This is a genomic window from Alteraurantiacibacter aestuarii (assembly GCF_039523595.1).
GTDB lineage: Bacteria > Pseudomonadota > Alphaproteobacteria > Sphingomonadales > Sphingomonadaceae > Alteraurantiacibacter > Alteraurantiacibacter aestuarii.
Genome location: NZ_BAAAFP010000002.1, coordinates 731980 through 788448, shown reverse-complemented (window position 1 = coordinate 788448; position 56469 = coordinate 731980). Strand labels below are relative to the sequence as shown.

The 56469-nt window shown below is 63.4% G+C and carries 55 protein-coding genes (2 of these 55 cut by a window edge); 29 read left to right on the top strand and 26 right to left on the bottom strand.

Annotated features, from left to right (window positions below; translation table 11 throughout):
* From ABDZ98_RS07315 to ABDZ98_RS07285, 7 genes are all read right to left on the bottom strand, one after another.
* Positions 1–754: the 5' portion of a proteasome-type protease gene (locus ABDZ98_RS07315; protein ID WP_160589909.1), read on the bottom strand. It extends 8 nt beyond the left edge of the window; only the first 754 of its 762 coding nucleotides appear in the window; the start codon lies at positions 752–754; its stop codon lies beyond the left edge, outside the window.
* Positions 755–804: 50 nt separating this feature from the next.
* On the bottom strand, positions 805–1620 hold the full coding sequence (locus ABDZ98_RS07310; RefSeq protein ID WP_160589910.1) for a transglutaminase family protein: 816 nt from the start codon (positions 1618–1620) through the stop codon (positions 805–807).
* A gap of 16 nt (positions 1621–1636) precedes the next feature.
* Entirely contained in the window at positions 1637–2581 is a 945-nt protein-coding gene (locus ABDZ98_RS07305; protein WP_160589911.1) for an alpha-E domain-containing protein, read from the bottom strand.
* A 16-nt stretch (positions 2582–2597) separates the two neighbouring features.
* Positions 2598–4028, bottom strand: a complete 1431-nt coding sequence (locus ABDZ98_RS07300) for a circularly permuted type 2 ATP-grasp protein (protein ID WP_160589912.1) — start codon at positions 4026–4028, stop codon at positions 2598–2600.
* Between the two features lie 78 nt (positions 4029–4106).
* Complete coding sequence (locus ABDZ98_RS07295) at positions 4107–4901, bottom strand: esterase/lipase family protein (protein ID WP_160589913.1); 795 nt, start codon at positions 4899–4901, stop codon at positions 4107–4109.
* Positions 4902–4972: 71 nt separating this feature from the next.
* Positions 4973–5506 carry a DUF3617 domain-containing protein gene (locus ABDZ98_RS07290; RefSeq protein ID WP_160589914.1) on the bottom strand — a complete coding sequence of 178 codons (534 nt, stop codon included), beginning with the start codon at positions 5504–5506 and terminating at the stop codon, positions 4973–4975.
* Positions 5497–6030 carry a DUF3617 domain-containing protein gene (locus tag ABDZ98_RS07285; protein WP_160589915.1) on the bottom strand — a complete coding sequence of 178 codons (534 nt, stop codon included), beginning with the start codon at positions 6028–6030 and terminating at the stop codon, positions 5497–5499. Before ABDZ98_RS07285 ends, ABDZ98_RS07290 begins: the two co-directional genes overlap by 10 nt.
* A 155-nt stretch (positions 6031–6185) precedes the next feature.
* Here ABDZ98_RS07285 and uvrB point away from each other — a divergent pair, with 155 nt between their 5' ends.
* A complete protein-coding gene (uvrB, locus tag ABDZ98_RS07280) occupies positions 6186–8372 on the top strand; it encodes an excinuclease ABC subunit UvrB (protein WP_160589916.1) in 2187 nt (728 codons plus the stop codon).
* Positions 8369–8950 carry a hypothetical protein gene (locus ABDZ98_RS07275; protein ID WP_160589917.1) on the top strand — a complete coding sequence of 194 codons (582 nt, stop codon included), beginning with the start codon at positions 8369–8371 and terminating at the stop codon, positions 8948–8950. Before uvrB ends, ABDZ98_RS07275 begins: the two co-directional genes overlap by 4 nt.
* A 4-nt stretch (positions 8951–8954) precedes the next feature.
* Here the strand turns inward: ABDZ98_RS07275 and ABDZ98_RS07270 are convergent, their stop codons facing one another.
* A complete protein-coding gene (locus tag ABDZ98_RS07270) occupies positions 8955–11009 on the bottom strand; it encodes a protein-disulfide reductase DsbD family protein (protein WP_237437371.1) in 2055 nt (684 codons plus the stop codon).
* Between ABDZ98_RS07270 and ABDZ98_RS07265 the strand changes: the two genes are divergently transcribed.
* The gene (locus tag ABDZ98_RS07265; protein WP_237437372.1) at positions 10993–12252 is read left to right on the top strand and encodes an FAD-dependent monooxygenase; all 1260 of its coding nucleotides are present in this window, start codon (positions 10993–10995) and stop codon (positions 12250–12252) included. The genes ABDZ98_RS07270 and ABDZ98_RS07265 overlap by 17 nt on opposite strands.
* 37 nt (positions 12253–12289) lie before the next feature.
* Here the strand turns inward: ABDZ98_RS07265 and ABDZ98_RS07260 are convergent, their stop codons facing one another.
* The 3 genes from ABDZ98_RS07260 to hemC are packed head-to-tail and all read right to left on the bottom strand — an operon-like array spanning position 12290 to position 14880.
* Positions 12290–13273 (bottom strand): hypothetical protein, encoded by a 984-nt coding sequence (locus ABDZ98_RS07260; RefSeq protein ID WP_337190151.1) that lies wholly within the window; start codon positions 13271–13273, stop codon positions 12290–12292.
* Complete coding sequence (locus ABDZ98_RS07255; RefSeq protein ID WP_160589920.1) at positions 13274–13954, bottom strand: uroporphyrinogen-III synthase; 681 nt, start codon at positions 13952–13954, stop codon at positions 13274–13276.
* Positions 13954–14880, bottom strand: a complete 927-nt coding sequence (gene hemC / locus ABDZ98_RS07250; RefSeq protein ID WP_160589921.1) for a hydroxymethylbilane synthase — start codon at positions 14878–14880, stop codon at positions 13954–13956. Before hemC ends, ABDZ98_RS07255 begins: the two co-directional genes overlap by 1 nt.
* 48 nt (positions 14881–14928) lie before the next feature.
* Between hemC and tsaD the strand changes: the two genes are divergently transcribed.
* The 7 genes from tsaD to ABDZ98_RS07215 all read left to right on the top strand — a co-directional run bounded on the left by tsaD (position 14929) and on the right by ABDZ98_RS07215 (position 22338).
* On the top strand, positions 14929–15978 hold the full coding sequence (gene tsaD, locus ABDZ98_RS07245; RefSeq protein WP_160589922.1) for a tRNA (adenosine(37)-N6)-threonylcarbamoyltransferase complex transferase subunit TsaD: 1050 nt from the start codon (positions 14929–14931) through the stop codon (positions 15976–15978).
* The gene (locus ABDZ98_RS07240) at positions 15975–16973 is read left to right on the top strand and encodes an NAD(P)H-dependent glycerol-3-phosphate dehydrogenase (RefSeq protein ID WP_160589923.1); all 999 of its coding nucleotides are present in this window, start codon (positions 15975–15977) and stop codon (positions 16971–16973) included. The genes tsaD and ABDZ98_RS07240 overlap by 4 nt, the downstream gene beginning before the upstream one ends.
* The gene (locus tag ABDZ98_RS07235) at positions 16970–18520 is read left to right on the top strand and encodes a lipopolysaccharide biosynthesis protein (protein ID WP_202385928.1); all 1551 of its coding nucleotides are present in this window, start codon (positions 16970–16972) and stop codon (positions 18518–18520) included. Before ABDZ98_RS07240 ends, ABDZ98_RS07235 begins: the two co-directional genes overlap by 4 nt.
* 60 nt (positions 18521–18580) lie before the next feature.
* Complete coding sequence (locus ABDZ98_RS07230; RefSeq protein ID WP_160589924.1) at positions 18581–19330, top strand: OmpA family protein; 750 nt, start codon at positions 18581–18583, stop codon at positions 19328–19330.
* 183 nt (positions 19331–19513) lie between these two features.
* On the top strand, positions 19514–20059 hold the full coding sequence (locus ABDZ98_RS07225; protein WP_160589925.1) for a hypothetical protein: 546 nt from the start codon (positions 19514–19516) through the stop codon (positions 20057–20059).
* A gap of 110 nt (positions 20060–20169) precedes the next feature.
* Entirely contained in the window at positions 20170–21345 is a 1176-nt protein-coding gene (locus tag ABDZ98_RS07220) for an acyl-CoA dehydrogenase (RefSeq protein ID WP_160590262.1), read from the top strand.
* Positions 21346–21528: 183 nt separating this feature from the next.
* Positions 21529–22338, top strand: a complete 810-nt coding sequence (locus ABDZ98_RS07215) for a hypothetical protein (RefSeq protein ID WP_202385929.1) — start codon at positions 21529–21531, stop codon at positions 22336–22338.
* A 267-nt stretch (positions 22339–22605) separates the two neighbouring features.
* Here ABDZ98_RS07215 and ABDZ98_RS07210 read toward each other — a convergent pair whose 3' ends face one another.
* From ABDZ98_RS07210 to ABDZ98_RS07200, 3 genes are all read right to left on the bottom strand, one after another.
* Complete coding sequence (locus ABDZ98_RS07210) at positions 22606–22797, bottom strand: hypothetical protein (RefSeq protein ID WP_160589926.1); 192 nt, start codon at positions 22795–22797, stop codon at positions 22606–22608.
* Between the two features lie 162 nt (positions 22798–22959).
* A complete protein-coding gene (locus ABDZ98_RS07205) occupies positions 22960–25080 on the bottom strand; it encodes an acetate--CoA ligase family protein (protein WP_237437374.1) in 2121 nt (706 codons plus the stop codon).
* Between the two features lie 122 nt (positions 25081–25202).
* A complete protein-coding gene (locus ABDZ98_RS07200; protein WP_160589928.1) occupies positions 25203–26066 on the bottom strand; it encodes a p-hydroxycinnamoyl CoA hydratase/lyase in 864 nt (287 codons plus the stop codon).
* 77 nt (positions 26067–26143) lie between these two features.
* Here ABDZ98_RS07200 and ABDZ98_RS07195 point away from each other — a divergent pair, with 77 nt between their 5' ends.
* The 9 genes from ABDZ98_RS07195 (at position 26144) to ABDZ98_RS07155 (ending at position 33747) form a co-directional block, all read left to right on the top strand.
* Entirely contained in the window at positions 26144–26587 is a 444-nt protein-coding gene (locus ABDZ98_RS07195) for a MarR family winged helix-turn-helix transcriptional regulator (RefSeq protein WP_237437375.1), read from the top strand.
* A gap of 47 nt (positions 26588–26634) precedes the next feature.
* The gene (gene acs, locus ABDZ98_RS07190; RefSeq protein WP_160589929.1) at positions 26635–28599 is read left to right on the top strand and encodes an acetate--CoA ligase; all 1965 of its coding nucleotides are present in this window, start codon (positions 26635–26637) and stop codon (positions 28597–28599) included.
* A 36-nt stretch (positions 28600–28635) separates the two neighbouring features.
* Positions 28636–29043 (top strand): hypothetical protein, encoded by a 408-nt coding sequence (locus ABDZ98_RS07185; RefSeq protein WP_160589930.1) that lies wholly within the window; start codon positions 28636–28638, stop codon positions 29041–29043.
* Positions 29044–29070: 27 nt separating this feature from the next.
* On the top strand, positions 29071–29733 hold the full coding sequence (locus ABDZ98_RS07180) for a hypothetical protein (RefSeq protein WP_202385931.1): 663 nt from the start codon (positions 29071–29073) through the stop codon (positions 29731–29733).
* The gene (locus tag ABDZ98_RS07175; protein WP_160589931.1) at positions 29730–30362 is read left to right on the top strand and encodes a glutathione S-transferase family protein; all 633 of its coding nucleotides are present in this window, start codon (positions 29730–29732) and stop codon (positions 30360–30362) included. The genes ABDZ98_RS07180 and ABDZ98_RS07175 overlap by 4 nt, the downstream gene beginning before the upstream one ends.
* A gap of 68 nt (positions 30363–30430) precedes the next feature.
* Entirely contained in the window at positions 30431–31447 is a 1017-nt protein-coding gene (locus ABDZ98_RS07170) for a DUF8021 domain-containing protein (RefSeq protein WP_160589932.1), read from the top strand.
* 21 nt (positions 31448–31468) lie between these two features.
* Positions 31469–32377, top strand: a complete 909-nt coding sequence (locus ABDZ98_RS07165) for a DUF8021 domain-containing protein (protein WP_160589933.1) — start codon at positions 31469–31471, stop codon at positions 32375–32377.
* Positions 32378–32500: 123 nt separating this feature from the next.
* Complete coding sequence (ligA, locus tag ABDZ98_RS07160) at positions 32501–32905, top strand: protocatechuate 4,5-dioxygenase subunit alpha (protein ID WP_160589934.1); 405 nt, start codon at positions 32501–32503, stop codon at positions 32903–32905.
* Positions 32905–33747 carry a class III extradiol dioxygenase subunit beta gene (locus ABDZ98_RS07155; protein ID WP_160589935.1) on the top strand — a complete coding sequence of 281 codons (843 nt, stop codon included), beginning with the start codon at positions 32905–32907 and terminating at the stop codon, positions 33745–33747. The genes ligA and ABDZ98_RS07155 overlap by 1 nt, the downstream gene beginning before the upstream one ends.
* Positions 33748–33786: 39 nt before the next feature.
* Here ABDZ98_RS07155 and ABDZ98_RS07150 read toward each other — a convergent pair whose 3' ends face one another.
* From ABDZ98_RS07150 to ABDZ98_RS07115, 8 genes are all read right to left on the bottom strand, one after another.
* Positions 33787–34482, bottom strand: coding sequence for a CDP-alcohol phosphatidyltransferase family protein (locus ABDZ98_RS07150; protein WP_160589936.1), 696 nt, complete (start codon positions 34480–34482; stop codon positions 33787–33789).
* A 133-nt stretch (positions 34483–34615) separates the two neighbouring features.
* Positions 34616–35185, bottom strand: coding sequence for a CDP-alcohol phosphatidyltransferase family protein (locus tag ABDZ98_RS07145; protein ID WP_160589937.1), 570 nt, complete (start codon positions 35183–35185; stop codon positions 34616–34618).
* A gap of 6 nt (positions 35186–35191) precedes the next feature.
* Positions 35192–36358: an OsmC family protein gene (locus ABDZ98_RS07140; protein ID WP_160589938.1), complete on the bottom strand. Its 1167-nt coding sequence runs from the start codon at positions 36356–36358 to the stop codon at positions 35192–35194.
* Positions 36358–37482: a CaiB/BaiF CoA transferase family protein gene (locus ABDZ98_RS07135; protein WP_160589939.1), complete on the bottom strand. Its 1125-nt coding sequence runs from the start codon at positions 37480–37482 to the stop codon at positions 36358–36360. The genes ABDZ98_RS07140 and ABDZ98_RS07135 overlap by 1 nt, the downstream gene beginning before the upstream one ends.
* Positions 37483–37490: 8 nt before the next feature.
* Entirely contained in the window at positions 37491–37958 is a 468-nt protein-coding gene (locus ABDZ98_RS07130; protein ID WP_160589940.1) for a hypothetical protein, read from the bottom strand.
* A gap of 15 nt (positions 37959–37973) precedes the next feature.
* A complete protein-coding gene (locus ABDZ98_RS07125) occupies positions 37974–39008 on the bottom strand; it encodes an amidohydrolase family protein (protein ID WP_160589941.1) in 1035 nt (344 codons plus the stop codon).
* A gap of 30 nt (positions 39009–39038) precedes the next feature.
* On the bottom strand, positions 39039–39779 hold the full coding sequence (locus ABDZ98_RS07120; RefSeq protein ID WP_160589942.1) for a hypothetical protein: 741 nt from the start codon (positions 39777–39779) through the stop codon (positions 39039–39041).
* A 34-nt stretch (positions 39780–39813) separates the two neighbouring features.
* Positions 39814–41700: a nuclear transport factor 2 family protein gene (locus ABDZ98_RS07115; protein ID WP_160589943.1), complete on the bottom strand. Its 1887-nt coding sequence runs from the start codon at positions 41698–41700 to the stop codon at positions 39814–39816.
* Between the two features lie 155 nt (positions 41701–41855).
* Between ABDZ98_RS07115 and ABDZ98_RS07110 the strand changes: the two genes are divergently transcribed.
* The gene (locus ABDZ98_RS07110; RefSeq protein ID WP_160589944.1) at positions 41856–42842 is read left to right on the top strand and encodes an AraC family transcriptional regulator; all 987 of its coding nucleotides are present in this window, start codon (positions 41856–41858) and stop codon (positions 42840–42842) included.
* Between the two features lie 37 nt (positions 42843–42879).
* Here the strand turns inward: ABDZ98_RS07110 and ABDZ98_RS07105 are convergent, their stop codons facing one another.
* The 4 genes from ABDZ98_RS07105 to ABDZ98_RS07090 all read right to left on the bottom strand — a co-directional run bounded on the left by ABDZ98_RS07105 (position 42880) and on the right by ABDZ98_RS07090 (position 46678).
* Entirely contained in the window at positions 42880–43815 is a 936-nt protein-coding gene (locus ABDZ98_RS07105) for a DUF8021 domain-containing protein (RefSeq protein WP_160589945.1), read from the bottom strand.
* Positions 43816–43918: 103 nt separating this feature from the next.
* Complete coding sequence (locus ABDZ98_RS07100; protein WP_160589946.1) at positions 43919–44971, bottom strand: TIGR00341 family protein; 1053 nt, start codon at positions 44969–44971, stop codon at positions 43919–43921.
* 23 nt (positions 44972–44994) lie between these two features.
* Positions 44995–45405 carry a GFA family protein gene (locus tag ABDZ98_RS07095; RefSeq protein ID WP_160589947.1) on the bottom strand — a complete coding sequence of 137 codons (411 nt, stop codon included), beginning with the start codon at positions 45403–45405 and terminating at the stop codon, positions 44995–44997.
* Positions 45406–45484: 79 nt separating this feature from the next.
* Positions 45485–46678: a cation:proton antiporter gene (locus tag ABDZ98_RS07090; protein WP_160589948.1), complete on the bottom strand. Its 1194-nt coding sequence runs from the start codon at positions 46676–46678 to the stop codon at positions 45485–45487.
* A gap of 338 nt (positions 46679–47016) precedes the next feature.
* On the opposite strand from ABDZ98_RS07090, the gene ABDZ98_RS07085 reads away from it, so the two are divergent.
* The 9 genes from ABDZ98_RS07085 to ABDZ98_RS07045 form a co-directional block, all read left to right on the top strand.
* Positions 47017–48879, top strand: coding sequence for a PEP-utilizing enzyme (locus tag ABDZ98_RS07085; protein WP_160589949.1), 1863 nt, complete (start codon positions 47017–47019; stop codon positions 48877–48879).
* Positions 48880–48883: 4 nt separating this feature from the next.
* Complete coding sequence (locus ABDZ98_RS07080) at positions 48884–49921, top strand: PEP/pyruvate-binding domain-containing protein (RefSeq protein WP_160589950.1); 1038 nt, start codon at positions 48884–48886, stop codon at positions 49919–49921.
* Entirely contained in the window at positions 49918–50421 is a 504-nt protein-coding gene (locus tag ABDZ98_RS07075) for a biotin/lipoyl-containing protein (RefSeq protein WP_160589951.1), read from the top strand. The genes ABDZ98_RS07080 and ABDZ98_RS07075 overlap by 4 nt, the downstream gene beginning before the upstream one ends.
* A complete protein-coding gene (locus tag ABDZ98_RS07070; protein ID WP_160589952.1) occupies positions 50421–51881 on the top strand; it encodes a biotin carboxyl carrier protein in 1461 nt (486 codons plus the stop codon). Before ABDZ98_RS07075 ends, ABDZ98_RS07070 begins: the two co-directional genes overlap by 1 nt.
* Entirely contained in the window at positions 51878–52705 is an 828-nt protein-coding gene (locus ABDZ98_RS07065; protein WP_160589953.1) for an HAD-IIA family hydrolase, read from the top strand. The genes ABDZ98_RS07070 and ABDZ98_RS07065 overlap by 4 nt, the downstream gene beginning before the upstream one ends.
* Before the next feature lie 34 nt (positions 52706–52739).
* The gene (gene mce, locus ABDZ98_RS07060; protein WP_160589954.1) at positions 52740–53162 is read left to right on the top strand and encodes a methylmalonyl-CoA epimerase; all 423 of its coding nucleotides are present in this window, start codon (positions 52740–52742) and stop codon (positions 53160–53162) included.
* A gap of 110 nt (positions 53163–53272) precedes the next feature.
* Positions 53273–55399: a methylmalonyl-CoA mutase gene (scpA, locus tag ABDZ98_RS07055; protein ID WP_337190152.1), complete on the top strand. Its 2127-nt coding sequence runs from the start codon at positions 53273–53275 to the stop codon at positions 55397–55399.
* Entirely contained in the window at positions 55396–56403 is a 1008-nt protein-coding gene (gene bioB, locus ABDZ98_RS07050) for a biotin synthase BioB (protein ID WP_160589956.1), read from the top strand. The genes scpA and bioB overlap by 4 nt, the downstream gene beginning before the upstream one ends.
* On the top strand, positions 56400–56469 hold the 5' portion of the coding sequence (locus tag ABDZ98_RS07045; protein ID WP_160589957.1) for a lysozyme inhibitor LprI family protein. 503 nt of this gene lie beyond the right edge of the window; 70 of the gene's 573 nt are visible here — the first part of the coding sequence; its start codon is at positions 56400–56402; its stop codon lies beyond the right edge, outside the window. Before bioB ends, ABDZ98_RS07045 begins: the two co-directional genes overlap by 4 nt.

Genomic DNA, 56469 nt, shown 5'->3' with positions numbered 1-56469 from the left:
TTGCCTTGTCCGTGTCCTGCTGGAAGCTGTAATCCGGCAGGGAGTGGAACGCACTGCGCAAGGCTTCGCTCCAGCTCGATGAGATGGCATCGAAATAAGGATCGGTCTGGTCAATCCGGCGCATATGCAGCGGCTCGAAATTGTCACGCTCGATCACCATCAGGTCCAGCGGCAGGCCGACCGAGAGATTGGCCTTGAGCGTGGAATCGAAGCTGACCATCAGCAGCTTCACCGCATCTTCAAAGCTCATCGAGCGGTCATAGGCGCGGATCAGGATCGGGCGGCCATACTTGGTTTCGCCAATCTGGAAGAACGGCGTGTCGAAGCTGGCTTCGATGAAATTGCCTTCCGGGTAGATCATGAACAGGCGCGGCTCCATCCCGGCAATCTGCCCGGCGAGGATGATCGAGGCGGTAAAGCGCCCCTTGCCGTTCTGGCCGTTTTCGGACTGGGTGGCGTGCACGGTTTCGCGCAGCAGCTTGCCGATCTCCACAGCCACCTGGAACATGGTGGGCAGTTCCAGCAGCGAGTTCTGCCTCTCTCCCGGTGCCTTGGTGCGCTCCTCCAGCCGGCTGATCACCGCCTGGGTGGTGGCCAGATTGCCCGCCGTCATCAGCGACAGGATGCGCTCTCCCGGCACCGTCCAGTGGGTCATCTTGCGGAAGATCGAGATATTGTCGACGCCCGAATTGGTGCGCGTATCGCTCATCAGGACCAGGCCCTTGTCGAGCACCATGCCAACGCAATAAGTCATTTGAGTACCTGTACTTTCAAGAATTCAACGGCAGACAATTGTCCGGACCGTCATTGTTGGACCATCTGCTGTTCGACCGAAAGGTCGACAGTCAGGTCCTTGGTCGATGCACCATAGCTGGTGCCCGTTATGGGTGCCGCATCGCGGTAGTCACGGCCCGTGGCGACACGCACATAGCGCTCATCCGGGCTGATACCGTTCGAAACATCGAAACCGACCCAGCCAAGCCCCTCCACATGGGCTTCCGCCCAGGCGTGGGTTGCCTCCTGCTGGATCCGGTCATTCATCATCAGATAGCCACTGACATAACGCGCCGGAATGCCCAATGCGCGCGCCGCACCAATGAAGATCTGTGCGTGGTCCTGGCAAACGCCGCCGCCATCGGCCAGCGCCTGTTCCGCGGTGGTGTCCACATGGGTCACGCCAATTTCATATTTCACCGCTTCGATCGTGGCGGCCGAAAGACTGTGCAGCATGGCCAGCTTGTCATCATCATTACGGCGAACGGCAGCGATCAGCGCATTCAGCTTTGGCCCTGGCCGCGTGCGCTTGGTCTGCGCCAGAAACGACCACAGCGGCAGGAAGCCCGAATGGGTACCCAGAACGCCCGCACTGTCATTGGTGTCCACCGTGCCCTGACATCTGACGACCACTTCCTGCGTTCCGGGAAGGACCGAGATCAGCGAGGTGTGATTGAAGTTCTGGTCATCATATTCCAGTTCCAGCACCGCGCCTTCAAAGCTCATCGTCCAGTCGACAATGATCTGCCCCTGCGTTGCCTTGGGCGTCAGCCGCAGGCGCTGCAACGCGTGCTTTACCGGCTGGTCGAACACGTAATGGGTCGTGTGATTGATGGCTAAGCGCATGATTGTGGACCCCGGATCAATCGGCAAACAGGTAATCTTCGGCAATCGCGGTGGCGATAGCCTGGTTGCCAACGATGAAATTGACGAGGAATTCATGCAGCCCGGTATCGAAGATGGTGTCGATGGTCGCCGCGGCCAGCTTGTTCTTCGCCTCCTGCATCAGGGTGTTCGCCCTGCTCTCCTGACCGTGCATTTCTGCGAGAGCCTGAAGATTGTCGGACAGCGCCTCGTAACAAAAGGGGAAGCTGCGCGGGAAACGGCCATCCAGGATCAGCAGTTCGGCAATGCCGCGCGCATCCATTCTGCCGGCGTTGAGCGAGCGATGCGCGCGCCGACCGGACAGTGACCGCAGCACATTGTCCCACTGGCCCGAATCCAGCGTGGAGCCGACATAGGAATAGGACGGCAGCAGCAGGTAATATTTGACGTCGAGGATACGGGCGGTGTTGTCCGCCCGTTCAAGATAGGTGCCGGACCGCGCGAAATGATAGATGTCATTGCGATACATCGAGCCATAGGTGGCACCGCGCACCAGAGTGGCCTCGCGCCGGATCTGCCGCAGCACTTCGCCCAGCGCAGCATCGCGCACTGGCCGGGCCATCGCGCCCTTCAGCGTCATCCATCCTTCATTCACCGCTTCCCACACTTCTGCGGTGATGGACGTTCGCGATGCGCGCGCGTTGTTGCGCGCACTTTCCACCATCTTCAGCACGCTTTCGGCGTTGTCGGCATCGCGCAGCACGAAATTGCACACCTGCGGCCCGGTATAGACATCATGCGCCGCTTCATACGCCTTGCGCAGGCCCAGCGTGACGATGACGGAACGCCATTCATCTTCCGCCCCATCGGCCCCGCGGGTCAACGCCATGCGGGCGCCGGCCTCCAGCAGGCGGGCGGTGTTCTCCGCCCGTTCGAGATAGCGGTACATCCAGAATATGGAGCTGGCGGTCCGGCCTAACATGTGAGTGCTCCTGCCATCAGTCGTCCAGTACCCAGGTATCCTTGGTGCCGCCGCCCTGACTTGAATTGACGACCAGCGAGCCCTTCTTCAGCGCTACGCGGGTCAGGCCGCCGGGCGTGATATCCACCCCGTTGGGCGACACCAGCACGAACGGACGCAGATCCACATGGCGCGGCGCGAGGCCGGCCTTGGTGAAGATCGGCACGGTGGACAGCGCCAGCGTCGGCTGGGCGATATAGTTTTCCGGCCTCGCCTGAAGCTTCTTGGTGAAATCCGCCAGCTCTCGCTTGGAAGAGGTCGGCCCGATCAGCATGCCATAGCCGCCGGAACCGTGAACTTCCTTCACCACCAGATCGGCAATATTGTCCAGCACATAGGCGAGGCTGTCCGCTTCCGCGCAGCGCCAGGTCGGCACATTGGGCAGCAGCGGCTTTTCACCGGTATAAAACTCCACGATCTCCGGCATGAAGCTGTAGATCGCCTTGTCATCGGCAACACCCGTTCCCGGCGCGTTGGCGATGGTAATCCCGCCGGAGCGATAGACATCCATGATGCCGGGCACACCAAGCATGCTGCCGGGATTGAAAGTCAGCGGATCGAGGAAATCGTCATCGACGCGGCGATAGAGCACGTCGATCGGCTTGTAGCCCGACGTGGTACGCATCTGCACGCGCCCGCCAATCACCCGCAGATCGCTCGCTTCCACCAGTTCAGCCGTCATCTGATCGGCCAGGAAGGCATGCTCGAAATAGGCCGAGTTATAGATGCCCGGCGTCAGCACCGCGATCACCGGCTTGTCCGTCGTGGCGCTGGGCGCACAGGCGGCCAGACTTTTCGCCAGTCGGCGCGGGTAATCGGATACGCGCTGGACCGGAATGCGGGAAAACAGCTCAGGGAACATCGCAATCATCGTCTCGCGATTTTCCAGCATGTAGGACACGCCGCTGGGCGTGCGGGCATTGTCTTCGAGCACCATGAATTCATCAGGTCCGGTGCGGACCAGATCGATGCCGACGATGTGCGTGTACACGCCGCCGGGCGGATTGAAGCCGACCATTTCGGGAAGCCATGCTTCGTTATTGCTGAACAGGCGCTGCGGCAGGCGGCCCGAACGGATGATCTCCTGCCGGTGGTAAAGATCATGCATGAAGGCGTTGAGCGCGCGCACCCGCTGTTCGATCCCGCGAGACAGGCGGCGCCATTCGCTGCCGGTCACGATGCGCGGCACCATGTCGAAGGGGATCAGGCGTTCTTCGCCATCGCCCTCTCCATAAACGTTGAAAGTAATACCGCTGCGGCGGAAGAAATTCTCGGCTTCGGCATTCTTGCGGCGCATGGCCGCGGGTTCCTGCTGGTCAAGCCAGTTCGCATAATCGCGGTATGCCGGACGGACCGTGCCGTCTGGCTCAAACATTTCGTCGAAATTCGGAACGTCTGGATTACTCATAAACACCTTTTGCCGCACTGCAACACTACACGTTTAAATGCTTGCGCCAAGCGCCGTCTTGAAAAAATGCCGTCAGGATCAGGCGGCATCGAGTTCCTCGGCAACAGCCAGGATGGCCTCTGCCGAATTGGAGAAGCCCATGTGCGTACAGCGCAAGGCGCGGGTCCGGTCTCGCTCTCCGGCACAGCCGCATGCGCTGCGCGCTGCAACCACCCCGTCTCGCGGGCTCCAGAAAGCCACCGTCTCCACCGGGGGCTTGGCGGCGATATTTGCCGCGACCGGCGGACTCTCTACCGAATGGCCGGTAATCAGCTGGTAGATGCGCCAGACATTGTTGGAATAGGGCGTGTGGCTGAACGGCGCGCCCATCGTCACCACCTTGGCCACATGCTGCGGATGGCGCTTGGCAATCTCCCGCGCGAAAATTCCGCCAAGGCTCCAGCCCACCAGAACCACCTTCTGGCCATAGCGATCATGCACATCGCACACCCGGCGGGAGAGGATTTCGAAATTCTCCTCCGTCGGGCCGAAGTTGAAACCCATGCCCCAGCGCTTCACCACATGACCGGCAGCTTCCAGCTGGCGCGCCATATAGCGCATGCGCAACGGGTGGGTGGCAAAGCCGGGCAGAAGGATCACGATTTTGCGCTGGCTGGCCACGGGAACCTGCAAAGGCGCGCGCAAGTGGCGCAGCACCGGCTCAACAAAGGCCGTACTCTCCCCCAGCATCAGCACGCGGGAGGGGTGCGCGGCATTGTGCGGCGGCTGCTGGCGCAACAGTTCGACCCGGCGCGAGACCGCATGGGCGAGCATCCCCGCCCTTTCGGACAGGCCCTGTGCAACAGGAAAATGTTTCAGTTTTGCGGCGCCCATAGCTTCCTTGTAACACAACTGACTTGTTGGGCCAGCAATGGTTGAAGCCGGACATATTTCCGCAACAGGCGTCAGCAATCGCCGACGCGCTGATTCTCGACGACGAACTGCATTTCCAGCAGCCCGCCCGGAATGGCTGGCCCGCGTTGTTCAATGTCGAGCTGCATGCGCGAGCTTTCGGCGCTGCCCGTGCCCGTCATCTCCACCGTGCTGGAACTGCCGCCGGCGCCGGGACATTGCAATCTGGCGTGCAGGCGCGTGGCCCCGGCATCGAAACTCTCCACCGCGCAATCACCCTCCTGGATGTCGCGCAGCAGGGCCACAAAGCCCTCGTCGGCATCGGCGCCGGTCAGGCAGATCGTGCCTTCCTGCGGTTCCAGCACGTCCATCATCGTACGCATGCGCTGCGCTTCCTGCGGACTGGCGGAAGGCAGGTCAAACGACGTGAGCCGGGAGGTGGTGCGATAGAGGCCGGGCAGCGGCTTCACCATGTTGCCCGCGCTGGCGAGCATATCCTCCTGACTGGGCGGTTCGCTGGAACAGCCCGCCAGCACCTGACCGGTCAATAACAGGACAAGGGCCGCAGCCCTGCGGGTCAGGAACATTCTCCGATCCGCTCGGAAACCACGCGCATGCGGATGGTACCCGGACCCATGCCGGGCATGTCAGCCGAAAAGCTCATCACCATGTCCGCGCCATTGCCATCCATCGTTCCGGTCAGGCTGACATCGCCGGTAATGCCCTGGCCCGTGGGACAGTTCATCGCCGCGTCGATGGTGCCGCCGGACATGTCAAAACGCTCCACGTTGCAGTCGCTCTCGGCCATGTTGGCCAGCATCTGCTCACGCGAACTGGCCGCGTCTTCCGCGGTCAGGCAATAGGTCGTCTCTTCCGCCGCGCCCTCGGCAAAGGCGGAACGCATCATGCCCGCCATTTCCTCCGGCATTCCGGGCACGTCGAGTTCCAGCAGTTCCTGGGTGGAGCGGTACTGGCCCGGCTGCGGCGTTTCGGCATCGGCCAGCTGGCTGGCCATTTCGTCCGCGGTGACATCATCGCCATCGGCATCGCCGCCACAGGCAGTCAGGGCAAGGGCCGCGGCCAGCGGCAGGACATACAAGGATTTGCGCATTGGAATTCCCCCAAGGATAGCGGGCAGGGAATCCCTCCCCGCCAATATACCGGCAAACTAACAAGCCTGATGCCATATGCCAATCAGCCAATGAGCCAATACGCCGATTGCCAATGAGATTGCGCGTTGGCGCGCTCTTCCCCATATGAATGCACATGGCCGAACTCGTAATCCGCCGCGGACTGGAAGAGCCTGATACGTCAGCCTCCTTCACCCCGCATAAACCGCAGCGCCCGGAAAAATCGCTTCCGGGCAAGGCGTTCAAGCTCGTCTCCGATTATGAGGCGGCGGGCGATCAGCCAACCGCCATTGCCGATCTGGTGGCGGCGGCGAAGGAAGGCGAGCAGACGCAGGTGCTGCTGGGCGTTACCGGCAGCGGCAAGACCTTCACCATGGCCAGGATGATCGAGGAATTGCAGCGCCCCGCACTGGTGCTGGCGCCCAACAAGATCCTGGCCGCGCAGCTGTATGGTGAGTTCAAGAGCTTCTTCCCTGAAAACGCGGTGGAATATTTCGTCTCCTATTACGATTACTACCAGCCCGAAGCCTATGTCCCGCGCTCCGACACTTACATCGAGAAAGAGTCGAGCGTGAACGAGGCAATCGACCGGATGCGCCATTCGGCTACCCGCTCGCTGCTCGAACGGGACGACGTGCTGATCGTGGCCTCTGTATCGTGCATCTACGGCATCGGTTCGGTCGAGACCTATTCGGCCATGATCTTCGACATCAAGCGGGGCGAAACGGCCGACCAGCGCGAACTGATCCGCAAGCTGGTTTCGCTGCAATACAAGCGCAATGACGCCGCCTTCACCCGCGGCACTTTCCGCGTGCGGGGTGACAATCTGGAACTCTATCCCAGCCATCTGGAAGACACCGCCTGGCGGATCAGCTTCTTTGGTGACGAGATCGAGGAGATCAGCGAATTCGATCCCCTGACAGGAACCAGGGGCACGGCGCTGGATGCGGTGCGCGTCTATGCCAATTCGCACTATGTCACGCCCGGCCCGACCATGAAGCAGGCGACGCAGGCAATCCGCTTCGAACTGGAGGAGCGGCTGAAGGAGCTGGAGGCGGAGGGCAAGCTGCTGGAACACCAGCGGCTGGAACAACGCACCAACTTCGACCTGGAGATGATCGCCGCCACCGGCAGCTGCAACGGGATCGAGAATTACAGCCGCTTCCTGACCGGGCGCCTGCCGGGCGAGCCGCCGCCCACCTTGTTCGAATATCTGCCCGAAAACGCGCTGCTGTTCGTGGATGAAAGCCACCAGACGGTGCCGCAGATCGGCGCCATGTCCAAGGGCGATCACCGGCGCAAGATCACGCTGGCCGAATATGGCTTTCGTCTGCCCAGCTGCATCGACAACCGCCCGCTGCGCTTCAACGAATGGGATGCGATGCGCCCGCAGACCGTGGCCGTTTCCGCCACTCCCGGCACGTGGGAGCTGGAGCAGACCGGCGGCGTGTTTGCCGAACAGGTGATCCGCCCCACCGGCCTGATCGATCCGCCGGTGGAAATCCGCCCGGTGGAAGATCAGGTGCAGGATTGCATCGAGCAATGTCGCCAGGTGGCGCAGAACGGCTATCGCACGCTGGTTACCACGCTGACCAAGCGCATGGCCGAGGACCTGACCGAGTTCATGCACGAAGCGGGGCTGCGCGTGCGCTACATGCATTCCGATGTCGAGACGCTGGAGAGGATCGAGCTGATCCGCGACCTGCGGCTGGGCGTGTATGACGTGCTGGTGGGCATCAACCTGCTGCGCGAAGGGCTGGACATTCCCGAATGCGGGCTGGTGTGCATTCTGGACGCGGACAAGGAAGGCTTCCTGCGCAGCGAAACCTCGCTGATCCAGACCATCGGCCGCGCCGCGCGCAACGTGGATGGCAAGGTGATCCTGTATGCAGACCGGATCACCGGCAGCATGGAACGCGCCATGGCGGAGACCGATCGGCGGCGCGAGAAGCAGCGCGAATATAACGAAGCGCACGGCATCACCCCCACCACCATCAAGCGCGGCATTCAGGATATCGTGGCGCACACCGCCAGCCGTGACAGCGTGCTGGTGGAGATCGAGGACGATGCGGTCAACAACCTCGTCGGCCACAATCTGCGCAGCTATATCGAGGATCTGGAAAAGCGCATGCGCAATGCCGCCGCCGATCTGGAGTTCGAGGAAGCAGGCCGCCTGCGCGACGAAATCCGCCGGCTGGAAGCAGGCGAACTGGGCATTCCCGATGGCGACAAGAAGGCGCCGATGGTCGGGCGATCCAACGAAGGCAAACCCGGCACGCGCAAGATGCGCTACGGCAAGACGCAGAGGAAATTCGGCAAGTGAGACTGCTGATCGCGGCGATCTGTATCCTGCCGCTTGCCGCCTGCGACAGGCCGGAGCCTGCGCCGGTGCAGCGCATTGCGCTGGCCAATGTGCGGACCAGCTCTCCGCAGGTGATGCTGGAATCGCCGGACACGTCGACTGCCGCATGGGTGGTCAATCAAAGCGGGCAGGCGATCCATTTTGGCGAGGCAGACCAGGATCCGCTGATCACACTGGATTGCCGCCTGCAGCAAAGCCCGCCGCAGCTGGCGATCATCCGTCATGCACCTGCCCGGCCCGGCCTTTCCGCGCTGTTTCCGGTGATCGGCAATGGCATGCGCTCGCGCTTTCTGGTCGATGCCAAATTGACCGATGGCGAGTGGCGCTGGGAAGCGACATTGCCCGCCGATGATCCGCAGCTGGACGTGTTCACCGGCCCGCGCGACATCACCGCCACCCTGCCCGGTGGCGGGATGCTGGAAATCGCGGGCAGCCGCATTCCGGGAGAATTCGTGACCTGGTGCCGCGCAGGCGGACAGGTGATGCAGGCGCAGGATGACGAGCAGGCGCAGGCCTCTACCGAAGAGGCTGCCGAGTAGCCGGTCAGCCAGCCTCGGCCAGTTCCACCAGCATGTCTGGCGTCAGCAATTGCGGCAGCTGTTGGGGCGGCCCATTGACCGGATACCACAGGTAGAGCGGCACACCGGCAGCGCCCTGCTCGGTCAGGAAGCGGGTGATCGCCTCATCGCGCACGGTCCAGTCGCCGCGCATGGTGACCACGCCCGCCGCTTCGAACGCGTCGCGCACCTCGTCGCGCTCTATCGCCACGCCCTCGTTCACCTTGCAGGTCAGGCACCAGTCGGCGGTGAACCACAGGAACACCGGCTGGCCCGATGCGCGCGCTTCGGCGAGGGCCGCCTCGCTGTAATTGATCGGTGAATGAATCGATTCTGCCTGTCCCGCAGTGGCAGGCGTAAAGCTTGCCGGCAGGGCAAAGGCGCCAAACAGGGCAAAGGGCGCGGCTATCAGGCCAAAGGCGGGCCACGCCAGCTTGCCCGCACGCTGCAATCTGCCGGTCACCATCAGCGCGATCACCAGTCCCACTGTCATCACCAGCGCCACCAGCGCAAAGCCCTGCCCGCCCAGTCGCGTGGCCAGCCAGATCAGCGCCAGCGCGGTCAGCCCCATCGGGATCGCCATCGCCTTGCGGAAACGGTCCATCCACGGTCCCGGCCTTGGCAGGCGGTTCCTCAGCGCCGGGACGAAGCCGAGCAGCAGGAACGGCAGCGCCAGACCAAGGCCCAGCGCGGCAAACAGCAGCAGCGCCTGCGCGGTCGGCAGCAGCAGTGCCGCACCCAGCGCCGCCGCCATGAATGGCCCGGTGCAAGGTGTCGCCACGAAAGCGGCCAGCAGGCCGGTGGCAAAGGAGGAGCCCGGCCCGCCTGTGCGCGTTACGGAGAGTGAGGGCAGTTCGAACAGGCCCGCGAAATTCGCCGTGATCAGCACCGCCAGCACCAGCAGCGCGACGACCACGCCGGGTTCCTGCAACTGAAATGCCCAGCCGATCTGTTCCCCGCCCGCCCGCAGCGCCAGCAGCAGGCCGCCCAGCGCAAGGCAGGCCAGCACCACACCGGCGCTATAGGCCAGCGCCTCGCGCCGCGCGCCCGCCGCGCTCTCGCCGGCGCGGGCAAGCGTCATCGCCTTCAGGCTCAGGATCGGGAACACGCAGGGCATCAGGTTGAGGATCAGCCCGCCTGCCAGCGCGGCAAGGATCAGCCATGCCAGAGAGGTGGGCTGTTCGGTCCCGTCCAGCGCTTCTCCGCCGGTAGACACCTCACCCGGCTCCGCCTCGAACCGCAGGCCGTCACGCGCGCCGCCCAGCGCGATGATACCGCTTACCGCCTGAGCCTCATGCCGCAGGCCGCCGCGCGGAATTTCCACGATCAGCGCATCGCCATCGCGGTAGAAACGCTGCGGCGCGTTGTAATCGACCAGTTGCTCCTGCGCGATGAACACATGCGGGCTGGCAATTTCCATCGCCGCCGGAAGGGGGATCGACAGGCGCAGTGCCTCGGCGGTGAATTGCAGGCTGGCCTTGCGGTCCAGCAGCGGCGCGATGGCCGCGCGCCAGCTATCGAAGCGCGGGTGGACCTCTACACCCTCACCAACGGATATCGCGGTGGAAAGCGTGGCCTGCTGCGGCACGCACAGGCTCTCGCTGCACGTCAGCCAGCGCGCGAACACGGTGACCCGATAGGCGCCCGGCGCGGTTCCGTCCGGCACCGCCAGCGGCACCAGCACGGCGTGCTCGCCTTCGAAGATGTGGTTCATGATCCCCTGGATCACATAGGTCTGGGGCACCGGATATTGCGTCTCACCCACGCTCCAGCCTGCGGGCAGCTGCCATTCCAGCACCATGCCCTGCCCCGCGTCGCCGGGATTGCGCCAATAGCCGTGCCAGCCCTCATTGGGCAGGAACACCAGCGCCAGATCGCCCGATGCGCCCGGTGCGATGGCGCGTTCGGCCACCAGCCGCGCGCTGCCGCGGTCCATCATGTCCGGCGGATTGCCCTGCGCCCACGCGGCGTTGGGAAGCGCGAGGCTGAGCGCCACTGCCACCAGCAGATACCGGAAAAGGTCCATGAGACTTGCGCGCATCGTGGGAGACGATCTAGGAGCAGCAGCCATGACGGACAAGCGCGAACTCCTGATCCTTGGTGGCGGCCTGGTGGGCATGACACTGGCCCTTGCCGCCGCGCGGCAGGGAATGTCCAGCCACGTGGTGGACCGGGCAGACCCGGCGGAACTGACGGCGGAGGGCTTTGACGGGCGCGCCTCGGCCATTTCCACCGCCAGCTGGAACCTGTTCACCAATATCGGCATTGCCGACGCGCTGGAACCATTCGGCTGCCCGATCGCCAGCATTGCGGTGACAGATGGCATGAAGCCCGGCAGGCTGGATTTCCAGCCGGAACCGCATGAAGGATCGCTGGGCCGGATGTTCGCCAACCAGCAGTTGCGCCTCGCCCTGTTCGAAGCGGCGGCGAAGGAGCCGCTGATCTCCTGGCATTCCAGGGCCAATGTCGTGTCCCGCACGCGCGGCGAGCACGGCGTTTCCGCCATGCTGGAAGACGGCACGAAGCTGGAAGCCAGCCTGATGGTCGCAGCCGAGGGGCGCCAGTCGCCCACGCGCGATGAGGCAGGCATCGCAATCGCCAAATGGGATTATTCGCACCGCGCGATGATCGCCAGCCTGACGCATGAAAAACCTCACGGCAATGTGGCGTGGGAGATTTTCTACCCCGCCGGTCCGTTTGCCCTGCTGCCATTGCTAGACGATGATCAGGGCCGCCATCGCAGCGCGCTGGTGTGGACCGTTTCGGAAGACGATGCAGCGGGTGTTCTGGCCTTGTCAGACCGCGCCTTCACCGCCGAAGTGGCCAAGCGCATGCATGGCGTTTTCGGTGCTATCGAAAAGCACGGCAAGGTGATGTCCTATCCGCTGGGCTTCCATCACACCGCGCGCATCACCGCGCAGCGTCTGGCGCTGGTGGGCGACAGCGCGCATGGCATTCACCCCATTGCCGGACAGGGCCTGAACCTGGGCCTGCGCGATGTCGGCACGCTTGTGGAAGTGCTGGCAGAAGGCATGCGGCTGGGGCTGGACCCGGGCGATGCGCAATTGCTCACCCGGTATGAAAACTGGCGCGGGCTGGACAGCTTCACCGTGGCGCTGGCCACCGATGGGCTGACGCGCCTGTTCGGCATTCCCGGCAAGGCCCCCAGCATCATCCGCCGCATGGGCATGGCCGCTGTGCAGCGCACACCCGCGCTCAAGCGCTGGTTCATGGATGAGGCACGCGGCGTGAGCGGGAAAATGCCGGAATTGCTCAAGGGCTAGGTAAAGCGGGACTGGCCCGCCTACCTACCTGGCCGGGTTAGTTTGCGGGGCTGGGCTGGGCCACGCGGTCGCCCGAAGCATCACGCAGGTCCCTCGGCTCCAGAATGGCGGCGGTTTCCAGCGCTTCAAGCGCGCGCTGGGCGGCGGCATAAAGCTCCGCATCGGCGATCCACCGTTCCGCCAGTGCTGCATTGGGCATGTTGCGAATCTCGGTGATGGCGAATTCTATCCGCCCGCTCTCCAGATTGGTGCGCGCCCGTTCCAGCCGGTTCTCCGCCACGGGCGAAGGCGTATCATCGGTGCGGATCACAAACAGCTGGGACAGTTCATGGCCAATGCGCGAGAGCAGGCCCATATCGTCCGGTACATCAACCAGATCGGGCGCGATGCCATCCAGCCGGGCAACCAGTTGTTCCAGCGTCACCGGATTGGCCGCGGCATCGATCACCGTCTGCACCGCATTGGGCCGGGCATCGCCAAAGCGCAGCCGCAGCTGATCTTCCAGATAGCCCAGCGGCTGGCCGCGTTCGATCGCGCGGCGCGCGGCAAAGGCAATCAGCAGGCCTTCCGCGCGTGCGGCATTGCCGGCGGCGGCTTGCGATTGCAGGTCCAGCCTGGTCAGCCGCTGTTCCATCGCCGCCACGCGCTGGTCTATGCCGCCGGTCTGCACCTCCACCTGCTGCACACGCTCAACCGCAGCGCGCGCTTCCTGCACGACTTCCTCTGCCGGTTCGGATGAGGTGGGAGTGGGAGACGCGCCCAACAGCGCGGGATCAACCACGATCTGCTGATCATCGCTGCGCAGGCGGAACAATTCGCCCAGCGTCATGCCATCGCCGCGCGTCATGATGAATGTGGCCAGCACGCCCAGCAGGAAAGCGGCCAGCACGGCCAGCACGATTGCGCGCGTGGAAAGCCTGCGCGATTGCGCAGTCTGACGGGGATATGAGTAGCCTTCTTCCATAACGTCCTTAGCGACCCTGGCCGGGCGCCTTTGCAGCGCCTCATTCAGGAAGCGCACCTAATGGCACATGTCTGCCGCCAAGGCCAACAGCGCCTGATCCGTGGGTTGTGGAGCAGTGCCGATCCGCGCCCAGCCTTCGCCCGCCGCATCGGCAATGCGCGGCCCCAGCGCGGCGATGGCGATTGCGCCCAGGTCCAGATTCAGCCGTTCGCATTCGGCGCGCAAGTGCCGGGCGCTGCCTGCTGAATGCAGCAGCACCAGCGCGCCCTCTGCCAGTTGCGCCTGCATCGGATCGGGCATGGCCACGTCCTGCGCCGCGTAGGCGATGCGCGTTTCCATGCTCACCTGTTCGGGCAATTGCAGCGGCACATGGTCGCGCCCGGCAATACGCAGCAGGCGCACCCTGCCGGCCGGAATCCGGGACAGCAGTTCCTGCAACCCGCCCTGCCCGGCCAGTTGCACGGTGAAGCCGGCGCTTTTGGCCACGGCAGCCGTGCTGCGCCCCACCGCGAATACGGGCTTGCCCCGCAAGGCGCGCAGGCTCTCTCCGCCGTGACGAATGGCGTTGGCGCTGCCGATCAGCAGCGCATCGATGGTGGCCGGATCGGGTGCCTCCCACGCCAGCGGCTCTATGCGTGAAAGCGGGTACGGGGTGATCTCCAGTCCCATCTCGGCGCCCGTCTGGCAGGTTGCCTGCGCGCCCGGCTGGGGACGGATCGAGAGGATCGCCGTGCTCATCAGCTGGCAGCAAAGCAATCGGTTATGGCCGCGCTCGCCCGCGAAAGCAGCTCCTGCGCGAGGAGTGCGGGAGCCTGCGCGTCACCGGCGGCAAAGCGCGCTTCTGCTTCCACCCGCTCTGCCCCGTCGGGACTGAACAGCGCCGCGCGCATGTGCAGTTCCTGCCCTTTCAGATTGCACAATACCGCGATCGACGAATGGCACGTCCCGCCCAGCGCCAGCAGCAGCGCCCGCTCTGCCATCACCTCAGCACGGCTGGGCGCGTGGTCGAGTGCCGCCAATGCCGCCAGCGCCGCCGCGTCATTCGTGCGGCATTCCACCGCGATGGCCCCTTGTGCCGGGGCCGGCAGCCAATGTTCCACATCCAGTGAGTGGCCGGTGGTGCCCTGCCCCAGCCGGTCCAGCCCCGCAGCCGCCAGGAAGGTGGCATCCACCTCGCCCGCAGCCAGCTTGGCCAGACGGGTGGCGACATTGCCGCGCAGGCTCACCACAGTGCAATCGGGCCGCATGTGCAAGGCCTGCGCCGCACGGCGCGGGGCACTGGTGCCGATCACCGCCCCGGGGCGCAATGCGGCGAGCGATTCTGCGCCGATCAGCCTGTCGGCCTTGTCCGCGCGCGGCAAGATGGCGGCGATGGTCAGTTCAGCGGGGCGGATCGTTTCCACGTCTTTCAGCGAATGGACCGCAGCATCAATTGTGCCTTCGGCCAGCCACTGGTCCAGTTCCTTGGTCCACAGCGCCTTGCCGCCGATATCGGCCAGCGGGCGGTCCTGCACCTTGTCTCCGCTGGCGGTAACGGGAACCAGCTGCACCGCGCTCAATTCCCAGCCATGCGCTTCGCACAGCCGGTTGCGGGTCTCCTCCGCCTGCACCATTGCCAGCGGCGAGCGCCGCGTTCCGAGCCGTATCTTGATGTTCTGGGTCATATGGGTTGCTTGCCCTAATGGGCATTTACGTCCAGTGGAAGCGCCGCGATGGTGCTTGTACTTGGAATTGAAAGTTCGTGCGACGAAACCGCCGCCGCCCTCGTTGAAGCCGGGGCGGATGGGCACAGGCGTATCCTCGCCCAGATCATCGCCAGTCAGGAGGCGGAACACGCCCCTTATGGCGGCGTGGTCCCCGAAATTGCCGCACGCGCCCATGCAGAGCGGCTGACCCCGATTATCGACAAGGTGCTGCGCGAAGCGGGCAAATCGCTGGACGATTGTGACGCCATTGCCGCCACCGCCGGTCCCGGTCTGATCGGCGGGGTCATGGTTGGTCTGGTCACAGCCAAGGCGCTGGCGATGGCGAGCGACAGGCCGCTGCTGGCGATCAATCACCTTGAAGGCCATGCGCTCAGCCCGCGCCTGGCCGATCCCGCGCTGGAATTTCCCTATGCCCTGCTGCTGGTATCGGGCGGCCATTGCCAGATATTGCGGGTGGACGGCGTGGGCCGGTATCGCCGCTGCGCCACCACCATTGATGATGCGCTGGGTGAAGCGTTCGACAAGACCGCCAAGATCCTGGGTCTTGGCTATCCCGGCGGTCCGGCGGTGGAAAAACTGGCTGCAACCGGCGATCCCTTCGCCGTGCCGCTGCCGCGCCCGCTGGTGGGCAGCGGGGAGCCGCATTTCTCCTTCGCCGGGCTGAAAAGCGCGGTCATGCGCGCTGCCGAAAGCGGTGCCTATGCCGCAGAAGATATCGCCGCCAGCTTCCAGCAGGCCGCGGTCGAATGTCTGGTGGACCGGCTGAAGATCGCGCTGGCCGATATGGGCGAGGTCAGTGCGCTGGTGGTGGCAGGCGGTGTCGCCGCCAACCGCACAATTCGTGCCGCGCTGGAGCAGCTGGCCAGCGCGCATGGCCTTTCATTCACCGCCCCGCCATTGATGCTGTGTACAGACAACGCGGCAATGATCGCGTGGGCAGGAATAGAGCGGCTGGCGCTTGGCATTGGGGGCGATCCGCTTGATATATCCGCCCGTCCGCGCTGGCCACTCGATCCACAGGCAGAGCCGGTGCGCGGCGCAGGAGTGAAGGCATGAGCAAGGCGTTGACAATCGGCGTGGTGGGAGCCGGTGCATGGGGCACCGCGCTGGCGCAGATGCTCGCCAGCGATGGCCGCGACGTGCTGCTGTGGGCGCTGGAAGATGGGCTGGCGGATACGATCAACACCAGCCGCTGCAATGATCTTTACCTCCCCTCGGCCGTGCTGGCCCCCGGCATTCAGGCAACCGACGATCTGGCGCGCATCGCCGCGCTCGACATCGCGCTGATTGTCACCCCGGCGCAGCATCTGGGCAGTGTGATGCGCGCAATGCCCGCATTGCCGCGCGATCTGGTGCTGTGTTCCAAGGGTATCGAGGCGGGATCGGGCCGGATGATGCATGATGTGGCGCATGATATCGCGCCCGCCAGCGACATTGCCGTGCTGTCCGGCCCCACCTTTGCGCATGAGGTGGCCGCCGGCCTGCCCACCGCCGTCACTCTTGCCTGCGGCGGCGGGGCGCAGCAGTGGGAACGGCTGTCCCCAGTCATCGCCCGGCCCACTTTCCGGCCCTATTATTCGGAAGACCTTGTCGGCGCGGAAGTCGGCGGATCGGTCAAGAACGTGCTCGCCATTGCCTGCGGCGTGGTGGAGGGACTGCGCCTTGGCCAGAACGCCCGCGCCGCGCTGATCAGCCGCGGCTATGCCGAAATGCTGCGTTTTGGCGAGGCGCTGGGTGCCAGCCGCGACACGCTGGCGGGCCTGTGCGGCCTGGGAGACATGGTGCTCACTTGCTCCTCCACTTCCAGCCGCAATTTCTCGCTCGGCAAGGCGTTGGGCGAAGGGCAGAGCGCCGCCTCGCTGATGGCCGACCGGCGCACCGTGGCCGAAGGCGCGCACACCGCGCCCGTGCTGCGCGATCTGGCGGTAAGACTGAACGTGGCCATGCCCATCGTCGATGCCGTGTGCCGCCTGCTGGATGGCGGATCGGCGGGTGCGGTTGTGCAGGATCTTCTCACCCGCCCGCTCAAGGCTGAAGGCACCGATCCTTGAGCGAGGCCGCTGCAGACAAGCCCGGCGGCGATATCGCCGCATTGGCCAAGGGCGGACGGACCAATTTCCTGGGCTTCCTGCTGCGGCTGGCTGCGCGCCTGCCCTTCCTGTTCATCGCCGGACAGCTCTACGGGGCCGAAGCGGTGGGGCGCTTTGCGTCTGCCCTGATCCTGGTCGAACTGGTGGCGCTGGTCAGCTCCATCGGGGAGAAACGCGGCCTGGCCCAGCGGCTGGTGGATGGCGAGGAAGACCAGGCGCAACTGATTGCCGACAGCATGCTGGTGGCGCTGGTGTTCTCAATCATCGGCGCGGCCATCCTCTATGCATTCCCCGCCCCGCTGTTCCCCAGCGGCGAATATACAGATCTGGACAGGTTGATCGTGCTGGCGATCCCCGGCTTTGCGCTGACCGAGATCGTTCTGGCGGCGCAGGCGTATAAATTCGATATCGCCACCACCGTGCGCGCCCGCGCCGTGGTGGAGCCGTGGAGCATATCCATCCTTGCCGGTGTGTTCTTCTTTATCCCGCAGATCAGCGAATCTGGTCTGGCGATGGCCTATCTCGCCTCCATCTATGCCGGGCTTGCGGCGGCGTTGCGGCCGTTCTTCCGTACCTATGGCCTGCCCGGATCGTGGGTGCCGAACCCGCTGCGCATCGCCCGGATGATCATGCGCGCGCTGCCGCTGGCGGTGGCCGATGCGATCGAATGGGGGACAAGGCGGCTCGATATCTTCATCCTTGGCCTGTTTGCCGGACCGATTGCGGTGGGCATTTATTACATGGCCCAGCAGGTCGCCAGCCTTCCGCAAAAGCTCAAGACCAGTTTTGAACCGATCCTTGGCCCGGTGATCACCGCCAAGCTGAAGGAAAAGGATTACGCCGCCATCGCCCGGCAGGTGTGCCAGGTGGGCTTCTGGATCGTGGCCGCGCAGGCCGGCATCGCACTGGCGCTGGGCATTCCGGGGGAGGCGCTGATGGGCCTGTTCGGCAATGGCGGGGAATTCGTGCCGGGCACTGGCGCGCTGGCCTTCCTGCTGGCGGCAGAAGTTGTGGCGGCAACCGCCGTGGTGGCAGAAGCGGCGCTGATCTATGTCGCGCGGGTCAGGAACCTGTGGGTCTCCATCGGCACTATCGTGTTGCAGGGCCTGCTGACCGTGGGGGCCATGCTGCTGATCGACCAGCTCGATTTCGGCAGTGCCGCGCGGGCGGATTACTTCCGTGCAGCCGCGGCGGCAGCGGCCCTGATGCTGGCGCTGGCAGCGGCCTCGGTCATCAAGGCAGTAATGCTCAGCCGCATCTTGCAACATCCGATCAACAACTGGCGCTGGCCGCTGGTGTGGGCAACAGCCGCCGCAGTGGCGGTGGGCCAGGTGGTGATCATGCTGCCCGAATGGGCGGAGCTGGCATTCGGCATCCCTGCAATACTGGGTGTTTACGGCTGGATCATCTGGACACGCGGTTTCGGACCGGAAGACCGGGTGCTGTTCCGCCGCAGGAAAAGCGATGACGATAATCAGGCGCTGGCCGCAGAAAAGACCGATACTTGAGGGTCGCGGCGCGTCACACAGGCTCGACGCGCATGGGCCAGTCAGGCTAGGAGGCAGCGCATGTCCCTGCTTCGCAAACCCCGCATTGCCCTGGCGCTTGGCGCTTTCATGATTTTCCTGCTGGCGGTGATTGGCGGACGCATGACCGGTGCCGATATCGCCGCCACGCTTTCGCAGCGCGCCGATGCCGCGATCGAACAGGCAGGCGGCGGCGGTCAGGTGAAAGCGCGCTTCAGTTCTCCCAATGGGCTGCCCAGCCGCCATCCCGTGCTCAGCGGCGGCGAACCGCTGAGCGAAGCGACCCGCGCCCGCATCGCCCGCGCGGTGGGCAATACCAAGGGTGTGGGCGGCGTGCGCTGGGCCGATGGCAACATGCTGACCGAGGCAGAAGTCCAGGCGGTCAAGCCGCTGCACTGCCAGGAAGATGTCGATGCCTTGCTGCGCGCGCGCACCATCCGCTTTGAGGAAAGCTCCGCACGGATCGATGCCGCCAGCGCGGAGCTGATCGATGAGGTAGCCACCGCCCTGCGGCCCTGCCTTGGCAGCATCATCTCGATCACCGGCCATACAGACAGCTCCGGCCCGGAACCGGGCAATCTGGAACTCTCGCAAGTGCGGGCAGAAGCTGTGCGCAGCGAACTGGTCCGCCGCGGCATTCCCGAAGACGGACTGCGCGTTCGCGGCATCGGCTCACGCGATCCTGTCGAAGGGCTGGACCCTGCTGACCCCGCCAACCGGCGCATCGAATTCGCCGTTATCGCGACGGAGCCAATTCGCCCGACCCCGGTCGATACGCCCGGACCGCACTGAACAAACCCCGCCGCACATTCTGCTGTCCCAACTGGCGCATTGCCGAATCGCCCCCAGCCACCCTAGAGAACCCATCATGCCCATCTGGCTCGAACTGCTGGTCCTTCTGCTGGTCGCTTATGCGCTGGGCTTTGGCATTGGCTGGCTGATCTGGGGCCGGGAATAGATTGAAAGGTTGGGAAGATGGCTGAACTGATACAGGCAAACTGGGTTCTGCTGGTGATTGCAGTGATCATCGGGCTGATCGTCGCCTGGTGGATTTTCGTCGCCAATCGCAAGACCAGTGTCGAGCTGGAAAGCAAGGAAGACGGCGCGCAGACCGCCAAGCGCAATCAGGCGCTGATCGATGCTCCGCCCGCCGTTGCCAGACACGCCACCGTTCAGCCAAAGCCCGCGGCGACGCCAGAAGTGGCGCCCGTTGCAGCTACTCCAGCGCCCGCCCCTGCTCCCACACCGGCACCGGCACCGGCACCGGCACCGGCAGCCGCCAAGGCAGACGATCTCACCCGGATCAAGGGTCTTGGTCCCAAGCTGAACAGCCAGCTGGCCGAAATGGGGATCACCAGCTTTGCCCAGATCGCCGCATGGGACGATGCCGAGATTGACCGCGTGGACGCGCAGATGGGCCGCTTTCAGGGCCGCATCCGCCGCGATGACTGGGTGACCCAGGCCCGGCTTCTGGCCGCTGGCGACCTGGTTGCCTATGAAAGCCAGTTCGGACGCAACTGACAGCGACAGGCCGGAATTTCCGGCGCGCTTACGCTTATTGCCCAAGTGGATTGGCGAGCCGTTCCAATGTCGCTAAGGCGGTTGCAAAGGAGACTTGTTTCATGGCCGGAATGGTGCCTTTCGACTGGGCAGACCCCCTCAATCTGGACGACCAGCTTACCGACGAAGAGCGGATGATCCGCGAAGCCGCGCACGGCTTTGCGCAAGACGTGCTGCAACCGCGCGTGATCGACGACTTCCGCGACGAGGTGGACGCATCCGAACTGTTCCCCTTGATGGGAGAGGCGGGGCTGCTGGGCGTGACTGTGCCCGATGAATATGGCGGCGCGGGTGCCAGCTATGTCGCCTATGGCCTTGTCGCGCGCGAGATTGAGCGGGTCGATTCGGGTTACCGCTCAATGGCCTCTGTCCAGTCCAGCCTGGTGATGTATCCGATCCACGCTTACGGCTCCGAAGAGCAGAAGCAGAAGTACCTGCCGCGCCTCGCCAGCGGTGAACTGATCGGCTGCTTTGGCCTGACCGAGCCCGATGCGGGCTCCGACCCTGCCGGCATGCTGACCACCGCCAAGAAGGATGGCGATGGCTACACCATCAGCGGTTCCAAGACGTGGATTTCCAACTCACCCTTCGCCGATGTGTTCATCGTGTGGGCCAAGTCAGAAGCGCATGGCGGCAAGATCCGCGGCTTCATTCTGGAAAAGGGCATGGCGGGACTTTCCGCGCCCAAGATCGGCGGCAAGCTTTCGCTACGCGCCAGCACCACCGGCATGATCCAGATGGACGAGGTCAAGCTGCCCGCCGATGCCCTGCTGCCCGGCGTGGAGGGGATCAAGGGGCCGTTCGGCTGCCTCAACCGCGCACGTTACGGCATCAGCTGGGGCGTTCTGGGTGCGGCGGAATTCTGCCTGCATGCCGCGCGCCAGTATGGCCTCGATCGCAAGCAGTTCGGCAAGCCGCTCGCCGCCAACCAGCTGTTCCAGTTCAAGCTCGCCAATATGCTGACCGAGATTTCGCTCGGCGCGCAGGCGTCGCTGCGCGTTGGCAGGCTGATGGATGAGGGGCGTTTCGCGCCCGAGATGATCTCCGTCGTCAAGCGCAACAATGTGGGCAAGGCGCTGGACGTGGCGCGCGCCGCGCGGGACATGCATGGCGGCAATGGCATATCGGAAGAATATCAAGTGATGCGCCACATGCTGAACCTGGAGACGGTCAACACCTATGAAGGGACGGCCGATATTCACGCGCTGATCCTGGGCCGCGCCATCACCGATATCGCTGCCTTCTGATCGCAGGCTTTCGATTGGAGCATGATGGCGGCTGGTGGACGCGGTGAAAGCTGCCGTTCATCGCCGCCATATTATCGCGCGCGGAAGGCAGGCGCACGCGACAGGCAGGACATGGCTCGCAGAGCGGTGTAATGGCGGCTATCCGGCGTATTGCTCCCTAACGCAAAAGGCTTTCCGGCCATCTTGAAGCAGACATCACCAGCAGCGGTTCGCGGCAACCCGGCCCTTCGCATGGCGGACCGCCTGCGCGAGCGGTTTGGCGAACGCGCCGTGGGCATGGTGCTCGCGCTGGTGCTGGAGGCTCTGCTGATCCTCCTGATCGTGATGATGGGCCGCACCGGATTCCAGCCTGCCGGCAGCGATTCCAGCATCGCCAGCTTCGACGTATCGCAGGCGGCCGAGCAGGCTCCCGCGCAGGAGGAACAGGCGGCGACGCAGCCCGCAGTCCAGGTGCCAGCCACTCCAAGCGAGCAAACGCCCGATAGCCAGCTTCCCCCACCCGCACCCACGCTGGAACGCGCCTTGTCCGTCAATCCGGTCGGCCCGCCCGTGGTTACGCTGACGCCCGAGGAATTTGCCTCCACCGACATATCCAACCTGCCGCGCCGACGGCCCGATGCGCCCAGCGGGCCTGCCTATGGTCCGCCCGCGCCCGCCGCCAATCCCGCTGACAGCCAGGTGGTCGGGACCGCCCCCGATGGATCGCCGATGTATGGTGCGCGTTGGTATCAGGAACCGACCGATCAGGAGATGGCCGGATATCTTTCCACCGCCAATCCCGGAAGCTGGGCGCTGATCGCCTGCAAGACCGCGCCGGGCTGGCGGGTGGAAGATTGCGTGGGGCTGGAGGAATATCCCACCGGATCGAACCTGCAACGCGCCGTGCTGGCCGCAGCGTGGCAGTTCCAGGTCCGCCCGCCCCGGCGCGGCAACGCCTCGCTGGTGGGAAGCTGGGTGCGCATCAGAATCACCTATGACAGGCGCGTGCGATAGGATCTGCCGGAGGGCTGCGCAGATGACAACGGTGGCGAAGGTGACAAAGGTGACACCGTGTCACCTTGGCATTTCCATAACTATCATTGCAAACCAGCAGCTTAGTCAACTTTCACAAGGTGACGCTTGTCGGGAAAGCGGCGCAGAGCCGCAACTGTATGGATCGACGGTGGAAAGAGCCTCCCGCCGATTGGACGAAACCCCCGCCTGTAGGAAAGCGCCTTTAAGCGCCGAACAATGCGCCGATCATTGCGCCGGTTCGGTGGCCTAATCCCCGGGTGCCTCAGCGACTGCATGCTGCGCCATCGCCAGCAGTTCCAGCGCAACGGCATGGATCGCCTTTTCGAACACGATATTCCGATTGGGCCAGGCATAAAGCGTGGCTGCCAGCTCAGCCAGCATCACATCCTCATCCGCGCAGATGTCGTCGCTGGGGCAGGCGCAATATGCGCCGGACATGCCTTGGATCAATTCGCCTTTGATTGGACTGCCTCCGCATCGGGCGAATCCTGCCCGGTGCGAAGTGTGATCCTGCTTTGTTACCGTTCCGGGACTCTTTGGCCCGTCAATCTGCCAGCATCAGTCCAACGGCATCAGTCCAACGGCATCAGTCCACCGGCATCAGTCCACCAGCATCAGGGCATCCAGCGCCACAACGCCTTCTCCCCTGGGATGGAGGATCACCGGGTTGAGGTCGATTTCGCGGATGGCGGGGTTGCCGTCCATGATGCGGCCCATCTGCACGATGAGGTCTGCCAGCGCGTCCACATCCAGTTCGGGCGATCCGCGATAGCCCTTGAGCAGCGCTGCCTGCTTCAGGCCCAACAGACCGGCGACAACCTGGTCCTTGCCCATGTCGGGCGTGAACAGCTTCACGTCCTTGAGGATTTCGGCAGTCACGCCGCCAAAGCCCGCCAGCACCACCGGACCCCATTCGGGATCGGACTTGGCGCCGACGATCATTTCGGTGCCCATGCGGCCCATCTTTTCAACCAGCACACCGTCCAGCGCGATGGAGGCATCGTAATTGGCGACGTTCTGGTACATGCGCTCAAACGCCTCGGCCACGTCGGCACGGGTCTTGAGGTTGAGGATCACCCCGCCCGCATCGCTCTTGTGACCCAGCGCGGCGGCCTGCGCCTTCATCACCACCGGATAGCCGAGCGCTTCGGCGACCGAGGCAGCTTCCTCCGCCGTGGCGGCGAACTGGCTTTGCGGGAAGGAAATGCCCAGCGGGCCGAGCAGCGCCTTGGCCTTGTATTCGGGGATCACGCCGCTTTCGGAAGCGAGGCCGGGAACCACGATGGGTTCCTGCGAGCGATCGGTCAGGTCGCGCTTGGACAGGTCTGCCAGGCGGGCGATCGCGCGATAGGCGCGTTCGGTGCTGGGGAACCACGGAATGCCCACGGCGCGCAGGCCGTCGATATATTCCTGCGGTACGCGCGCGCCCTCATCCACCCCGGCAAACACCAGCGGCTTGGGGAAAGTGCCGTCTTCCAGCACCTTGATGATGGCGGGGAACTTGATCCTGGAGGTGATCGGGTCAGACTGGATGATCGATGCGACCACCGATCCGATGCGATCATCTTCCAGCAGCGCGGTCAGCACCTTGGTGTAGATCTCCGGCTCGCTGAGGCCCAGCGCGGTGATGTCCGTGGGGTTCGACACCGGCACGAAATCGGGCAGGATGGCGCGCAGTTCCGGGCTGTTGTCATCGTCCAGGTGGATCAGGTCGAGGCCGATATCCTCGGCAATGTCGAAGGCGAGGCCGCGCAGCGCGCCGCTTTCACCCAGCACCGCCATGTTGGCGCCGGGCAGCGATTTGCAGCGCAGGGCGATCTCGGTGATGTCGGCCAGTTCCTCCAGCGTATCGGCGAAGATCACGCCTTCGCGCATCAGCTTGGTCTTCATCAGCGCGTAGTCACCGGCCATCGCGCCCGTATGCGTGGCGGCGCTTTCCTGCGCCTTGTCGCTCTTGCCCGGGTGCAGCATGATCACCGGCTTGCCGGCTTCGCGCGCGCGGCGGGCGGCAGCGATGAAGGCCTTCGGGCGGCGCAGGCTTTCGACATACAGGGTGATGACGTGGGTGGCGGGATCATCCACCAGCCATTCGACATAATCCTCAACGCCCGAAGCCGCCTCATTGCCGGTGGAAACAGAGGTTGAGACGAAGCAGCCGCGCGGATGCAGCGCAGTGGCGAGCACGGCGGCAAGCGCGCCGGACTGGCTGGCGATCCCCACGGCGCGGTCATTGGGGCCGGGGCTGACCATGTTGGTTTCCACGAAGGTCAGCGGCACGCGGGCGATGTAATTGGTGCAGCCCAGGCAGTTGGGGCCTTCGATGACCATGCCGTATTTCCCGGCAATCTCGCCCAGTTCGATCTGGTCGCGCATGCCCTCTTCCCCGGCTTCGGAGAAACCGGCGGAATAGATAACCACCGCGCCGCAGCCGCGCTCTGCCAGATCGCGCACGGTCTGGATCACGAAGGGGCGCGGGATCGCCAGCACGGCGCAATCCACGCCTTCGGGCAGATCGTTGACCGAGTGATAGACCTTGAGGCCGAGCAGCTCGTCGCGCTTGGGATTGACCGGGTAGATGTCCCCGTCGAATTCATACTGAACCAGATTGTTGAGCAGCGTGGCGCCCAGCGCGCCGTGGCGATCCGAAGCGCCGACAACGGCAACGCTCCTGGGACGCAGCAGGCGATCGATCTGGTCATTGGTGAAACGGCGGGTGGTCATTTCTCTCATCCCTCTGGACATGCAAAACCCCGGCAGCACCGGGGCATGTTCTCTGGTTCTGGTTTCCCTAGGAAGAAGCGGCGGCATGGACAAGTGCCCGTGCCGCCGCTCCGATCATGCGATCAGTCTTCCTTTTGCAGCTTGGTCTTGTCGAAAACGCCAAGGCCGGGCTTGAAGGTCTTGTCATCAAGGAACTGCTTGGTGGCCTCCTTGCGCGATGCAATGCCGCCGAACTGGTTCAGGGCTTCCTGCGCCCGGATCAGATAGTCCTCGGCATTGTCATAGGTCATTTCCATGACGCGGCGCATCGCCCATTTGGTGGCGCGCACGGCCTGACTGTCCTTGGCCTTCAGCACATCGGCCACTTCCTGCACACGCGCCTTCAACTTGTCAGCGGGCAGCGATTCGTTGACCATGCCCTTGGCCGCAGCCTGCGGACCGGTCAGGTTTTCACCCATCATGGCGTGATACATGGCATCGCGGAAACCCATCAGATTGGCCGCCACCTTGGATGCGCCGCCGCCGGGCAGGATGGCCCAGTTGATTTCGGACAGGCCGAATTGTGCTTCATCGGCGCAGAAGGCGAGGTCACAGGCGAACAGCGGGCCGTAAGCACCGCCAAAACACCAGCCATTGATCATGGCGACGGTAGGCTTTTCATACCAGCGCAGGCGTTCCCACCAGCTGTAGGCTTCGCGCTGATGCTTGCGCACCTGCGACAGGCCCACTTGTTCGGCTTCGCGGAAATACTCCAGCAGATCCATGCCGGCCGACCATGACGTGCCTTCACCCGTCAGCACCAGCACCTGCACATCGTCGCGAAATTCCAGTTCTTCCAGCACGCGCAGCATCTGGCGGTTGAGCTTGGGGCTCATGCAGTTGCGCTTGTCGGGGCGGTTGAAGGAAACCCACGCAACGCCGTCAATCACGTCATACTTGACGGTCTCTTCTTCGGGACGGGGATCGGGTTGGGATGGCTTGGCCATGACTGCTCTCCTGTAAAGGGCGCGATTCGCGTCCCTGTGGGCTTGAATTGCTATCGCCCATAGCGATTGTGATTGCTATGAGCAACAACAATCGCTATCCCCGTTGCACGATGCGCGATCCGCTTCCCTCCCTGCCCGGCTATTCGCTGCGCCGCGCCGCCAATGCCGCGGCGGCTGAACTGGCGAGCCGCCTGGGGGAGCTGAACCTGCGTCAGGTCGATGCGTCGCTGCTGATCCTGATCGGCGAGAATCCCGACGTCACCGCCAGCGCTCTTGGCCGCCAGCTGGATATCCAGCGCGCCAACATGGTGCCGCTGCTCAAACGGCTGGAAGATGCCGGGCTGATTGAACGCAAGGCGATTGACGGCAAGTCGCAAGGACTGACGCTGACCGCACAGGGAGCCGAGATTACGCAACAGGCGCGCACGATGATCGAGCGGTTCGAAGCCGAACTTCTCGCCCGCATTCCGGCGCAGCACCGCGATCATTTGCTGCCCGCGCTGGATGCCCTCTGGCGTTGAGGCAGCCCATTCCCTAAGTCTTGCACAAAGACCCCTGGGAGCACGAAATGAGCGACAACGCAGTCTATCCGGTCAGCAGCGAATGGGCGAACAACGCCATCATCGACGCCGCCACCTATGATGAGAAATACCGTCGCTCCATCGAAGACCCGGAAGGCTTCTGGCGCGAGGAGGCGCAGCGGCTCGACTGGATCAAGCCGTTCACGCAGGTGAAGGGCACCAGCTTCGACCAGCAGGATTTCGGCATTCGCTGGTTCTGGGACGGCACGCTCAACCTGTCCGCCAACTGCCTCGATCGCCACCTGGAAACGCACGGCAATACGCCGGCGATCATCTGGGAGCCGGACGATCCTACAAGCCGCAACCGCATCCTCACCTATAACGATCTGCACGAACAGGTGTGCCGCTTTGCCAATGTGCTCAAGGCCAATGGCGTGACCAAGGGGGAGCGGGTGACGATCTACCTGCCGATGATCCCCGAAGCTGCTGTGGCCATGCTCGCCTGCGCCCGCATCGGCGCAGCGCATTCGATCGTGTTCGCCGGTTTCAGCCCGGAGGCGCTGGGCGGCAGGATCGACGATTGCGCCAGCACCATCGTCATCACCGCCGACGAAGGCCTGCGCGGCGGCAAGCGCATTCCGCTGAAAGCCAATGTGGATGAGGCGCTGGAGCATCACGCCAGGGACGTCAGCCGCGTCATCGTGGTGCAGCATACCGGTGCCGACATCCCCATGGATGAAAGCCGCGACGTGTGGTGGCACGAAGCCATCGCCGCGGGCAGCCATATTTGCGAGCCGGAAGAAATAAACGCCGAAGATCCGCTGTTTATCCTCTATACTTCAGGATCCACGGGAAAGCCCAAGGGCGTGCTCCACACCACTGGCGGATATGGCGTGTGGTGTTCCATGACGCATGAATACACCTTCGATTACCGCCCCCATGCCGATGGTTCGAACCAGATCTACTGGTGCGCCGCCGATATCGGCTGGGTCACCGGGCATTCCTATGTCGTCTATGGTCCGCTGGCCAATGGCGGCACCTCGCTGATGTTCGAAGGCGTGCCCAATTACCCGGATTTCAGCCGTTTCTGGCACATCATCGACAAGTATCAGGTAGAGATTTTCTACGCCGCCCCCACCGCCCTGCGCGCACTGATGCGCGAAGGTGATGACTATGTGACAAGAACCAGCCGCAAGAGCCTGAAAGTACTTGGTTCCGTAGGCGAGCCGATCAATCCCGAGGCGTGGGAATGGTATTATAATGTGGTGGGCGAAAAGCGCTGCCCGATTGTCGACACGTGGTGGCAGACAGAGACAGGCGGCCACATGATCACCCCACTGCCCGGCGCCACGGCGCTGAAGCCCGGCAGTGCCAGCAGGCCGATGTTCGGCGTGCAGCCCGCGCTGGTCGATCCGGAAAAAGGCACGCTGCTGGAAGGCGCAACAGAGGGCGCGCTGGTCATCCTGGATAGCTGGCCCGGCCAGATGCGCAGCATCTTTGGCGATCACGAGCGCTTCTTCCAGACCTATTTCAGCACCTATCCGGGCATGTATTTCACCGGCGATGGCTGCCGCCGGGATGAGGACGGCTATTACTGGATAACCGGCCGCATCGACGATGTGATCAACGTATCCGGCCATCGCATGGGCACTGCCGAGGTGGAGAGCGCGCTGGTCCTCCATCCCAAGGTGGCCGAAGCTGCCGTTGTCGGCATGCCGCATGACGTGAAGGGTCAGGGCATCTATGCCTATGTCACCACTGTTGCGGGAACCGATGACAGCGACGAATTGCGCAGGGAACTGGTGCAGTGGGTGCGCAAGGAAATAGGCCCCATCGCCACGCCCGACGTGGTGCAATTTGCTCCCGGCCTGCCCAAGACGCGCAGTGGAAAGATCATGCGCCGCATCCTGCGCAAGATCGCCGAGAACGATGTCGGCAATCTGGGGGACACGTCCACTCTGGCCGATCCCGGCGTGGTGGATGATCTGCTGGCGAACCGGCCGCACGCATGATAATTTCCCCTCCGGGTCGCTGGAGGGGGAATAATCATGGCAAGCAATACTGCAACCACCGCGCCGCGATTGCGCCGGGGCCGTCCGTTGATCGCCGCGGTCGCTGTCGAGATCGTGCTGATAGCCATCACCATCGCGCTGTTCGCGTCCATGCCGGACCCCAACCCGGTGCTGGATATGGTGATCCCGCCGCTGGCGCTGCTGCTGTTCATTCCGGCCGGCTATTGGACGGCAAACGGAACCACTGCTCCGGTCCTCAACGGCTTTGTCGCCGGACTGTGGGGCATCGTGCTCTACGTGGCGCTGACGCTGATCGCGAATGGCGCAGTCGCCGACTTCGACCTGGAGAGCAGCGTTCGCCCGGCCTATCTTCTGGCGCACGGCCTGAAGGTGGTCGGCGGGGTGATCGGCGGCTGGCTTGTCGCGCGCAAGCTGGCTGACTGATCGCGCCTTGCCGATGGAGGGCGCAGCATGATCCTTTCCCTCGCCACAAGGCGAACAGGCATCTGGTCCGCCGCCGCTTCGCTGGCTTTCAGCCTGGCCTATATCATCGCCCAGCTGTTCGAATGGGCGGGGATGCTGGGTTCTGGCGGAGGGCCCAACGCTTCAAGCACGGCGCTGGGCATCTTCCTGCTGCTCGCGCCATCGTTGCTGCTCGGCCCTGCCTTTGTGGTGCTGTGTGCCGCGCTGCACGTCAGCGCCCCTGCTGATCGCAAGGTGTTCACGCTGGCGGGCCTGGCCTTTGCGATCATGTATGCGACGCTGACCGGCATGGTCTATTTCGTCCAGCTGACCTTTGTCGCCCCGCGCATCGCCAGTGGCGAAACGGCAGGCATAGAGCTGCTGCTGTTCGTCCCTTACGAATCCTTCCTGTTTGCCATCGACCTGCTGGGCTACAGCCTGATGAGCGCGGCCACGCTGATCGCCGCATTCGGCCTGCCGCTGTCATCGCGCGCCAAATTCGCCAGATTTGCGATGATTGCCAACGGTGCGATCCTGCCGTTCCTGGCCCTGCAAATGGCCTTCCCCGTGCTGATCTGGCCAGCGGCCGCATGGGCGATCACCTTTCCGCTGGCGATGGCGGCGATCCTCAATATGTTCCGCGCAACGGCGCAGGGAGAGCAAGAGCCATGATCAAAATCTACCACGTCCCCAATTCGCGCAGCCAGCGCGTCGTCTGGCTGATGGAGGAACTGGGAGAAGACTATGCGCTGGAGAAATTCGGCATTCCGGTGCCCGACAGCTTCCTGAAGGTGAACCCGCTCGGTTCTGTGCCGACCATCGAGGATACCGATGCGCAAACCCCCATCGTGATGTTCGAGAGCCTGGCGATCCTGCAATATCTCACCGGGCGGCGGCTGGTGGCGGGAGAGGCAAAGGCGGCAGGCCTTACCACCGGCCCCATGCCCGATCCCGCAGCCTACGCCGAGCACCTGCAATTCCTGCATTTCGGCGAGGCGGACCTGGCCACGCCCATCGGCACGATCTTCCGCACCCGCATCTTCACCGGGGAGCAGAGCAATGCCACGATCCAGGACCAGCTGGGCCAGCTGAAAAAGCGCATCGCCTATCTGGACGATCATCTGGCAGACGGGCGCGATTATGTGACCGGAGCGCGCTTCACCATTGCCGATATCTCCATCGGCTATGCCTTCCTGCTGGCGGAATTCACCAAATGCGAAGCGGTGCTTCCCGGTCACGTGGTCGCCTATTGGCAGCGCTTGCAGGCGCGGCCGGCATACCAGCGCGCGCAAGAAGCCTGACGAACCGTCTGGCCAAGCGACTGTAAAGCTGATTAACTCCCCGCCTGAGAGATTCTTGGGAGGGAATAATGATCCGACAGATTCGTCTGGCAACTGCTGTTGCCGCAATGAGTTTTGCCAGCACTCTGGCCGTGCCGGCATCGGCGCAGGTGGCCGGGGTGCCGCTGCCGCAATATGAATGCCAGCGCGAATGCCTGGAAAATTTTGTCGAGCGCTATGTCCAGGCAATGGCCGATGGCACGGTGTCCGATGACCTGTTCGCCCGCAGCGTGCGCTTCACCGAAAACGGCGTGGAATTGCCGCTGGGCAATGAAGGTCTGTGGGCCACCACCACGGGTGCCGGCACTTACCAGCTGATCGTTCCCGACGTGGAAACGCAGCAGGTCGCCGCTCTGCTCACCGTCAGGGAGCAGGCAAACAGCTCTGCCACCGGCCCGCAGCGCGATCCGGAGCCTGTTGGGGTGAGCCTGCGCCTGCGCATCGATGCGGACGGCAAGATCTCCGAAATCGAACAGATCGCCGCACGGCCCGATCGCCCGCTGGGCGCGAATGCTGCCCCGGCTGGACCGTTTGGCAATACCGGCGAGATGGTGGAAGCCATGGGATCGCCCAACCCGGCCTATCTCACCGCCGTTCCCGCAGGCGAGCGCCACACGCGCGCCGAACTGGTGGAAATGGCCAGCGCCTATTTCGAGGCGGTGGAGCGCAATACCGGCAATGATTACTACCCCTTCACCGACGACTGCATCCGCTATGAAAACGGCATCGTCACCGCCGGGCCGGAAGGCTCTGGCGCGCGCGCCGGTTGCCGCCAGCAGCTGGAAACCACGCTGATCGGCGCGGTCACATCGATCCGCGATCGCCGCATTGTGGCGGTGGACCGGGAACGCGGCGTGGTGTTCGCCTTCGCCTTCTTCGACCACCGTCCGATCAACTGGAGCTGGCAGCTGGGCGAATTGTTCAAGATCGACCAGGGCAAGATCAGCCATATCGAAGCGATCTTCATCCGCGGCCCATACGGCATGTGTTCCGGCTGGAGCACCTATGAGGCCTGCCGCAGCGAAGAACCGCAGGACATTCGCTGAACACTTCTGGGGGGACAAGACATGCTGAAGAAACTGACCACCATCGCCGCGCACTCAGTCGTAGCGCTGGCGGCCCTTGCCATCTCCGCGCCCGCAATGGCGCAGAATGGCCCGCCGCCCAGCCCGTTCGCGCCGTTGCAGGATCATCCGACCTGCGACCGTGACCAGCTGAAAGCCGCCACCACGGCTTTCGTGGAGGCACAGCGCAGCGGCGACACTTCCGCCCTGCCGCTGGCATCGAACGCGCATTACCTGCAGAACATGGAAACGGTGGAGGCGTCCGCAGGCCTGTGGAACACCGCCCTGCCCATCGCCCATGCGATGAGCTTTCACGATGACCGCCGGTGCAAGACCTTTACCGAAATCATCGTGACCGAGGGCGGCCATCCCTATGTCATCGGCACGCGGCTTTACATGCATGACGGGGAGATCATCCGCGTCGATTCCATCGTTACCGAGCAGGGTGACTGGCTGTTCAACGCCAATGCCTATCTGCTGTATACGCAACGAGAGAACTGGGGACCGCTGACCCCTTACCAGCGCACCTCGCCATCGGAAATGATCCGCGGGGCCAATGCCTATCTGGATGGCTTTGCCGACAAGTTCACCGATATTCCGTGGGGCACGCCCTGCGCCCGGCTGGAAGGCGGTGCCTATACCAACCGGGAAGGCCGGGCGGATGCCAGCTGCGAAGTCGGCATGCCGGGCGGCGTGCTGTATATCGTCAATCGCGATTACCTGATCGATGAGGAACTGGGCGTGATCAACGTGTTCTGCCGCTTTGGCGGATCGACCGGCGGCCCGGATTCGCACAGCTTCCGCTATATCGATGGCAAGTTCCGCCAGGTTCACACGCTCACCGCCATTCCCGGCCCGCAGGCCAATGATGAAGGCGGGATGATGATGGGCCAGGCCGATCCCAACGCCTGACAAAAGCACCATAAGTGCGTCTTAACTGCACCGGCAGTTGCAGTCTTTGCAATTGCCAATGACTGGCTTGATATCACCGCCCCTGTTACGGGGGCGGTGATATTCATATAAAAGGTCTGCACCATGGCCCGGACAAGGCTCTACTCGCTCGAAGATCTGGAAGATATTCCAGGCACTAAGGTGTTCACGGCAAAGCGCTCTCGCGAAGCCTATCACCTGCACAAATTCTGCATGAGCCTGATGAAGCCGGAGAACCGCGAGGCGTTCAAGGCTGACGAGCGCGCCTATCTGGACCGCTACAAGATGACCGAGGAGCAGAAGCAAGGCGTGCTCGCGCGCGACCTCAGCCGCCTGATCGAGCTGGGCGGAAACATGTATTTCCTGGTCAAGCTGGCCAGCACCGATGGCTGGAGCGCGCAGAAGGCGGTCAGCTCCATGTCGGGCATGTCGGCAGAAGAATATGCGGCAATGATGCGCGAGGGCGGGCGTTCGCCCGAAGGCCTGCGTTCCAAGAAGGATCAGAACTGATGGCGCGCATAACCGCCGGTATCGCCACCAGCCATGTGCCCGCCATCGGCGCGGCCATCGACCTTGGCAAAACCCAGGACGAATACTGGAAGCCGATTTTCGACGGCTACGAATTCGTCAAGGAATGGATCAAGAGCAACACGCCCGACGTGGTGATCCTGGTCTATAACGATCACGCATCGGCGCTGATGCTGGACATCGTGCCCACGTTCGCGATCGGCTTTGCCGATGAATTCCTGCCCGCCGATGAAGGCTGGGGCCGCCGCCCGGTGCCCACCGTGCACAACCATTCCGACCTGGCCGCCCATGTGGCAGAACAGCTGGTGATCGATGAATTCGACATCACCATCATCAACGAGATGGACGTCGATCACGGGTGCACCGTGCCGCTGTCCCTGGTGTTCGGCCAGCCGGAGGAATGGCCGTGCAAGGTCATTCCGCTGGCGGTCAACGTCACCCAGTTCCCCACCCCGTCGGGCGAGCGCTGCTGGAAACTGGGCGAGGCGATCCGCAATGCGGTGAAGACCTTCCCGGAAGACCTGAACGTGCAGATCTGGGGCACGGGCGGGATGAGCCACCAGTTGCAGGGTACGCGCGCCGGCCTGATCAATGCCGAGTTCGACAACCGCTTCCTCGATCTGCTGGCGCATGAGCCGGAAGAGCTGACCCCGATGACCCGCATCGAATATCTGCGCGAAGCGGGGACCGAGGGGATCGAGCTGATCATGTGGCTGATCATGCGCGCGGCGCTGGGCTATGGCGTGGAAGAACTCCACCGCTTCTACCGCGTGCCCGCCAGCAACACCGCAGTGGGCCATGTGGTGTATGAGGCGCGCAGCTAGGGCCGGTCGCCGGAGGCTGGCCCCGACGTAATGGCCCGCTTACTGGCGGTGATTCCTCGCCGGTTCTTCCTTGGACAGTCGCCGCGCGGTGGCGGCGGTCTGCACCACGAACAGCGCGATCAGCAGCAGGCCGACACCGCCCACAAACAGATCGAAACCGTTGAGGTCCCAGATGATCGCCTGTTCGGGTCCGGCGAAATACATCGCCAGCGTCAGTCCGATCAGGATCAGCCGCAGCTCTGTCGGCCCGGCGTTGAGGTAGGAGAGCCGCAATTCTCCCAGCACGCGCACGGACAGAAATGCGTGGATCGACATCAGCAGATATCCCGCAAGCGCGATCAGCGCGACCTTGAGCGCGACATAGGAGCTGAGACCGATACCGACCACCACCAGCATGGTGGCAAACCCGTCGCAGCTGTGATCGAGGAAATAGCCATAGCGCGGGCGCTCGATCTTGCGGAAGCGGGCCAGACTGCCGTCCAGTGAATCGCCGAACCAGTGGACAATATATCCGCCGATGGACAGCAGCAGCCAGTTGGGATCAAGATTGCTGGCAAGATATCCGGCGAATACCAGCAAGGCCCCGACCAGTCCGGTATAGGTCAGCATGTCGGGCGTGACCCAGTGCGGCATATCGGCGCACAGACGGTTGAGCGCGCGCCGTTCAATCCGGGCGACCAGATTCTCCTGAATGCGGTTGATAGGGGCCGCTTGTACCCCTTGTACTGGATCCATCGCTGACAGCTTCCAAAGAGCTATTTACCGTGAATTTTCGCCTCATGTCCAGAGCATCAGTTCAGGCGTGTGGAGGCATGGCTGTCACGGACAGGTGCGTCGGGTCAGCGCAGCCGGTCGTTGCCATCAGTCTTCAGCGCTGGCCGGGCTCCACGAACAGCAGGCTGCCGACGTCGGCCCGAAAGCGCTTCAGGCGCCGGGTGACGAGGACGGATTCGCAATTTGCCATCACCCCGATGGAGGCCAGCACGATGAAGAACGGGCGCGAGTAATCGACGAAATAGAGCCATGCGACGAACGGCCCTGAAAAGCTGGCGGCGGTCTTGGACAGATACAGGTGATAGGCTGGCAGCGTGCGGAATTTGATCAGGCTGGTAGTCGCCGCAGCGGCATAGGTGGCAAAGAACAGGTAGAGCCAGAAGACATCGGCCTGCATAGTGTGTCGCTCAAACAGCCACAGCCCGAAAAAGCCGACGATCAGCGTGGAACCATCGGCCATCGAATCGAGCTTTGCCCCGAATGCAGAGGCATGGCCGGCCCACCGGGCAATCGGGCCATCGACCAGATCGGTGGCCAGGCTTATGATCAGCAGGATGAAAAAGGCATCGCGGTGCCCGCTCATCGCCATGAATGCCAACACGGGTGCCGCAGCCAGCCGGTATACGGTCAGGAAATCGGCGAACCTGGAGGCGATGGCACGCATGGCGGGCTAAAGCTGCGAAACCCGCACGCGCGCCTTCAGATCGGTGCGGCAGAAGGCGTGCAGGAAACAGGTCTGTTCGCCCATGTCGAGCGCGGCTCTGGCGAAGGCCTCGTCCTCAGCGCTTTGCAGATAGACATGCGTTTCAACCGGGTCGGCACTGCCCGCCTGCCCCGTGCCGCCGCTGGCTCCGCCGCGCGAGAAATGGATGTCCTGCACGATGTTGTAGGCGGACAGGTCCTTCCTCGCGATCTTCGCGTAACGGCCAAGCTGGGTCATGAAGCAGAAGCCGATTCCGGCGGCGATATAGCTGGCGGCATCGGGCGCGCGGCCTTCCTCATCGCACAGATAATGAAAGATGGAGCCGTGCGGGTTGAACAATTGCTGTTCGACCATTTTCACCCCGTCTTCGCGCAGGGTGCAGATGCCGCGAATGTGCAAAATGCGGTCCTGTTCCTCGGCAAGGCTGGAGCTTTGCGAGGAGGTGGCTTCCGCTGTCAGCGGGCTGGTCCCGGCGCGGCGGATGAAGGCTTCGCTGGTGGCGGGCTGCGCGCCGATTATCTGCGCCGAGGGATCACCCGGCACATCCCCCGCCACCGGCCTTGCCTTGTCCGGCTTCACTTCCTCACCGTTGAGAGAAAGTGTGAACAGGCTCTCTTTTTCACCGCGCATCAGGCCGTTAAGCGGCGATGCTGCCACCGCATCATAAACCAGCGCGCGCAACGCCTCGGCATCGGCGTCGCTGTCTATCCGCGCTTCAAGGTCGATGTCCTTCGCGCCGCCGGTCATCGTGCCTTTGAGCGCGGAGCCTTTCATCGTGTAGTAATTGTCCTGCACCAGCGTGACGTCGCGGATGGCAATGCCGCGCTGTTTGGCCAGCGCCAGCAGCTCCGTCATGTAGCTTGAAACCATGCCGGTGGTGAGGAAGGACAGCGGGCACGGCGCCTCGTCAAATCCGTCCAGATAGGCGCCTTCGTCGGACACCAGCCGCCACACCTGATCGCCCGCGGAAGAAGCCACCAGCCCCTCCTTCTGCATCACTGACAGCGACCGCGCGGCAAATCTCACGGCGAGGCCCTTGCGGTCTGCTGGCGGGGCAAGGCGCTGTGCCCCGCCCTCCACCGCGAAGAAGGACGGGCGCGGATCAGGGCCGAGGATATTGCCGTGCGCGGCCATCAATCCTCCCGGTGCGGCATGCGCGGTGACGGGGTCCCCAGCGCCAGTTCGGCATCGGAGAAACTGATCGGCGTGCGGATGCCCTTGACCCGTGTGCCGTCGCGCCGCTGCATATCCAGCACCATGCCGCGCGCCTTCACCTGCGGATCGTTCAGCGCCTCACCCACATCGTTGATCGGGCCGGCGGGGATACCGTGCTCCTCCAGTTCCAGCAGCAGCTTGTTACGCGGCCACTGGCGGGTCTTCTCGCTGACGGCGGCAGACACGGCTTCGCGGTGTTCCACCCGGCCTTCATTGGTCTGCCAGCCGGGCTGCACCTCTATCCCGATCAGCCCTGCAAGCCGGGAGAACTGGCGATCATTACCGACCGCGATGATCAGCCAGCCATCGGATGTGGGGAAGGATTCGTAAGGCACGATATTGGGATGGGCGTTGCCCATGCGGTGCGGCACCACGCCGCTGGTGAGGTAGTTCATCGCCTGATTGGCCAGCGTGCCCACCATCACATCCAGCAGCGCCATGTCGATATGCTGGCCGCGCCCGGTCTTTTCGCGCTGGTGCAGCGCGGCTTGTATGCCGATCACCCCGTAAAGCCCGGTCATGATATCCGCATAGGCCATCCCGATCTTGATTGGCGGGCCGTCCTTTTCGCCCGTCAGATCCATGATCCCGCTCATCCCCTGAACGATGAAATCATAGCCCGCATAGGCGGCATAGGGTCCATCATGGCCAAAGCCGGTGATCGAGCAATAGACGAGGCGCGGATTGATCTTCGCGCAGCTTTCATAATCGAGGCCGAATTTGGCGAGGCCGCCGGTCTTGAAATTCTCGATCAGCACATCGGCATCGCGGATCAGGTCGATCACCCGGGCGAGGTCATCCGCGTCCCTGAAATTGGCAAGGATGGAGGTCTTGCCGCGATTGGCGGCGTGGAAATAGGCCGCGTCCTTGGTGCCATCGGCGTTTTCGATGAAGGGCGGCCCCCAGCGGCGCGTGTCATCGCCTTCGGGGCTTTCCACCTTGATCACTTCCGCGCCCAGATCGGCGAGCACCTGACCAGCCCACGGGCCGGCCAGGATACGCGCCAGTTCGACAACCTTGATACCTTCAAGCGGTGCAGTCATGGCCAGTCTCACGCAGCCATCAGCATGGCATGGGGCCTGAGGTTGCCAAAGGCAGGGTCGGTTTCATCATCGTTGGCCGGACTGCTGCGATCCTGTTTGCGGACAGCCCGCCTGCGCCTGCCAGCCTCGGGCCGCCTGAGCAATCGGCTGAAACTGCCGCGCAGATGCGCCAGTGCAGTCCTGGTCTGCCGCGCAACCGAAACCGCATAGCTGACCATCACCAGATCGAGGTAGATCGAAAGATCCAGCGCATAGGTAGCGATGATTTCAGGCCCCATCAGGGCCATGATCTCCCCGCCGCCGATCATGAAGCCGACCATGATCATCAGCATGATCAGATGATGGCGCTCCATCCGGGCGAGGCGTTCCAGCGGCAGTTCAACCAGTTGCCGGTGCAGCAGCCGTGCCGCCGCAGAGGCAGGCGCAAACAGCAACACCAGCATCACCGCAGCCATGAAACCGACAAAAGCAATCATCCGCAAATTCCCCTGTTACTCGGGTGCTATATGGAACACGCGCTCGGCATTTCCATGAGTGAGTGCATGGCGCTCTGCATCGGTGCACTGGAAGTTCTCGATGAAATCCACCGCCGGCTTCATCGGCTGATAGGGATAGTCGATCGCCCAGATGACGTTTTCAATGCCCATGCGGTCAATCGCATAGCGCAGCGCCAGCGGGTCTTCCACGCCGCTGGTGGTGAAGACGAAATTGTCCTTGAAATACTCTTCCATGCTGCGCTTGGTCCTGGGCGCACGGCCCACCTGCTGCGCGCGGCTGTTCATGAAATTGATGCGCCAGATGAAGAACGGCACCATCTCGCCCATATGGCCGACGCAGATCTTGAGGTTGGGGAAATGGTCGAACACGCCGCCCGCCATCATCCGCAGCATGTTGGTGCCCACTTCCACCCCATATGCCCACATGGCGCTATCCATCGCATAGTCCATCAGCGGACCCTTCAGCGTGTCTGACGGCCCGCGCGGGTGGATATAGATGGTGGCATTCATCGCCTCTGCCGCCTCGAAGATCGGCCAGAACTTGGGATCATCGAAATACTCGCCATTGGTATGGCCGTTCACCACCATGCCGTTGAGCTTGAGATCGGTCATCACCCGCTGGATTTCCTTGGCCGCGCGCTTGGGCGAATGCGGGGCAAAGCTGCCAAGCCCGGCAAAGCGCCTGGGATATTTGGCGCAGATTGCGGCCATCCGGTCATTCGCCAGCGCTGCCAGCTCGGTAGCGGTATCGGCATCGAACATCTGCACGCCGGGCGCGGTGAGTGTGAGCAGGTGCATGTCCACGCCATATTCGTCCATCTGCGACAGGCGCTGGCCCTCCACGTCCTTCAACCCTTCGAGGAAGTTCATCTTGCCATAGCCGGTGGTGTCATGGTCCGCATCGTAGATGCCGCCTACCAGCAGCTTGTCGCTGCTTTGTGACGGTCCGCGTGCAACCTTGCGCAATTCCTCGGCAACTTCGGGGATCGACCAGGCTTCCTCGCAGGCGATCAGACGTGTTTTTCCCATGACTTCCCTCTCTATTTGGTAGGTTTGTTATCAGTGATATGTGGCAAATGAACCCAGCCAGAAGACAAAATCCGCCCAGCCCTTTGTGGAGGAGACCGGATAGAGCAGCAGTTGCGGCACCACCACGATGGCAGCGCCGATCCATGTGGCGCGGCTGACGGTGCCTGCGCCGCGCCATTCATGCCACACAACTGCGGCCAGAAAGGCGTTCATGGTCATGTAGGTTTGCACGAAGGGTACGTAATCCAGCCCGACACCGGCCATGTATACGCGGTTGATACCGGGCATCAGGATGCTGATGGTGGCGATCAATATCAGGCTGCGATGCACCACCGGCGTCTTCACCGCGCGGATGGCCATCACGAACAGGATGGCAAAGCTGGGCGGCGCGAACACCGACAGGTAGAACACGCCCGGCCCATTGCCCACCAGATCGGTGGTGGAGGCGGCGGCGATGGTGATGAACACGCCCATCACCACCACCAGCGTGGCCACGGCAATTCCGAACATGCCGAGCGATCGGTGCAGCTTCACATTGCGCATATTGACCAGCAGCGCCTGCACCACCAGCAGCACCATCCAGCTGAAAAAGGCGATTCCGTGCAGGTGGACGATGGGGGCATCCCCGGTGCGCGTTCCCGCAGCAACCGGGCCAAGGTAGGTCAGGCCAAAACCGGTGAAGACAAAGGCCGCCATCGCCAGCACCAGCCACAGGTGGAAGCTGGGACGAAAGCCCGATTTTCCGACTTTGGACGATGAAACAGTCGCCATGCGTTACCCTCCCCACAGACCAGTCACCCGGCCCTTATGGACCGCGATGACCGTCAGACCAGCGCAACCTGACAGCAGGTTCGCGCCCGCTGACCGGATTGGCAAAGTGAAATCCCACGGGTGCAATACGCGGGAATGGCGCGAATGTCTCGCCGCGCAAGGGGGCATCGGGAGCAAATTCGGCAATCACATCATCAGACACGCCAAAGCGTGCGCTGCCCGCCGGATCGATACCGGTCCAGCCGCTGGCGTAATCGGCCAGCCAGACATAATCGAGGTCCATCCCGTGGATGCGCCAGATGCCACCTTCCTTGACCACCTGGTTCTCGTAGATCCCGGCAATCCAGCTGCCCGGGCCGCTGGCGGACGAATTCATCTGCATCAGCCGCGTGCGCACCATCGCGCGCTGACCGCCGTCCATGACAGTCACATAAGGCTGGGTCTTCTGGTGAATCGCCTGCATGGCATCGTTCGGCCCGCCTTCGCCGTAACGCTGGATCAGGCTGGCGAGCACGCGATCGCGGCCGATGAAGGTGCCGATGTAGGACAGCTCCTTCCACCCGTCGCGGGCAAATATGGCGGCGGTGTCCCGCCAGGCAAACTGATCGATGTAATAGCCATAGGCGTTGGAGACATTCTCCGCCCCGTCAAACGCCTCGGCCATCGCCAGCGCGCCGGGAACGGGGGCAACCACGGCTTCGCGCGCCGAAGGTGCGATCAGCGACAGGCTGGAGGGCATGACCACGGTGGGCGCGGCATCGAAGCCGACCTCCCGCTCGCGCGCGCTGTCCGGCTCTCCGCCTGCGGGAACGGGCAGCGATGCTGGCAGCGGATGCGCCCATCCATCCTGATAGGTTGATCGCATCAGCGGCACGCGCTGCATGGCGGCGATGCGCCATATGCCATCCTCTGCGCGCACAAGGCGGAAATCCACCAGTGCGGCGGACCAGTATCCGGTGCCGCCGTGCTGGCCTTCCATCCCCAGTTCCACCACGTTGACGATCACGGAATTGCCGTCCGCCCCCACATTGACCAGCGGCATCAGCAAGGGGTGATCGTTCATCTCACCTTCGTCCAGGCCCGGCGTCCCGAAGCGGCTGAGTAAGCGGCGCGCACCGTCTGGCCCGCTCCACACGCCCTGCCCCTGCACGCGGATGCTGGCACCGGGTGCGAACAGCTCCGCCGCATCATCAAACATGCCGCGATCGAGGTAATAGCCAAAGGCAGCAACAAGGTTCTGTGCCCGGCTTGCCCCCAGAAGCAGGCTCGCCCGCGTATCGATCTCGGCCTGGGTCTGGGGCCGACTCGCCCGCCTTTGCGGAATGACCACGCCGGCCTGATCGGGCGTATAATGATAGGGCGCGCGCACCAGAGTTGCCGCATCATGGCTCCAGCCATCGGCATAAGGTCCGGCAAATTGCGGGAAATAGCGCATTTCGGCGATGCGCCAGCCGTCATCTGTCAGGCGATACTGGACAACATGGGTGCCGCCCGCCCAATCGGCGGAGACCCCGGCCTGCGCCATCATCGCCACTTCGTGCCAGCGTCCGGTGGCAGATCGCCCATCGGCGGCCAGCGTAATCACCGGGCTGATGAACAGGCGCAGATTCATGCGGCCCACCGCCATGCCGTCCGCGCCGCCGCCCTGATTATCACGCAAATGGGCAATTATGGCGCTGCGCCCGCGCACTTCCCCGGCATTCCATTGCAGCACCGCATCATCGGTGAACAAGGCGCCGATATTCTCCCACCGGCCGCCGATGGCCAGATGGCCCAGTGCGGCCTGCACCCGCTTGATCTCGCGCACGGAGGTGAGGTCTTCCGCCTGCGCGGTTTGTACCGCCAGATCCTGCGCAGCGGCGGTTTGCGGGGCCAGCAGCAAGGCTGCCATCGCCAGAGCCAGCCAGCGGATCACCACCATGCCTCAAGCGTCCCAGCACAGACAATTTGCATCCAGACCCTCCCGCCAATCGCCACCCCGACCCTGGCGCAGACCCTAGCGGTTGCACTGATCAGGACAACTGCTCAATTGCCCAAAGCTTGCCCCGCCGCGCTGCGCGCCCTAGCCTGCGCATCATGGCAAAACCCGCAATTTCTCAGGATGACAGCTGGACCTCCACCGGGCTTGGCCAGCGGGAGGCGATCAGCGCGTGGCGTGACTGGGCCGCCAGCACCATCGCCCCCATCGAAGTGGAGGTGTTCGATGCAGACGCCTTTGCCGCGCGCTGGATCAGCCACGGAATCGGCCAGCTGCGGTTGCTGCACCTGTATGCCCCGGCGCAGCGGGTGACGCATATCGGCGCGCATCACACCACCATGCGCGCCACACCCTCGATCCAGCTGGTTTATGCGCGCGACGGCGTGCTGAAGACCAATATGGCCGGTCGCGTGTTCGATGTGGAGCCCGGCCAGTTCGTGATGCTGGACAACACCCGCTTCTACCAGATGGAAATGGCCACCGAGCATGAGGCGGTGGATTTGATGATGCCGCAGGGCTGGCTGGACAAGTACCTGCCCGATCCCACCGGCCTGCTGGCGCGGCCCATGTCTGCACGCAAGGGCTGGGGTGCGCCGCTGGGCGCGCTGCTGGAGACGATCCTTGATGGCGGGCTGGACGATTCTCCGCTGCCCCGCCCGCTGATTGCCGAGCAGTTCGGCAATTTGCTGGCGCTGGCCACCGGAGTGGAGCTGGGCGATGAAACCCGCAACCAGCACGGGCGCCACCGCGGCCAGCTGGCCAGCCGCATCCTGCGGCGGATCGAGGACGATTACTCCGATCCCGACCTCTCGCCGGAAATGGTGGCCGAGCAGGTGGGCATTTCCAAACGCTATCTGCAGACGCTGCTGGCAGGCAGCAGCACCAGCTTTGTGCAGGAACTCAACGCCACCAGGCTGGACCGGGCAAGCGAGTTGCTGTGCGATCCGCGCGCGGGCAATCTGTCGATCGCCGATATCGCCTTTCGCACCGGCTTCCTCGATCCGGGATATTTCACCCGCCTGTTCCGCAAACGCTATGGCGTCACCCCGCGTGAATGGCGCGCAGGAAACGCTCCGCGCAGCTGATCATATCCGGGCTGGAACGCCGGAATTTGGCCCGGCCCTATGGAATGGCAATCGGGTCCGTCGAATTCCAGAAGCGCGGAGTTGCCAGTGGCATGGTGCGGAAAAAGGCGTTGATCGACCGGATCTGTCCGCCCCATATCTTGAACGCCTCATACGTCACCAGCGCATTGCCATCGCCATAGGAATTGGTGAAGCCAAAGTTCATCCACAGCACCACCACGCCGTTCTCCTCATCCACCGCAGCCACGCTGGGGATGATATCGGGATGCAGCATGATGCGCTGGGCATACATGCCGCAATCTGCGCGTCCGCAGCCCGGCCCGGCAGTGATCACCCCGTTTTCCACGCGGTAGGTTTGCGCCGCAAAGGGCGTGCCGCCGTCGGTGAAATTGCCGATCCTGAGCCCTTCGGTATAGGTCAGCGCCGTTCGGATCATGGATTCGCGCGATTGCCTTTGTGCGGCTGGCACCGGATCATTCATCCCCCGGATCGGCGCGCCAAGCTGTGTCGGCTGCCACGGCGAATCCGGTGCAATACGCTGGATCAGCGTTTCGATGCCGGCAATCCGGCTGTCCTCCACATGCAGGACAAGTGAATAGAGCACCGGGATGTCGCCTTCGCGAAGCTCCACATGCGCGGCGGCGATCTGCCTTGCGCTGTCTATGTAATCCTGCCGAAAGCCGCCCTTGGCCGTGACCGTTTCCCACAAGCCCTGACCAATTTCGATTTCGTACGAATCCTCGGTAAAACGCACATGCTCGGGCAAAGGCAGATTTGCCGGATCATGCGCAACCAGGGCATCGATATAGGCGGTGATCATCCCAGAAAGACATTGCCTGTCACAGTCGTGAGCGGTGGCGGCCTGAGCGGCGGGGGCCTGAGCGGAGGCGGCCTGCGGCAGCAGGGCAAGCAGCATCAATGCACCGGCAGCGGCGCAGGCCCTGGCGTGAATCGCGCGAAAAAACTCTGCCATTATCCCCTCCATACCCGGCCAATGCCCGTTGCAGGCGCTCGGGACTGGCTTGATAGGTGCACCCCGCAGCAGCGCAGGACAAGCCCCGATCCCCCGCAGGGAACTACATCATCGGAGCCAGCGCGCTGCCGACATGTTCAAGCGTGCCCAGCCCCAGCACCAGCCGTCCGGCCATCAGCGATGCCAGGATGATCAGCACCACCGTCCAGGTGGCGAAGATGCCGCCAGTCATGCGCCAGCTCTTGGGCGGCAGGCCCTGAAACAGGAAGGTGGCGATGCCCGCCACGTTCACGCACACCAGGTTGATGGTGAACAGGAACAGCGCATTGCCGCTCGCCACCGGATATCCGGCGCCAAGGTAAATGCCCGAAGCGGCCAGCGGCGGCACCAGCGCGACGGCGATCATCACCCCCACCAGCGTGAGCGAGGCAGCGCGGCTGAACGCCAGCACGCCCGCCATTCCGCAAGCCAGCGCCAGCGCAATATCGGCAGGCTGCACCAGCGTGCGGTTGTGCAATTCGGGCACCAGCGGATCGATCTCCACCATCATGCCCACTGCGACCCCGGCCAGCACGGCAACGATGCTGCCCACTGTCAGCGTGATCGCGGCCTCGCGGCCCAGCTTTCCATTGCCCACCGTTGCCGCCAGCGCCACACCCATTGTCGGGCCCAGCAGCGGGGCGATGATCATGGCGCCGATCACCACCGCGGTCTGTCCGCTGCGCATGCCCAGCCCGGCAATCACCGCAGACAGCAATACCGTGAGCAGGAAGCTGGGGGTGATGTGGAGGCTTTCCTCGATATCGTCATACAGCTCGTCGGTGCTGATGCGGTCACGGGTAAGAAAACGCTCCAGCCGCGTGGGTGGTGGCCTGTCGCGAAGATCGATCAGTTCCGTTTCGGCGGATTCGATCACGGGAGGAATGGCCGCCTCTATCTGAGAGACAAGCGCGGTGAAGCCCTCCAGCTCGGCAAATTCGCTCTCAAGGTCTTCCAGCAGGCGTTCGGTATAGCGTTGCTGGACCAGGCAGGAGTACTTCTCCTGATTGCCCGGCACGCTTTCACGCCAGAAGCGGCGCGCATGGCGGGCGAGCACGATCTCCAGCCGATCGGCATGGGTATCGGGCAGATAGACTTCCACCAGGCGTGCCGACATCGTGTGCTACCTCACCCGGCGAGTTACTGGACTGGCGGCATCTGGGCGAAGGTGGCGATGCCCGCCGGCGGCTGGTCCCACGCCGACGCCTGGCTGCAGAACACCGCCATGGCCGGTTCAACGGCAGAGGAATCGTCCAGCGTGCCAGCGCGCACGATGCGTATGTCACCCATCACATGCGGATGGCTGAACAGCGTGCTGCCGCATTCGGCGCAGAAAATCCGGTCAATATTGCCGCCACTGCCGCCAATGGACTGGAACACTCTTGTCGGTCCTGAAAAACTGATCGCAGCAGCCGGCACGGCGACGGCGGTCAGGTGGCCGCTGCCCGATTCCTTCTGGCAGTCGGTGCAATAGCAGCTGCCCGCCCACTCGACTTCGCCAGAAATCGCATAGCGCGACCTTGCACAAAGGCATCCGCCTTCAAGTGTCATGAGACCTTCCCCGCTTGTTCAAACAGTCGCCAGCCAGCCTGATCGCGCGGGCCGCCAAAAACAAGCGATTTGATCCTGCCTATTCACTCACGTCCTGCAACCGCCTGAGGCGCGGGGACACCATCGGCACGGTCAGCATGGTGCTGGCCACCGCCATCAGCAGCAGCGCGGTGAAGGTCTGCGAAGTGATGATCGCCTTGTCGAGCAGGACATTGGCAAAAATGATCATGATCAGCGCCTTGGTCTGCAACAGCCAGCCGATCAGCGATGCCTCCCCCTTGCGCCAGCCGAGCAGGCGCCCGGCCATATGTACGCCCACCAGCTTGCCCGCCACTGATGCCGCCAGCAGCAGGCCGGCCACGGCGAAAACTGCCAGACCGCCGCCGCTCCAGTCCGTTCTGAGGCCGGTGGACAGGAAAAACACCGGCATCACCGTAAGCAGTACAATCTCGCGGAAGGAGTCGAGCTTCTGGCGCGAAAACCAGCCGGTATCGAGCACGCAGCCGGCCAGAAAGGCACCGACCATGAAGTGCAGCCCGGCCCAGTCCGCCGCCAGACCGCAGCCTGCCAGCCACACCAGACCCACATACCAGCGATCGGTTTCCGCCAGTCTGCGCATGGCCTTGCGCACGGCCCGGGCCGCCAGCGCGAATGCCAGCAGGAACGCGCCCTGCCGCGCGATCCGCTCCACATCCAGCAGGATGATAGCCAGCACCCCCCAGATCGCCAGATCATCCAGACTGGCATAGCGCAGCAGGCGCTGGCCCAGCGGCTGGTGGAAAATGCCCAGCTTCTCCATCAGCAGGACCAGGATCGGCAAGGCGGTGACCGCGCAGGCCATGCCAATGCCCAGCACGCCCTGCGCAAGCGAGCCTTGCGGCCCCAGCCAGCCCGGTGTGGCAAGCACCAGCGCACCTGCCGCCGCGCCAAATGCCAGCGGCGTTGCCAGCGCCAGCGAGGCGGTGATCGCGGATTCCCGGCGGTTGGCCCAGGCCGCACTCAGATCCAGTTCCACACCCGCCACGAACACGAACATCATCACCGCCCACCACGCAATACCGTTCAGTGCACCGATCACATCGGGGGTGAAGATGGCGGAATAATAGGCTGGCCAGACTGCCCCCAGCACGCCCGGCCCCAGCACGATGCCGCCAATTATCTGCACCACCACCAGCGGAGCATAGTAATCCGTGCGCAGCCCTCGCCATATGGCAAAGGGCACGGTGAAGATCAGCAGCAGGGCGACGAGGAAGGTCTCACTTGTCGTGGGCATGATTTGGCAGCAGGTCTCCAGCGTTGGCATGCCGCGAATCAGGCAGCCCCCCGGATGATGAGATGCGCCTGAACCGGCAGCTTGGAAAGTGGCCTCTCGCGCGCTTGTCTCACATGCAACCAAGACAAATTACCCTGCGCTTTTATCCTAATTGATATGCGCAAGAATCCTTGGGGTTTAACCCCGCAGTGCTGTATCACCGTTTCAAATGACGATCAGCCTTTGAGCACTTCGGGTCGAAAAGTGCGCAAAGTTAAGCCTCGGAGAGGAGGCCTGGGCGCGCCGCCACTGTCCACAAGAGGCAGGGCGGCGCCCCTAAATTGCTTGAGAGGATATCCATGAGCGATACGAAAAAGGGCTTCCCGCTTCCCAGTTCGCTGGAAGTGGTGCCGGGCACTGAGCAGGCGCAGGCCGCATACCCCTATTACACCCATTTCGTGCCGGAGGATGACAGCAAGTTCTGGTTCTACAACTCCATGCATTTTCCCGAGCCGATGCATCATTTCGACATGATCACGGCAGAGGCCGCCTATGTCGCGATGGGCGCGTTCAACACCCGCGTGCATGTGCTGCCCACGGCCAAGGGCATTGAACACCGCGTCATCAACGGCCGCGTGTTCATCGGCGGCGTGGCGGTGACCGATCCGGCCGAGATCGAGGAGCGCATTGGCGAATTCCAGAAGCGCGCCTTCTATTATTACGAAAACTGGGAAGACCTGTACGCCCAGTGGAAAGACAAGATGAAGGCGCTGATCGCCGATGCGCAGGCGCTGCCCACCCCGTCCCTGCCCGATTATGAGCCGATCGAAACGACCCATACCGGCAAGGGCGTGGCCGCCAGTCATGATCTGCTGGTGATCTACCAGAAGCAGATCGAAGGGTACCACCGGATGTGGCACCACCACTTCGAATTCCTGCTGCTGGGCTATGGCGCCTACATGACCTTTTTCGATTTCTGCAAGAAGGCCTTCCCGGAGATTTCCGACCAGGCGATCAGCCGCATGGTGGCGGGCATGGAAGCCGAGATCTTCCGCCCGGACGAGGAAGTGAAGCGCCTCGCCCGCAGCGCGGTGGAACTGGGCGTGGATGCGCATTTCGTCGACAATGCCGATATCGAAAAGGTGCTGACAGACCTCGACGCGCTGGGTGAGAAAGGCCAGGCATGGCTGGCCGAGCTGGAGACCAGCCGCAACCCGTGGTTCAACGTCAGCAGCGGCGATGGCTTCTACCATTATCACCGCAGCTGGAATGATGACCTGTCGCTGCCCTTCGCCGCCTTCCCCGGCTATATCGAGAAGATCAAGGCCGGCATGAACCTGGAACGCCCGACCGCGCAGCTGATCGAAGAGCGTGAACAGCTGGTGATCGATTACCGCGAACTGCTGGACACAGAGGAAGACAAGGCCACCTATGACCAGCTGATCAGTCTGGCGCACCGCGTGTTCCCATACGTCGAAGGCCACAAGTTCTATTGCGAGCACTGGTACACCAACCTGTTCTTCAACAAGATCCGGGAGTTTGGCCGGTTGCTGCTGGCACATGGCTTCTTCGGTGACGACGGGGTGGAGGAGGACGTGTTCCACCTCACCCAATATGAGCTGGAAAGCGCGATCATCGACCTGATGCTCGCGTGGGGCATCGGCGCCGAAGCGCGCGGCCCCAAGCACTGGCCTGCACTGGTGGCCCAGCGCCGGGCGGCGATTGAGGAATGGGGCAAGCATGACTGCCCGCCTGCCCTTGGCGCCGTTCCCGATGCGATCGACGATCCGGCCATCAACATGCTGTGGGGCATCACCCGCGAAAATCTCGACAAATGGCTCGACGACGGAACCGAGAACGAGAAGGAACTGAAAGGCTTTGCCGCCTGTTCGGGCGTGGTCGAAGGCACCGCGCGCGTGGTCAAGTCCGTGGCCGAGATGGGCCGCATCCAGCAGGGCGATATCCTGGTGTGCCAGGTTACCAACCCCACCTGGTCGCCGATCTTCCAGAAGATTGGCGCGGCGGTATCGGACATTGGCGGATCGATGAGCCACATGGCCATCGTGGCGCGCGAATATGGCCTGCCCGCCGTTGTCGGCACGGGCAAGGCGACCAAGCTGATCAAGGACGGCATGCGCATCCGCGTGGATGGCGGCCGCGGCACCGTGACCATCCTCGATGATCTGGACGCGGATGCAGAAAAACTGCTCGAGGAAGTCTGAGCCAATGACCCCTGCTGTTGCATGGTTTGCCGATGTCGGCATTGCCGATCGCCCGACCGTGGGCGGAAAGGGCGGCTCTCTGGGTGAGCTGACGCAGGCCGGCATTGCCGTGCCGCCCGGTTTCGTGGTCACCACCAGCGCGTTCGAGACATTCCTCGCCGCACTGGAAGCGCGCGAGGACGTGCGCGGGCAGGTCGAAGCGCTCGACCCCAATGACCTGGGCGCGGCCACCCGCCTGTCCGAACAATTGCGCGCCCGCGTGATGAACGAACCCATGCCGCCAGCGGTGGAACAGGCGATCATGTCGGCGATGGACGAGCTGTGCCCGGACGGCCAGCCGGTCGCCGTGCGATCCTCCGCCACCACTGAAGACGCCGACGATGCCAGCTTTGCCGGCCTGCAGGACACATTCCTGTGGGTGCTGACCGCGCAGGACATGGCGATGAAGGTGCGCGAATGCTGGGGCAGTCTCTATTCGGTCGAGAGCATGATCTATCGCCGCAAGCAGGACTTTCCCGAGGATGGCGTGGCGATGGCCGTGGTCATCCAGCAGATGGTCGATGCGCGCTGTGCCGGGGTGATGTTCACCCGCAGCCCGACCACCGGCGACAAGTCCGTGATCACCATCGAAGGCGCATGGGGGCTTGGCTCCTCTGTCGTCTCAGGCGAGGTAACGCCGGACAAATGGGTGGTCGGCAAGATCACCGGAGAGATTTCCGCGCGCGATATCTCGGACAAGCACGCCAAGCAGGTGCCCGCACCGGGCGGCGGCATTGTCGAGATTGAGCTGGAAGGCGATGAACGCACCACACCCTGCCTGACAGACGAAGACCTGATGGGCCTGCGCGAAGTGGGCCGCAAGGTGGAGCGGCATTACGGCAAGGCGCAGGATATCGAATGGGCGCTGGACAAGGACGGCAACATATTGCTGCTCCAGTCGCGGCCCGAAACCGTGTGGTCGGCCAAGGACGTGGCATCGGTGACCAAGCCGGTCGATAACCCACTGGCGCATGTGATGAACATCTTCGGGGGCAGGAAGTGAGCCGCCTTACCGGCAAGGACATTGCCGAGATTGCTGCGCTGCTGGACGAAAGCCACTTCCGTTCGCTCGATCTGCAGATGGGCGAATTTCGCCTGCGTATTCGCCGCGATGGCGGCGGCGGATGGAGCGGCGGCGATGATGAAGAGATTGAGGATGAGGCCCCGCCCGCCAGGTCTGGCCGTGCACCCTCACGCAATGCAGCACCGGCACCAGCACCCGCTCCCGCACCTTCCGCCAGCAGCGGCCCCGGTGCCGGAGAAGTCGACGTGGTCGCGCCGCTGTTGGGCAATTTCTACCTCACCCCGCGACCGGGCGAACCGCCCTTTGTCCAGCTTGGCGACAGCGTCAGCGAGGATACAACCATCGCCATTATCGAGGTGATGAAGCTGATGAATCCGATCCGCGCCGGCGTTTCCGGCACTGTCACCGCGATCCTGGCCGAGAACGGCAAGCCGGTGGAAGAAGGCCAGCCGCTGGTCCGCGTGAAAGTGGGCGGCTGATGGCCAATATCCAGATCGTCGAGACAAGCCTGCGTGATGGCAATCAGTGCCTGTGGGGGGCGCTCGGCGTCGATACCGCCAAGACGCTGACCGTGGCGCCTGCGATGGAGCGCGCGGGCTACAAGGCAATCGATTTCACCACCTCCACCCACATGGGCGTGGCGGTGCGCTACAAGCAGGAAGACCCGTGGGAGCGCATTCGCTCCATGGCGGCGATCTGCAAGGACACGCCGCTGCAGTTCCTGTCCACCGGCTTCCGCTTCATCGCGTGGGAAACCGCCACGCCCGATTTCATGGAGCTGGCATTCAGGACGCTGGCCACCAACGGCATCCGCCGTTTCGCGCTGGCCGATCCGATGAATGACGCCAGCAGCAATGTGGAAGTGGCGAAGCTGGTCAAGCGCGCTGGCGGAGAGCAGGTGGTGGGCGCGCTGGTGTTCTCCATCAGCCCGATCCACGACGATGCCCATTATGCCGAGGCCGCGCGGATCATGGCCGCCAGCCCGGACATTGACGCGCTGTATATCAAGGACCCCGGCGGCCTGCTGACCCCCAAGCGCGCACAGACACTGATCCCCGCCATCATGGCCCAGATCGGCGACAAGGCGCTGGAACTGCACAATCACTGCACCATCGGCCAGGCCGAACCGGCCTGTCTGGAAGCTGCGGAACTGGGCGTTACCGCCGTGCAATGCGCCAGCGGCGGCGCAGCGGATGGCACCAGCAATCCGCCGATCATGCGCATGATCGCCAATCTGCGGGCACAGGGCCACACCGTCGATATCGATGACGAGGCCGCACAGGAAGTCGCCGATTTCTGGACTGCCATGGCCGAGGCCGAGGGGCTTCCCACCGGCAGCCCGATGGCGTTCGATGCCGCCTATTACAAACACAACCTGCCCGGCGGAATGGTCGGCACCATGCGCCGCCATCTGGCAGACCAGCGCGCGAGCCATCTGGAAGGCGCAGTGATCGAGGAAATCGGCCGCGTGCGTGAGGAACTGGGCTGGCCCATCGTGATGACCCCCTTTGCCCAGATGCTGCAGACGCAGGCGGTGATGAACGTGACCGGCAAGGAACGCTGGGCGATCATCCCGGATGAGATCATCCGCTTCGCCATCGGCAAGTTTGGCCGCCCCAATGCTCCGGTCGATCAGGCGGTGATGGACCGCATCATGGCCAATCCGCGAACGAAGGAATTGCAGGCCGAAACCGGCATGGCCGACCTGCCCGAACTGCGCCGCAGGATCGGATCGAACCTGTCTGACGAGGAATTCCTGCTGCGCGCCACCATGCCCGTCGATCTGGTCGATGCAATGCAGGCCGCCGGTCCCGCTCGCCAAGAATATGATCCCGATACGGTGGCGGTGATGGAGCTTGTCCGCACTATCCTGGCCCGCCGCGATGTCGATCAGTTCAGCGTCGAAAAAGACGATTTCAAACTGGAAGTTTCTGCATGAGCGTTCGCACACCCAAAGGCTTCATGTTCGATCTGGACGGAACGCTGATCCTGTCCAACCGCAAGCTGGGCAGTTATGACGCGATTGAAGGCGCGGCTGAGGCTCTGCAGGAGCTGGACCGGCTGGGCATTCCGTGGCTCGCGCTGACCAATGGCAGCGCCTATGCCGCGCGCGTACAGGGCCCGCGCCTGCGCGATGCGGGCGTTCCCGTGCCGGACGAAAAGCTGTTCACCCCCAACTCCGTGGCCGCGCGCGTGATTGCGGACCGGGGCTATGACAATGTGCTGGTGCTGGGCACGCAGGGCGTGGTCGATGCGCTGTCCGAAATGGCCATCAACTGCTGCCTGCCGGGCGATGCGGCGGCGGATTATGCCGATGCGGTCTATGTCGCCTGGCATCCCGAATGCGTGATGGACCATATCCACATCGCCTGCAGCCGGGTGCTGGATGGCGCAGCGTTCCTGTCCGCTTCCGACGTGCCGTATTTCGCCACCAAGGAAGGCCGCAGCTTCGGCTATAGCTGCGCCATCAACGGGGCGATTTCGCGCGTCACCGGGATGGAGCCTGAACCCACTGGCAAGCCCAGCACGCACGCGATGGAGATGATCGCCGAGGTTCTGGGCTGCGCGCAGCAGGACGTGGGCGTGGTGGGAGACGATGCCACCGCCGAAATGCAGATGGCCGTCGCCAGCGGCGCCATCGGCATTGCCGTCACCAGCGGAGCCACCGATGCCGCGCAATGGGCGAGCCAGCCGCCCGAAAAGACCCCAGATCTGGTGATCCCCAACATCAGCGAGTTGGTAAAGGCCTGCGGATTGGGCTAGCCTTCGTCCGAGCTATTCGGGAGAGGCAAACACCATGAAACTCGGACGCCTGAACCATGTCGGCATTGCCGTGCCCGATATGGACGCGGCGATTGCCCATTGGCGGGAGAGCGCGGGTGCCACGCTGACCACGCCCCCGTTCGAAATGCCCGAACAGGGCGTGCTGGTGTGCTTCATGGATACTGCCGAAGGCGCGGCGCAGATGGAACTGCTCAGCCCGCTGGATAAGACATCGCCCATCACCAGTTTCCTCGCCAGGAACCCGCTGGGCGGACAGCATCACATGTGTTTCGAAGTGCCTGATATCGAGGCGGCGCGGACCAATTTCGAAGCGCAGGGCAAGCGCATCCTTGGCCCCACGCGCATTGGCGCGCATGGCACGCCGATCTTCTTCGTCCACCCAAAGGACATGGGCGGCATCCTGACAGAGATCATGGAAACTCCGGGTGATGTTTAATCAATATCGTCACCCTGAACTTGTTTCAGGGTCCATTTCTCCAATTGCGCCGTCTGTTGAAGCGAGCACATGGATGCTGAAACAAGTTCAGCATGACGGGGGAGTTGTTCGTGGCTGACAAATCCGAATGGCAGGCCAAGGCCTCCAAAGAGGTGAAAGGCCGCGACCTCACCTGGCACACGCCCGAAGGCATCGCGATCCAGCCGCTCTACACCGCTGAAGACGCCCCTGCCGATCCCGGCCTGCCGGGCTTCGCGCCCTTCACGCGCGGGCCTTATGCCAGCATGTACACCGGCCGCCCGTGGACGATCCGGCAGTATGCGGGCTTCTCCACCGCCGAGGATTCCAACGCCTTCTACCGCCGCAACCTCGCCGCCGGGCAAAAGGGACTGAGCGTGGCTTTCGACCTCGCCACGCACCGCGGGTATGACTCCGATCATCCGCGCGTTGTCGGCGATGTCGGCAAGGCGGGCGTGGCCATCGATACGGTGGCCGACATGCAGATCCTGTTTGACCAGATCCCGCTCGGTGAAATGAGTGTTTCGATGACAATGAACGGCGCGGTTATCCCGGTCATGGCCTTCTATATCGTGGCGGCGGAACGGCAGGGCGTTTCGCGCGATCAGCTGTCCGGGACGATCCAGAACGACATTCTCAAGGAGTTCATGGTCCGCAACACCTACATCTATCCGCCGCAGCCAAGCATGCGGATTGTGTCGGACATTATCGCCTATTGTTCCGCCGAAATGCCGCGTTTCAACTCGATCTCCATCAGCGGCTATCACATGCATGAAGCGGGTGCGACGGCGGTGCAGGAGCTCGCCTTCACCATCGCCGACGGCAAGGAATATGTGAAACGCGCCGTGGCAGCGGGCCAGCATATCGATGATTTCGCCCCGCGCCTGTCGTTCTTCTTCGGCATAGGCATGAATGTGTTCATGGAGGTCGCCAAGCTGCGCGCTGCACGAACGCTGTGGCATGAGGTGATGGAGGGGCTTGGGGCGCAAAATCCCAAGTCAAAGATGCTGCGCACCCATTGCCAGACGTCCGGCGTGTCGCTGCAGGAGCAGGACCCCTACAACAATGTCATCCGCACCACGGTGGAGGCGATGGCGGCCATCTTGGGCGGCACGCAAAGCCTGCACACCAATGCGCTGGATGAGGCGCTGGCCCTGCCGACCGATTTTTCCGCCCGCATCGCCCGCAACACGCAGCTGGTGCTGGCCGAGGAGACGGGCATCACCAATGTCGTCGATCCGCTGGGCGGCAGCTATTATGTCGAGGCTCTGACAGCGGAACTGGCCGACAAGGCGCGCGAACTGATGGCCGAGGTGGACGCGCTTGGCGGCATGACCGCAGCTGTCGCCAGCGGCATGCCCAAGCGCCGCATCGAAGAAGCCGCTGCCGCCAGGCAGGCGCGCGTGGACCGGGGCGAAGACGTGGTGGTGGGGGTGAACAAATATCCATCCGAAGACCGCTCCCGCATCGACACGCTCGACATTGATAATCACGCCGTGCGGCTTGGGCAGATCACGCGCCTTGCCAAGGTGCGAAGTGGCCGTGATGAAGCTGCATGCAAGGCGGCCCTGGACGCATTGCGAGAGGGTGCAAGGGGGGACGGCAACCTGCTCGCCCTCGCCGTGGAAGCGGCCCGCGCCGATGCGACACTGGGCGAGATTTCCGCCGCGATGGAGGACGTGTTCGGCCGCTATGGCACAACCCCCACACCCGTCACCGGCGTCTATAAGCAGGCCTATGCCGGCGATGCCCGCTATGCGCAGGTGATCGCCGGAGTAGAGGCAGTGACCGCCCGCCTTGGCCGCAAACCGCGCCTGCTGGTGGCCAAGATGGGGCAGGATGGGCACGATCGCGGCGCCAATGTCATCGCCGGGGCCTTTGCCGGAATGGGCTTTGACGTCACCAGCGGGCCGCTGTTCCAGACACCGCAAGAAACCGCTACAATGGCGCTGGAACTGGACGTGGATGCGGTCGGCGCAAGCTCGCTGGCGGCTGGTCACAAGACGCTCGTGCCCGAACTGATCCAGCATCTTCGCGAAGCAGGCCGCGCCGATATCAAGGTGGTGGCAGGTGGCGTTATTCCGCCGCAAGACTATGATTTCCTGCGCGAAGCAGGTGTGCAGGGCATTTACGGCCCCGGCTCCAACGTGGTCGAATGCGCAGCCGATATGCTTCGCCTGCTGGGGCATAATATGCCGCCGATTGAGGACCCTGAATGACCCAAATCCGCACCGACTGGACCCGCGAGGAAATCGCCGCGCTGTTTGACCTGCCGTTCACTGAACTGGTCTTCCGCGCCGCCGAAACGCACCGCCTGCACCATGCCGCAGACGAGGTGCAATTGTGCACTCTGCTGTCGATCAAGACCGGCGGTTGCCCGGAAGACTGCGGCTATTGCAGCCAAAGCGTGAAGGCTGACAGCGGCGTTGAGGCGACCAAGCTGATGGACGTGCAACAAGTCCTCCAGCGCGCCGCGCAGGCCAAGGATGCGGGCAGCCAGCGCTTCTGCATGGGCGCGGCATGGCGCAATCCCAAGGACCGCGACATGCCCGCGATTGTGCAGATCGTGGCCGGTGTGCGCGCCATGGGGCTGGAAACCTGCATGACGCTGGGCATGTTGACGCCCCAACAGGCCGATATGCTGGCCGAGGCGGGCCTCGATTACTACAACCACAATATCGACACCGGGCCGGAATATTACGAACGGGTTATCACCACGCGCAATTATCAGGACCGGCTGGATACGCTGGGTAACGTCCGCCAATCGGGCATCAACGTCTGTTCGGGCGGCATCGTCGGCATGGGCGAAACGCGCAGCGATCGGGTGGGCTTCGTCCACACGCTGGCAACCTTGGAGCGGCATCCCGAAAGCGTGCCGGTCAATGCGCTGGTGCCGGTAAAAGGCACGGTGCTGGGCGATATGCTGGCGGATACACCGCTGGCGAAAATCGACGATATCGAATTCATCCGCACCATCGCCGTGGCGCGCATCTGCATGCCGCTAAGCATGGTGCGCCTGTCTGCAGGCCGCGAGTCCATGAGCGAGGCCACGCAGGCCATGTGTTTCATGGCTGGGGCGAACTCGATCTTCACCGGCGACAAGCTCCTCACCGCGCCCAATGCGGGCGATGATGAGGATGCGGCGATGTTTGCGCGGCTGGGGTTAACGCCGATGCAGGGCGCGGAACCGATGCGGGCGTGCAAAATGGCGGCGGCGGAATGAGAACGCAGGCGACATTGCTGGTGCTCGCCGCCGCATTTTCCCTGCTTCCTGCCAGCGCTTCCGGGC

Coding starts and splice junctions, on each gene's coding strand:
- ABDZ98_RS07225 (WP_160589925.1), top strand. CDS start 19,514: ATGGCTGAACTGATACAGGCAAACTGGGTTCTGCTGGTGATTGCAGTG.
- ABDZ98_RS07115 (WP_160589943.1), bottom strand. CDS start 41,700: ATGGTGGTGATCCGCTGGCTGGCTCTGGCGATGGCAGCCTTGCTGCTG.
- ABDZ98_RS07210 (WP_160589926.1), bottom strand. CDS start 22,797: ATGTCCGGCGCATATTGCGCCTGCCCCAGCGACGACATCTGCGCGGAT.
- ABDZ98_RS07145 (WP_160589937.1), bottom strand. CDS start 35,185: ATGCGTGCCATCGCCTCCAGGTTCGCCGATTTCCTGACCGTATACCGG.
- bioB (WP_160589956.1), top strand. CDS start 55,396: ATGACCCAAATCCGCACCGACTGGACCCGCGAGGAAATCGCCGCGCTG.
- ABDZ98_RS07200 (WP_160589928.1), bottom strand. CDS start 26,066: ATGGCCAAGCCATCCCAACCCGATCCCCGTCCCGAAGAAGAGACCGTC.
- ABDZ98_RS07135 (WP_160589939.1), bottom strand. CDS start 37,482: ATGACTGCACCGCTTGAAGGTATCAAGGTTGTCGAACTGGCGCGTATC.
- ABDZ98_RS07180 (WP_202385931.1), top strand. CDS start 29,071: ATGATCCTTTCCCTCGCCACAAGGCGAACAGGCATCTGGTCCGCCGCC.
- ABDZ98_RS07165 (WP_160589933.1), top strand. CDS start 31,469: ATGCTGAAGAAACTGACCACCATCGCCGCGCACTCAGTCGTAGCGCTG.
- ABDZ98_RS07240 (WP_160589923.1), top strand. CDS start 15,975: ATGAGCAAGGCGTTGACAATCGGCGTGGTGGGAGCCGGTGCATGGGGC.
- ABDZ98_RS07065 (WP_160589953.1), top strand. CDS start 51,878: ATGAGCGTTCGCACACCCAAAGGCTTCATGTTCGATCTGGACGGAACG.
- uvrB (WP_160589916.1), top strand. CDS start 6,186: ATGGCCGAACTCGTAATCCGCCGCGGACTGGAAGAGCCTGATACGTCA.
- ABDZ98_RS07095 (WP_160589947.1), bottom strand. CDS start 45,405: ATGACACTTGAAGGCGGATGCCTTTGTGCAAGGTCGCGCTATGCGATT.
- tsaD (WP_160589922.1), top strand. CDS start 14,929: ATGGTGCTTGTACTTGGAATTGAAAGTTCGTGCGACGAAACCGCCGCC.
- ABDZ98_RS07195 (WP_237437375.1), top strand. CDS start 26,144: ATGAGCAACAACAATCGCTATCCCCGTTGCACGATGCGCGATCCGCTT.
- ABDZ98_RS07085 (WP_160589949.1), top strand. CDS start 47,017: ATGAGCGATACGAAAAAGGGCTTCCCGCTTCCCAGTTCGCTGGAAGTG.
- ABDZ98_RS07125 (WP_160589941.1), bottom strand. CDS start 39,008: ATGGGAAAAACACGTCTGATCGCCTGCGAGGAAGCCTGGTCGATCCCC.
- hemC (WP_160589921.1), bottom strand. CDS start 14,880: ATGACCCAGAACATCAAGATACGGCTCGGAACGCGGCGCTCGCCGCTG.
- ABDZ98_RS07285 (WP_160589915.1), bottom strand. CDS start 6,030: ATGCGCAAATCCTTGTATGTCCTGCCGCTGGCCGCGGCCCTTGCCCTG.
- ABDZ98_RS07300 (WP_160589912.1), bottom strand. CDS start 4,028: ATGAGTAATCCAGACGTTCCGAATTTCGACGAAATGTTTGAGCCAGAC.
- ABDZ98_RS07090 (WP_160589948.1), bottom strand. CDS start 46,678: ATGCCCACGACAAGTGAGACCTTCCTCGTCGCCCTGCTGCTGATCTTC.
- ABDZ98_RS07310 (WP_160589910.1), bottom strand. CDS start 1,620: ATGCGCTTAGCCATCAATCACACGACCCATTACGTGTTCGACCAGCCG.
- ABDZ98_RS07070 (WP_160589952.1), top strand. CDS start 50,421: ATGGCCAATATCCAGATCGTCGAGACAAGCCTGCGTGATGGCAATCAG.
- ABDZ98_RS07220 (WP_160590262.1), top strand. CDS start 20,170: ATGGTGCCTTTCGACTGGGCAGACCCCCTCAATCTGGACGACCAGCTT.
- ABDZ98_RS07140 (WP_160589938.1), bottom strand. CDS start 36,358: ATGGCCGCGCACGGCAATATCCTCGGCCCTGATCCGCGCCCGTCCTTC.
- ABDZ98_RS07185 (WP_160589930.1), top strand. CDS start 28,636: ATGGCAAGCAATACTGCAACCACCGCGCCGCGATTGCGCCGGGGCCGT.
- ABDZ98_RS07295 (WP_160589913.1), bottom strand. CDS start 4,901: ATGGGCGCCGCAAAACTGAAACATTTTCCTGTTGCACAGGGCCTGTCC.
- mce (WP_160589954.1), top strand. CDS start 52,740: ATGAAACTCGGACGCCTGAACCATGTCGGCATTGCCGTGCCCGATATG.
- ABDZ98_RS07100 (WP_160589946.1), bottom strand. CDS start 44,971: ATGTCGGCACGCCTGGTGGAAGTCTATCTGCCCGATACCCATGCCGAT.
- ligA (WP_160589934.1), top strand. CDS start 32,501: ATGGCCCGGACAAGGCTCTACTCGCTCGAAGATCTGGAAGATATTCCA.
- ABDZ98_RS07130 (WP_160589940.1), bottom strand. CDS start 37,958: ATGATTGCTTTTGTCGGTTTCATGGCTGCGGTGATGCTGGTGTTGCTG.
- acs (WP_160589929.1), top strand. CDS start 26,635: ATGAGCGACAACGCAGTCTATCCGGTCAGCAGCGAATGGGCGAACAAC.
- ABDZ98_RS07255 (WP_160589920.1), bottom strand. CDS start 13,954: ATGAGCACGGCGATCCTCTCGATCCGTCCCCAGCCGGGCGCGCAGGCA.
- ABDZ98_RS07155 (WP_160589935.1), top strand. CDS start 32,905: ATGGCGCGCATAACCGCCGGTATCGCCACCAGCCATGTGCCCGCCATC.
- ABDZ98_RS07175 (WP_160589931.1), top strand. CDS start 29,730: ATGATCAAAATCTACCACGTCCCCAATTCGCGCAGCCAGCGCGTCGTC.
- ABDZ98_RS07120 (WP_160589942.1), bottom strand. CDS start 39,779: ATGGCGACTGTTTCATCGTCCAAAGTCGGAAAATCGGGCTTTCGTCCC.
- ABDZ98_RS07110 (WP_160589944.1), top strand. CDS start 41,856: ATGGCAAAACCCGCAATTTCTCAGGATGACAGCTGGACCTCCACCGGG.
- ABDZ98_RS07170 (WP_160589932.1), top strand. CDS start 30,431: ATGATCCGACAGATTCGTCTGGCAACTGCTGTTGCCGCAATGAGTTTT.
- ABDZ98_RS07150 (WP_160589936.1), bottom strand. CDS start 34,482: ATGGATCCAGTACAAGGGGTACAAGCGGCCCCTATCAACCGCATTCAG.
- ABDZ98_RS07205 (WP_237437374.1), bottom strand. CDS start 25,080: ATGACCACCCGCCGTTTCACCAATGACCAGATCGATCGCCTGCTGCGT.
- ABDZ98_RS07105 (WP_160589945.1), bottom strand. CDS start 43,815: ATGGCAGAGTTTTTTCGCGCGATTCACGCCAGGGCCTGCGCCGCTGCC.
- ABDZ98_RS07270 (WP_237437371.1), bottom strand. CDS start 11,009: ATGCGCGCAAGTCTCATGGACCTTTTCCGGTATCTGCTGGTGGCAGTG.
- ABDZ98_RS07080 (WP_160589950.1), top strand. CDS start 48,884: ATGACCCCTGCTGTTGCATGGTTTGCCGATGTCGGCATTGCCGATCGC.
- ABDZ98_RS07230 (WP_160589924.1), top strand. CDS start 18,581: ATGTCCCTGCTTCGCAAACCCCGCATTGCCCTGGCGCTTGGCGCTTTC.
- ABDZ98_RS07305 (WP_160589911.1), bottom strand. CDS start 2,581: ATGTTAGGCCGGACCGCCAGCTCCATATTCTGGATGTACCGCTATCTC.
- ABDZ98_RS07265 (WP_237437372.1), top strand. CDS start 10,993: ATGAGACTTGCGCGCATCGTGGGAGACGATCTAGGAGCAGCAGCCATG.
- ABDZ98_RS07290 (WP_160589914.1), bottom strand. CDS start 5,506: ATGTTCCTGACCCGCAGGGCTGCGGCCCTTGTCCTGTTATTGACCGGT.